This window comes from Mycobacterium sp. E183, from assembly GCF_001667735.1.
Classification (GTDB): domain Bacteria; phylum Actinomycetota; class Actinomycetes; order Mycobacteriales; family Mycobacteriaceae; genus Mycobacterium.
Genome location: NZ_LZJN01000204.1, coordinates 1 through 56,107 on the forward strand (window position 1 = coordinate 1; position 56,107 = coordinate 56,107).

General features: G+C 69.2%; 55 protein-coding genes and 1 pseudogene (1 of these 56 cut by a window edge). 43 read left to right on the forward strand and 13 right to left on the reverse strand.

Going from position 1 to position 56,107, the window contains the following annotated elements:
* Nucleotides 1–177 precede the first annotated feature (177 nt).
* The 3 genes and pseudogenes from A5691_RS24650 to A5691_RS24660 all read right to left on the reverse strand — a co-directional run.
* Nucleotides 178–3,051, reverse strand: a pseudogene (locus A5691_RS24650) (acyltransferase domain-containing protein); the annotation flags it as partial.
* A complete protein-coding gene (gene fadD26, locus A5691_RS24655; RefSeq protein WP_068016001.1) occupies nt 3,048–4,802 on the reverse strand; it encodes a long-chain-fatty-acid--AMP ligase FAAL26/FadD26 in 1,755 nt (584 codons plus the stop codon). The pseudogene A5691_RS24650 and the gene fadD26, both read right to left, overlap by 4 nt.
* Before the next feature lie 563 nt (nt 4,803–5,365).
* Nucleotides 5,366–6,106: a thioesterase II family protein gene (locus tag A5691_RS24660; protein ID WP_067889514.1), complete on the reverse strand. Its 741-nt coding sequence runs from the start codon at nt 6,104–6,106 to the stop codon at nt 5,366–5,368.
* 334 nt (nt 6,107–6,440) lie between these two features.
* On the opposite strand from A5691_RS24660, the gene sepIVA reads away from it, so the two are divergent.
* The 14 genes from sepIVA (at nt 6,441) to A5691_RS24730 (ending at nt 22,899) form a co-directional block, all read left to right on the forward strand.
* The gene (gene sepIVA, locus A5691_RS24665; protein WP_055405516.1) at nt 6,441–7,178 is read left to right on the forward strand and encodes a cell division protein SepIVA; all 738 of its coding nucleotides are present in this window, start codon (nt 6,441–6,443) and stop codon (nt 7,176–7,178) included.
* A gap of 56 nt (nt 7,179–7,234) precedes the next feature.
* Entirely contained in the window at nt 7,235–7,819 is a 585-nt protein-coding gene (locus A5691_RS24670; protein WP_197499236.1) for a DUF177 domain-containing protein, read from the forward strand.
* The gene (gene rnc, locus A5691_RS24675) at nt 7,816–8,529 is read left to right on the forward strand and encodes a ribonuclease III (RefSeq protein WP_067889512.1); all 714 of its coding nucleotides are present in this window, start codon (nt 7,816–7,818) and stop codon (nt 8,527–8,529) included. The genes A5691_RS24670 and rnc overlap by 4 nt, the downstream gene beginning before the upstream one ends.
* A 167-nt stretch (nt 8,530–8,696) precedes the next feature.
* Nucleotides 8,697–9,557, forward strand: coding sequence for a DNA-formamidopyrimidine glycosylase (gene mutM / locus A5691_RS24680; protein WP_067748200.1), 861 nt, complete (start codon nt 8,697–8,699; stop codon nt 9,555–9,557).
* 208 nt (nt 9,558–9,765) lie between these two features.
* The gene (locus A5691_RS24685) at nt 9,766–10,002 is read left to right on the forward strand and encodes a FeoA family protein (protein WP_067748198.1); all 237 of its coding nucleotides are present in this window, start codon (nt 9,766–9,768) and stop codon (nt 10,000–10,002) included.
* Nucleotides 9,999–11,909 (forward strand): ferrous iron transporter B, encoded by a 1,911-nt coding sequence (locus A5691_RS24690; protein WP_067889506.1) that lies wholly within the window; start codon nt 9,999–10,001, stop codon nt 11,907–11,909. Before A5691_RS24685 ends, A5691_RS24690 begins: the two co-directional genes overlap by 4 nt.
* Nucleotides 11,906–12,469, forward strand: coding sequence for a NifU family protein (locus tag A5691_RS24695; protein WP_067889504.1), 564 nt, complete (start codon nt 11,906–11,908; stop codon nt 12,467–12,469). Before A5691_RS24690 ends, A5691_RS24695 begins: the two co-directional genes overlap by 4 nt.
* A gap of 125 nt (nt 12,470–12,594) precedes the next feature.
* Complete coding sequence (locus A5691_RS24700; protein WP_067748193.1) at nt 12,595–13,008, forward strand: OsmC family protein; 414 nt, start codon at nt 12,595–12,597, stop codon at nt 13,006–13,008.
* Nucleotides 12,995–13,288 (forward strand): acylphosphatase, encoded by a 294-nt coding sequence (locus A5691_RS24705; RefSeq protein ID WP_067748192.1) that lies wholly within the window; start codon nt 12,995–12,997, stop codon nt 13,286–13,288. Before A5691_RS24700 ends, A5691_RS24705 begins: the two co-directional genes overlap by 14 nt.
* A 135-nt stretch (nt 13,289–13,423) precedes the next feature.
* A complete protein-coding gene (smc, locus tag A5691_RS24710; RefSeq protein ID WP_068015999.1) occupies nt 13,424–17,032 on the forward strand; it encodes a chromosome segregation protein SMC in 3,609 nt (1,202 codons plus the stop codon).
* A 131-nt stretch (nt 17,033–17,163) separates the two neighbouring features.
* Nucleotides 17,164–18,474 (forward strand): signal recognition particle-docking protein FtsY, encoded by a 1,311-nt coding sequence (ftsY, locus tag A5691_RS24715; RefSeq protein ID WP_067748189.1) that lies wholly within the window; start codon nt 17,164–17,166, stop codon nt 18,472–18,474.
* 187 nt (nt 18,475–18,661) lie between these two features.
* Entirely contained in the window at nt 18,662–20,053 is a 1,392-nt protein-coding gene (locus A5691_RS24720) for an ammonium transporter (protein WP_067748186.1), read from the forward strand.
* A complete protein-coding gene (locus A5691_RS24725; RefSeq protein WP_067748184.1) occupies nt 20,050–20,388 on the forward strand; it encodes a P-II family nitrogen regulator in 339 nt (112 codons plus the stop codon). The genes A5691_RS24720 and A5691_RS24725 overlap by 4 nt, the downstream gene beginning before the upstream one ends.
* Nucleotides 20,389–20,433: 45 nt before the next feature.
* Entirely contained in the window at nt 20,434–22,899 is a 2,466-nt protein-coding gene (locus A5691_RS24730) for a [protein-PII] uridylyltransferase (protein ID WP_082950485.1), read from the forward strand.
* Nucleotides 22,900–22,913: 14 nt separating this feature from the next.
* Here A5691_RS24730 and A5691_RS24735 read toward each other — a convergent pair whose 3' ends face one another.
* Nucleotides 22,914–24,647, reverse strand: a complete 1,734-nt coding sequence (locus A5691_RS24735; protein ID WP_067889498.1) for a DEAD/DEAH box helicase — start codon at nt 24,645–24,647, stop codon at nt 22,914–22,916.
* A 105-nt stretch (nt 24,648–24,752) separates the two neighbouring features.
* Entirely contained in the window at nt 24,753–25,547 is a 795-nt protein-coding gene (locus tag A5691_RS24740; protein WP_067748180.1) for an alpha/beta hydrolase, read from the reverse strand.
* Between the two features lie 154 nt (nt 25,548–25,701).
* On the opposite strand from A5691_RS24740, the gene ffh reads away from it, so the two are divergent.
* From ffh to A5691_RS24760, 4 genes are all read left to right on the forward strand, one after another.
* Nucleotides 25,702–27,258, forward strand: a complete 1,557-nt coding sequence (ffh, locus tag A5691_RS24745) for a signal recognition particle protein (RefSeq protein WP_067748170.1) — start codon at nt 25,702–25,704, stop codon at nt 27,256–27,258.
* 65 nt (nt 27,259–27,323) lie between these two features.
* Nucleotides 27,324–28,403, forward strand: a complete 1,080-nt coding sequence (locus A5691_RS24750; RefSeq protein WP_156669883.1) for an amidohydrolase family protein — start codon at nt 27,324–27,326, stop codon at nt 28,401–28,403.
* A 158-nt stretch (nt 28,404–28,561) separates the two neighbouring features.
* Entirely contained in the window at nt 28,562–30,364 is a 1,803-nt protein-coding gene (locus A5691_RS24755) for an amidohydrolase family protein (RefSeq protein ID WP_067748208.1), read from the forward strand.
* A 1-nt stretch (nt 30,365) separates the two neighbouring features.
* Complete coding sequence (locus tag A5691_RS24760) at nt 30,366–30,968, forward strand: TetR/AcrR family transcriptional regulator (protein ID WP_067748165.1); 603 nt, start codon at nt 30,366–30,368, stop codon at nt 30,966–30,968.
* Here the strand turns inward: A5691_RS24760 and A5691_RS24765 are convergent.
* Nucleotides 30,963–31,838, reverse strand: a complete 876-nt coding sequence (locus A5691_RS24765; RefSeq protein ID WP_067748163.1) for a D-alanyl-D-alanine carboxypeptidase family protein — start codon at nt 31,836–31,838, stop codon at nt 30,963–30,965. The genes A5691_RS24760 and A5691_RS24765 overlap by 6 nt on opposite strands.
* Nucleotides 31,839–31,897: 59 nt before the next feature.
* On the opposite strand from A5691_RS24765, the gene A5691_RS24770 reads away from it, so the two are divergent.
* The 6 genes from A5691_RS24770 to trmD all read left to right on the forward strand — a co-directional run bounded on the left by A5691_RS24770 (nt 31,898) and on the right by trmD (nt 34,858).
* On the forward strand, nt 31,898–32,317 hold the full coding sequence (locus A5691_RS24770; RefSeq protein ID WP_067748161.1) for a nuclear transport factor 2 family protein: 420 nt from the start codon (nt 31,898–31,900) through the stop codon (nt 32,315–32,317).
* Nucleotides 32,318–32,403: 86 nt separating this feature from the next.
* Nucleotides 32,404–32,685, forward strand: coding sequence for a hypothetical protein (locus A5691_RS27650; protein WP_082950486.1), 282 nt, complete (start codon nt 32,404–32,406; stop codon nt 32,683–32,685).
* Nucleotides 32,686–32,849: 164 nt separating this feature from the next.
* Nucleotides 32,850–33,374, forward strand: coding sequence for a 30S ribosomal protein S16 (gene rpsP, locus A5691_RS24775; protein WP_067748160.1), 525 nt, complete (start codon nt 32,850–32,852; stop codon nt 33,372–33,374).
* A gap of 7 nt (nt 33,375–33,381) precedes the next feature.
* Nucleotides 33,382–33,624, forward strand: coding sequence for an RNA-binding protein (locus A5691_RS24780; protein WP_003878715.1), 243 nt, complete (start codon nt 33,382–33,384; stop codon nt 33,622–33,624).
* 17 nt (nt 33,625–33,641) lie between these two features.
* The gene (rimM, locus tag A5691_RS24785) at nt 33,642–34,166 is read left to right on the forward strand and encodes a ribosome maturation factor RimM (protein WP_067748158.1); all 525 of its coding nucleotides are present in this window, start codon (nt 33,642–33,644) and stop codon (nt 34,164–34,166) included.
* Complete coding sequence (gene trmD / locus A5691_RS24790) at nt 34,163–34,858, forward strand: tRNA (guanosine(37)-N1)-methyltransferase TrmD (protein ID WP_067748156.1); 696 nt, start codon at nt 34,163–34,165, stop codon at nt 34,856–34,858. Before rimM ends, trmD begins: the two co-directional genes overlap by 4 nt.
* Here the strand turns inward: trmD and A5691_RS24795 are convergent.
* Entirely contained in the window at nt 34,855–35,823 is a 969-nt protein-coding gene (locus tag A5691_RS24795; RefSeq protein WP_067748154.1) for a hypothetical protein, read from the reverse strand. The genes trmD and A5691_RS24795 overlap by 4 nt on opposite strands.
* Nucleotides 35,824–36,177: 354 nt before the next feature.
* Between A5691_RS24795 and rplS the strand changes: the two genes are divergently transcribed.
* The 4 genes from rplS (at nt 36,178) to A5691_RS24815 (ending at nt 38,586) form a co-directional block, all read left to right on the forward strand.
* Nucleotides 36,178–36,519: a 50S ribosomal protein L19 gene (gene rplS, locus A5691_RS24800; RefSeq protein ID WP_055403251.1), complete on the forward strand. Its 342-nt coding sequence runs from the start codon at nt 36,178–36,180 to the stop codon at nt 36,517–36,519.
* A 69-nt stretch (nt 36,520–36,588) separates the two neighbouring features.
* Nucleotides 36,589–37,479 (forward strand): signal peptidase I, encoded by an 891-nt coding sequence (lepB, locus tag A5691_RS24805; protein ID WP_067748152.1) that lies wholly within the window; start codon nt 36,589–36,591, stop codon nt 37,477–37,479.
* A gap of 2 nt (nt 37,480–37,481) precedes the next feature.
* A complete protein-coding gene (locus A5691_RS24810) occupies nt 37,482–38,276 on the forward strand; it encodes a ribonuclease HII (RefSeq protein WP_067748151.1) in 795 nt (264 codons plus the stop codon).
* Between the two features lie 4 nt (nt 38,277–38,280).
* The gene (locus A5691_RS24815) at nt 38,281–38,586 is read left to right on the forward strand and encodes a DUF2469 domain-containing protein (protein WP_007171389.1); all 306 of its coding nucleotides are present in this window, start codon (nt 38,281–38,283) and stop codon (nt 38,584–38,586) included.
* Nucleotides 38,587–38,592: 6 nt separating this feature from the next.
* On the opposite strand, the gene A5691_RS24820 is transcribed toward A5691_RS24815, so the two are convergent.
* The gene (locus A5691_RS24820) at nt 38,593–39,342 is read right to left on the reverse strand and encodes a GAF and ANTAR domain-containing protein (protein WP_067748149.1); all 750 of its coding nucleotides are present in this window, start codon (nt 39,340–39,342) and stop codon (nt 38,593–38,595) included.
* Between the two features lie 270 nt (nt 39,343–39,612).
* Here A5691_RS24820 and A5691_RS24825 point away from each other — a divergent pair, with 270 nt between their 5' ends.
* From A5691_RS24825 to A5691_RS24840, 4 genes are all read left to right on the forward strand, one after another.
* Entirely contained in the window at nt 39,613–40,593 is a 981-nt protein-coding gene (locus A5691_RS24825; RefSeq protein ID WP_067748147.1) for an SDR family oxidoreductase, read from the forward strand.
* 70 nt (nt 40,594–40,663) lie between these two features.
* Nucleotides 40,664–41,482, forward strand: a complete 819-nt coding sequence (gene fdhD / locus A5691_RS24830; protein ID WP_067748145.1) for a formate dehydrogenase accessory sulfurtransferase FdhD — start codon at nt 40,664–40,666, stop codon at nt 41,480–41,482.
* A 113-nt stretch (nt 41,483–41,595) separates the two neighbouring features.
* Nucleotides 41,596–41,973 (forward strand): YraN family protein, encoded by a 378-nt coding sequence (locus A5691_RS24835; protein ID WP_067748206.1) that lies wholly within the window; start codon nt 41,596–41,598, stop codon nt 41,971–41,973.
* Nucleotides 41,973–43,484, forward strand: coding sequence for a YifB family Mg chelatase-like AAA ATPase (locus tag A5691_RS24840; protein WP_067748143.1), 1,512 nt, complete (start codon nt 41,973–41,975; stop codon nt 43,482–43,484). The genes A5691_RS24835 and A5691_RS24840 overlap by 1 nt, the downstream gene beginning before the upstream one ends.
* Before the next feature lie 14 nt (nt 43,485–43,498).
* Here A5691_RS24840 and A5691_RS24845 read toward each other — a convergent pair whose 3' ends face one another.
* Nucleotides 43,499–43,774 (reverse strand): DUF4190 domain-containing protein, encoded by a 276-nt coding sequence (locus A5691_RS24845; RefSeq protein WP_067748141.1) that lies wholly within the window; start codon nt 43,772–43,774, stop codon nt 43,499–43,501.
* A 113-nt stretch (nt 43,775–43,887) separates the two neighbouring features.
* Between A5691_RS24845 and dprA the strand changes: the two genes are divergently transcribed.
* From dprA to A5691_RS24865, 4 genes are read left to right on the forward strand one after another with little or no spacing between them, the layout of a single operon-like run.
* On the forward strand, nt 43,888–45,054 hold the full coding sequence (gene dprA, locus A5691_RS24850) for a DNA-processing protein DprA (RefSeq protein WP_067748139.1): 1,167 nt from the start codon (nt 43,888–43,890) through the stop codon (nt 45,052–45,054).
* Between the two features lie 32 nt (nt 45,055–45,086).
* Nucleotides 45,087–45,938, forward strand: coding sequence for a siderophore-interacting protein (locus A5691_RS24855; RefSeq protein WP_067748136.1), 852 nt, complete (start codon nt 45,087–45,089; stop codon nt 45,936–45,938).
* Between the two features lie 42 nt (nt 45,939–45,980).
* Nucleotides 45,981–47,144: a lactate 2-monooxygenase gene (locus A5691_RS24860; RefSeq protein ID WP_067748134.1), complete on the forward strand. Its 1,164-nt coding sequence runs from the start codon at nt 45,981–45,983 to the stop codon at nt 47,142–47,144.
* A gap of 33 nt (nt 47,145–47,177) precedes the next feature.
* Nucleotides 47,178–48,074 carry a tyrosine recombinase XerC gene (locus A5691_RS24865; protein ID WP_067748132.1) on the forward strand — a complete coding sequence of 299 codons (897 nt, stop codon included), beginning with the start codon at nt 47,178–47,180 and terminating at the stop codon, nt 48,072–48,074.
* Nucleotides 48,075–48,182: 108 nt separating this feature from the next.
* On the opposite strand, the gene A5691_RS24870 is transcribed toward A5691_RS24865, so the two are convergent.
* Nucleotides 48,183–48,677, reverse strand: coding sequence for a M23 family metallopeptidase (locus A5691_RS24870; RefSeq protein WP_067748130.1), 495 nt, complete (start codon nt 48,675–48,677; stop codon nt 48,183–48,185).
* 273 nt (nt 48,678–48,950) lie between these two features.
* On the opposite strand from A5691_RS24870, the gene rpsB reads away from it, so the two are divergent.
* Genes rpsB through A5691_RS24885 form a run of 3 tightly spaced genes read left to right on the forward strand, consistent with a single transcriptional unit; the run spans nt 48,951 to nt 52,048 of the window.
* Nucleotides 48,951–49,784, forward strand: coding sequence for a 30S ribosomal protein S2 (gene rpsB, locus A5691_RS24875; protein ID WP_067748127.1), 834 nt, complete (start codon nt 48,951–48,953; stop codon nt 49,782–49,784).
* A gap of 10 nt (nt 49,785–49,794) precedes the next feature.
* The gene (gene tsf / locus A5691_RS24880; protein WP_068015996.1) at nt 49,795–50,610 is read left to right on the forward strand and encodes a translation elongation factor Ts; all 816 of its coding nucleotides are present in this window, start codon (nt 49,795–49,797) and stop codon (nt 50,608–50,610) included.
* A 31-nt stretch (nt 50,611–50,641) separates the two neighbouring features.
* Complete coding sequence (locus tag A5691_RS24885) at nt 50,642–52,048, forward strand: amidase (protein WP_068015993.1); 1,407 nt, start codon at nt 50,642–50,644, stop codon at nt 52,046–52,048.
* Nucleotides 52,049–52,055: 7 nt separating this feature from the next.
* On the opposite strand, the gene A5691_RS24890 is transcribed toward A5691_RS24885, so the two are convergent.
* A complete protein-coding gene (locus tag A5691_RS24890; RefSeq protein ID WP_068015990.1) occupies nt 52,056–52,475 on the reverse strand; it encodes a MarR family winged helix-turn-helix transcriptional regulator in 420 nt (139 codons plus the stop codon).
* 126 nt (nt 52,476–52,601) lie between these two features.
* Between A5691_RS24890 and A5691_RS24895 the strand changes: the two genes are divergently transcribed.
* Complete coding sequence (locus tag A5691_RS24895; protein WP_068266830.1) at nt 52,602–53,015, forward strand: ChaB family protein; 414 nt, start codon at nt 52,602–52,604, stop codon at nt 53,013–53,015.
* A gap of 81 nt (nt 53,016–53,096) precedes the next feature.
* The gene (locus A5691_RS24900; protein WP_067748753.1) at nt 53,097–53,426 is read left to right on the forward strand and encodes a DUF2795 domain-containing protein; all 330 of its coding nucleotides are present in this window, start codon (nt 53,097–53,099) and stop codon (nt 53,424–53,426) included.
* Between the two features lie 22 nt (nt 53,427–53,448).
* Here the strand turns inward: A5691_RS24900 and A5691_RS24905 are convergent, their stop codons facing one another.
* Nucleotides 53,449–54,288 carry a glucose 1-dehydrogenase gene (locus A5691_RS24905; protein ID WP_067748750.1) on the reverse strand — a complete coding sequence of 280 codons (840 nt, stop codon included), beginning with the start codon at nt 54,286–54,288 and terminating at the stop codon, nt 53,449–53,451.
* A gap of 67 nt (nt 54,289–54,355) precedes the next feature.
* Nucleotides 54,356–54,517, reverse strand: a complete 162-nt coding sequence (locus A5691_RS28450) for a hypothetical protein (protein WP_197504915.1) — start codon at nt 54,515–54,517, stop codon at nt 54,356–54,358.
* A 288-nt stretch (nt 54,518–54,805) separates the two neighbouring features.
* Between A5691_RS28450 and A5691_RS24910 the strand changes: the two genes are divergently transcribed.
* On the forward strand, nt 54,806–55,363 hold the full coding sequence (locus A5691_RS24910; RefSeq protein ID WP_067748747.1) for an MPT63 family protein: 558 nt from the start codon (nt 54,806–54,808) through the stop codon (nt 55,361–55,363).
* Between the two features lie 102 nt (nt 55,364–55,465).
* Nucleotides 55,466–56,107: the 5' portion of a lysophospholipid acyltransferase family protein gene (locus tag A5691_RS24915; protein WP_068016414.1), read on the forward strand. Its footprint extends 294 nt past the window's final position; only the first 642 of its 936 coding nucleotides appear in the window; it begins with the start codon at nt 55,466–55,468; the stop codon falls past the right edge of the window.

Here is a 56,107-nt window from a genome sequence, read left to right on the forward strand (position 1 = left end):
CTCCTCCATCTCCGGCCTCACCGGTTCGCGGTGGCTGGCCCACTACACCGCCACCAGCGGCTACCTGGACGCCCTGGCGTACGCGCGGCACGTGATGGGATTGTCGGCGACGACGGTCAACTGGGGACTGTGGAAATCCCTGTCCGACGCCGAGCACCAATTCGGCCAGGTCAGCATGGGTTCGGGGCTGGTGCCCATGAACGACGAGGTCGCCATCGGCGCTGTGCCGCGCACGGTGTGGAGGTTGGTGCGGAAGGTGATGGTGTCGTCGGTATCGCGTTGCAGGGTGCCGGCGCTGACGTATTTGCTTCCGTGCTGGGCGGTGTGCAGGGTGTCGAGTATGGCTTGGGTGAGCAGGGGGTGTGCGCTGATTTCGATGAAGGTGTGGTGGTCGGTGCCGGCGTGGGCGATGGCTTGGTGGAAGTGGACGGGGTTGCGCATGTTGGTGGCCCAGTGGTCGGCGTCGAAGACCGGGCGGGTGTCGAGGTCGGGGTAGGTGGTGGAGATGATCGGGATGCGTGGCGGTTGGGGGGTCAGGTCGGCCAGTTCCGCGCGCATCGGGGGTTGCAGGGGGTCCATGGCCGGGTTGTGCGGGGAGACTTCGATGTTGACCCGGCTGGCGAACCGGTTGTGGGCGCGGACCTCGGCGATGAGCTGATCGATCTGGTCGGTGGGTCCGGCGATGACGGTTTGGCGGGGGGAGTTGTAGATGCCCAGGGTGATTTCGGGGTGCTCGGCGATCAGCGCCTCGGTGGCGGGCGCGTCGAGCTCCAGCAGGGCCATGCCTCCGTGCCCGGACAGCGGGGCCATCAACCGCGATCGCGTCGCGGTCACCCGCAATCCCTGGGCGGGCGTGAGCGCACCGGCCACCACGGCGGCGGCGACTTCGCCCATGGAGTGGCCGATGACCAGGTCGGGGGTGATGCCGTGGGCGCGCCACAGCGCGGTCAGCGCCAGCTGCATGCCGATCAGGCCCAGCTGGATCTGTTCGATGCCGACCAGTTCGCTGCCGGTGGCGATCACCTCGCGCAGCGAAAACCCGGCCTGGGCAACGAAATCGGGCTCCAACTCGTCGACCGCCGCGGCGAAGGCCGGCTCGTCGGCCAGCAGCAGGCGGCCCATGCCGGCCCACTGCGACCCGCGCCCGGAGTAGACGAACACCGTGCCCGGCCCGACCGCGCCCTCGCGGGGCAACACCACCCCGGGGGCGTGCTGGCCACCCCCCAGTGCCCGCAGCCCGGCCACCGCCTGGGCGCGGTCGCGGGCGACCACCGTGCCAAATCGCGCCTGCCGGGCCCGGTGATGGTTGAGCGTGTGCGCCACATCGCCGAGGGCGACCCCGGCCCCGCCACCCTGCATCCACTCGGCCAGCACCGACGCCGTCGCCGCCACCCGCCGCGCCGTCTTACCCGACACCACCAACGTCGACACCCCCGGATCGGCGTCTGGCCGAACCGCCGGGGCGACGTCCTGGCCCTGCTCGATCACCACGTGCGCGTTCGTCCCGCCGAATCCGAACGAGGACACACCGGCCCGGCGCGGGTGCTCGCGGGCCGGCCAACTGGTTTGCGTCCGAACGACTTTCATCCGCAACTCGTCGAACGGGATGTGCGGGTTCGGGCTTTCGAAGCGCTGGTTCGGCGGGATCTGGCCGCGCTGCACCGCGAGCACCGCCTTGATGAAGCCCGCGATGCCCGCAGCCGCCTCCGTGTGGCCGAGATTCGTCTTGATCGCGCCGATTAGCAGGGGGGCGTCCTCGGGACGTCCGCGGCCGAGCACCGTGCCGAGTGCTCGTGCTTCGATGGGGTCACCCAATAGTGTTCCGGTGCCGTGTGTTTCGACGTAGTCGACGTCGCTGGGCTGCATCCCCGCGTTGCTGTAGGCGGCCCGCAGGACGGCCATCTGCGCCGCGGGGTTGGGGGCCATCAGCCCGTTGGACCGCCCGTCCTGGTTGATCGCCGAGCCGCAGATCACGGCCAGTACCCGGTCGCCATCCCGCTGCGCGTCGGTCAGCCGCTTGAGCACGACCACGCCCGCGCCCTCGCCGCGGACGAACCCGTCCGCCGCTGCGTCGAACGCGCGGCACTTACCCGTCGGCGATAGGGCGCCCACCTGGTCGAAGCCGCGAAACACCGCCGGTGACAACAACAGATTCACGCCGGCGGCGATCGCCAACTGGGAATCTTCGGTCCGAAGGCTCTGGCAGGCCAGGTGGATGGCCACCAACGACGACGAGCACGCCGTGTCGACCGCCACCGAGGGGCCGCGCAGGTCGAGGAAATACGAGAGGCGGTTCGCGATGATGCTCATCGCTCCGCCGGTGTTGCTCCAGCCGTCCACCCCGCAGAAGTCGTTCGAGGCGATGGCCCCGTATTCGCTCAGGCATGCACCGGCGAAGACCCCGGTCTGTGACCGGCGCAACGAGCTTGGCGGAATTCCCGCATGTTCCAACGCTTCCCAGGCGACTTCCAGCAGCAGGCGTTGCTGGGGGTCCATCTTGTCGGCTTCGCTCGGGGAGATCTCGAAGAACTCGGCGTCGAAGGCATCGACGTCCGGCAGGAACGATCCCCAGCGCGTCGTCCGGGCGAGCGCCGCCGCCACGTCGGGTGAGCCGGACTCGAACGGCTGCCACCGTTCCGGCGGCACCTGACCGATCGAGCAACCGCGCTCGCAGAGGAATTTCCATAACGCCTCGGGCCCGGCAATGCCGGGGAATCGGCACCCCATTCCGATGACGGCGATCGGCTCGTCGAGTGAGTTACGAGCCGGGCGCTTGAGTGTGGCGTCCGGCTCCGGCTCGGACTCGGGCGCGGTGAGGTAGGCGGCCAGAGCGTTGATGGTCGGGTTTTGCCAGAAATCGACGGGGGATACCTTCTTGCCCAACAACTCTGACAGTTCGCCGGAGAGCACCACCACCTCGCGGGAACTAACGCCGAGGTCGGCCAACGACAGGTTGGGATCGACTTCGTCAGGGGTGCAACCGATGTTGGTCACCAAGTAGTCCACTAACCAGTGGCGGAGGTCGTCTTCGCCACCGATGCCTGACGTCATACCGTCACGTCCAGCCTTATGAATCCGTCGCTTTGGTAGCGCTCGACGCATGCCGAGCGCCGAACCTTACCGCTGGTGGTGATCGGGATGGATCCCGGTGACACCAGAACGAGGTCGGCGATGCGCACGCTGTGCGACTTCGAGATCGCCGACGTGACTTCGCGTTTCACCGAACGCAGGCGCAGCAGTGCCTCTTCCTCGGACGCTCCGCGCCCCTTCAGCTCGATGATTGCGACCAGTTGCTCGGTGATGTCGTCCGGCACCGAGATGGCCGCGACCCGGCCGCCGGTGATCTCCTGGATGGTTGCCTCGATGTCGTCGGGATAATGATTGCGCCCGTCGACTATGAGCAGGTCCTTGATGCGGCCCATGATGAACATCTCGCCGTCGGCGATGACGCCCAGGTCGCCCGTCCGCAACCATGGACCCTTCGGACAGCCCGGAGCCGGGTTGACCAGTTCGGCCTGGAAAACGCGTGCCGTCTGTTCCGGCTTTCGCCAGTAGCCCAGGGCCACGTGGTCGCCGCGCACCCAGATCTCCCCGACCGTGCCCGCGGGGCTCTCGGTCATCGTCTCGGAGTTGACGATTCGCACGGCGGCGGGATCGGGTGAGCCATAACTGATGAGCTCAGTGCCGACCATCCCCTCGGTCCCGCACGGTCGGGCCCGGCCGGCGGTCAAGTGCTCATAGTCGAGCCGGACCGTCTTGAGCATGGTGCCGGGTTCGGGACCCGCCACGTACAGGGTCGCTTCGGCGAGGCCATAGCAGGGCCGGACCGTCGTCGGGCGCAGGTTGAAGGGGGCGAAGCGGTCGGTGAAGCGCTTGACGGTGGCCACGTGGATTCGTTCGCTGCCGCTGACGATCGTCTGCACTTCGCCGAGGTCGAGTCCCGCCATGTCGTCATCCGATGTCCGGCGCACCGCCAGTTCGAAAGCGAAATTGGGTGCCGCGGAAAAGCACTGACCATTGGTGGCAAGCATTTTCATCCAACGGGCCGGGCGTTGCAGGAACGCCATCGGACTCATCAGCACAGCGCTGCGGTTTGTCACCAGCGGCGCACAAACTCCCAGAATCAGCCCCATGTCGTGGAACAAGGGCAGCCACGACACCAGAGAAAGGTTTGCCGGGAGGTTTTCCGGTTCACCGAAGAAGGCGTACATACATTGCGTCACATTGGTGACGACATTCTTGTGCGACACGATCACGCCGGCCGGTGTGCGCGTAGAACCGGACGTGTATTGCAGATAGCCCGCACCCGACGCGAACTGCTGAGCGGGCGGCAGCTCGCGAGTGGATTCCAGGTCCAGCAGGTCGACTTCGATGACTAGTGGCGCGGGGTGGCCGTCCTGGCCGCAGGCGTACTTGTTGACGTCGCTGACCACGGCCGACGTGGTGAGAATGGCGGCCGGATTACAATCCCGCAGTACGGAGGAGATCCGGTCGTCGTGGACCCCGTAGAGCGGTGTGGACAGCGGAACGGCGATGAACCCGGCCTGTAGCGCGCCGAAGAAGGCCGCGACGTATTCCAGTCCCTGCGGCGCGAGGATGGCCACACGATCTCCGGGCGAGCCGCAGAGTGACAGCTCGTCAGCAATGATGCGGGCGCGGCGGTAAACCTGGGCCCAGGTAAGGCGCTCGGCAAACCCGGCGGGGTCTTGCTCGTAGTCGATGAACGTGAAGGCGGTTGCGCCGGGCCGCCGCTCGGCTCGCTCCTGCAGCAAACCGGGGATGGACGTGTCGGTAACCGGCATTTGTGGCCCTTCCAGTTCGCTGACGCCGTTCGTGACGTGCACGCATCTCGCGTGCGGCGCGAAGAGTGGCTTCCCCGGTTACCGACAACCACTCTTGTGAAGCAACCTAAGCATTCTTTGCGGACGAGACCCTCCGATTTACAAAATCAAAAAGAGAATGTAGCCCACACCACAGTGGCGTGTCGGGGCTGCGCTCCTGCCGAGATCTGTCTGGCGGATCTTGCACGATATATATGTAGTACGCGCCCGTGGCGTATGGTGCACCTGTTATACGAGTGACAAATAGTGATCAGACGGGTGAGGGCGACTCGGTTTGCACCGGGCGACAGGCTTGGGTCCGTTGTAGTCCCAGCGCCCGGTTTTGACAACCCCTGGCAGTGCTGATATCCGCGGCGGGATGCGACGCCGGCTCGTGTCCTGACCGAACGGCGGGTACCCAGCGGCCGGCCCCGCCGGCATCCCCGGCCGCGGGGAGTCGCCGCCGGCAAACTCACGGGCGAATCGGCAGCAGGGCCGCAGGCGGTCGGCCCGATCCGCTGACTGGCCTGCGGCCACCCGCGCAGCTATCTACTCGTGCACCGGTCGAGGACCGCTTCCTCGATGTCTTTTGCGAGCTCTGGCAAATTGTTGTTCAGGTAGAAGTGGTCGCCGGGAAACACCCGAATGCGGAAATCGTCGGTAGTGCGATCGCACCAGGCCAGCATGTTCTCCTCGGCCACGATGATGTCGTTGTCCCCGACGAACGCGTAGATCGGACACGACACCTTGACTGCCGGCGGGTGGGTATAGCCCGCGATCGCCCGGACGCTTTGCAGCGTGGGCAGGATCGTCAGGGCGAATTCATCGTTGGCAAGCAGCTCGGGGTTGGTGTCGGTCACCTGGGCGACGACGTTGAGGATGTCGCGGTCGGAGCCCTGCAGCTCCTTGTAGCGGATGTGGCCGGGCGCCGCACTCGACGACACGAACAGGGCGGAGACCGGTTGCCCGGCGGACTGGAACCTCAGTGCCACCTCGAAGGCCATCAGGCCGCCCATGCTGTGGCCGAAGAAGGCCAGCGGTGCATCGGCCGGCGCGGAAGGCGCCATCATCGAATAGATTTCGTCCGCGAGCGCGGGAATGCTCGGCAGCTGGGTCAGGCCCTTGGCGCGCCCGGGATATTGGACGGCGACGCGTCTTACATCCGCAGAGAATGCCTTGGCGAATGGAACGTAATAGCTCGCCGATCCGCCCGCATGCGGGAATATATAAAGCGTCGGCGCGGGCTGTCGCGCGTTGCCGCTATCCGGGTCCGTGGGCCTGTTCACCGCGCCACCCTATCCCGAGGTGATTCGCCGCTCGCCGGTATCGCCACGGCGATATTCGCCCGCCTCGTCGGCCTGCGCGGCGCCGGCGCAGAAGTGCTGGAACAATCGAGCTTGTGATCCGATTGTCGCCCGATTTCTGGCGCTTTTCGCCTCGAATTTCCCGCGTGCCGGGGAGCGTGGGCGCCGCGACGCCGGGTGGCCGCGGGCAGCTGCCCGGGCGGATGGGGCCGGGGCGGTCAAATGTCCGACACACCGGCCCGCCACCGCTGTCACAAGGGCAACACCAGGCACACTGGTAACAACAGGATTTTGCAGACGCCAGGAGGATATGGCCGTGTACCGAGTCTTTGAAGCGCTCGACGAACTGAGCGCCATCGTTGAAGAAGCGCGCGGCGTTCCGATGACGGCCGGCTGCGTGGTGCCCCGCGGTGACGTGCTGGAACTGATCGACGACATCAAGGATGCGATCCCCGGCGAGCTTGACGACGCCCAGGACGTCCTCGACGCGCGTGACTCGATGTTGCAGGACGCCAAGTCGCACGCCGAATCCATGGTGTCCTCGGCGACCACCGAGTCGGAGTCGATGCTCAACCACGCCCGCGCGGAGGCCGACCGGCTGTTGTCGGACGCAAAATCGCAGGCCGACCGCATGGTGAGCGAGGCGCGCCAGCACAGCGAGCGGATGGTCGGTGAGGCGCGCGAGGAGGCGATGCGCATCGCCACCGCGGCGAAACGCGAGTACGAGGCCAGCGTCGGCCGCGCCCAGGCCGAGGCCGACCGGCTGCTGGAGAACGGCAACATCTCCTACGAGAAGGCCGTTCAAGAGGGCATCAAGGAGCAACAGCGCCTGGTGTCGCAGAACAGCGTGGTAGAGGCCGCCAACGCCGAGGCCACCCGTCTGATCGACTCGGCGCACGCCGAGGCCGACCGGCTGCGCGGTGAATGCGACATCTACGTCGACAACAAGCTCGCCGAGTTCGAGGAATTCCTCAATGGCACGCTGCGCTCCGTCGGGCGCGGACGTCACCAGCTCCGGACGGCGGCGGGCACGCACGACTACGCGGTGCGCTGACGCCTGCGGGAGGCCGTGCCCTGGCATTATGCGGCGCGCGCCGTAGGATTTCTCCTATGACGCGGCAGCACAGCACCACCTCCCAGCGCCGTCTGAGCTCGCCGATGTCGATCGACATCACCAAGCTTGGGCGACGCCCGGGAGCAATGGTGACTTTGCGCAAGAGCGTGCCCAGCCCGTCGCGCATCGGGCTGGACATGATCGCCATCGCACAGGACGCGCCGTTGGATCTGGACCTGCAGATTCAGTCCGTCTCCGAGGGCGTCTTGGTGACCGGGACGGTGGACGCCCCCACGGTCGGCGAATGCTCCCGGTGCCTGACCCCGGTCAACGGTCGGGTGCAGGTCAGCCTGACCGAGCTGTTCGCCTATCCCGACAGCACGACGGAGGCGACCACCGAGGAGGACGAGGTCGGTCACATCGTCGACGACACCGTCGACCTCGAGCAGTCGATCGTCGACGCCGTGGGGCTGGAGCTGCCGTTCGCGCCCCTGTGCACGCCCGACTGCCCCGGGCTGTGTCCTGAATGCGGGATCGCGCTCGCGGCCGAGCCCGGCCATCGGCACGACCGCATCGACCCGCGGTGGGCCAAGCTGGCCGGCCTGTTTCCCGAGCCCGACGCGCCGCGGGGTGAGCAATGACGGCACGCCAGGAACTGCTCGACGCGCTCGGGGTCGAGCTCCCCGACGAGCTGCTCTCGCTGGCGTTGACGCATCGCAGCTATGCCTACGAGCACGGCGGCCTGCCCACCAACGAACGTCTGGAATTTCTCGGCGACGCCGTGCTGGGTCTGACCATCACCGACGAGCTCTACCACCGCCACCCCGACCGCTCGGAGGGCGACCTGGCCAAGCTGCGGGCCAGCGTCGTCAACACCCAGGCACTGGCCGACGTCGCCCGCAAGCTGTCCCCGGACGGCCTGGGCGTTCACCTGTTTCTCGGGCGCGGGGAGGCCAACACCGGCGGCGCCGACAAGTCGAGCATTCTGGCCGACGGGATGGAATCGCTGCTGGGCGCCATCTATCTGCAGCACGGGATCGACACCGCGCGCGAGGTCATCCTGCGGCTGTTCGGCGGGCTGCTGGACGCCGCGCCCACGCTGGGGGCCGGGCTGGATTGGAAAACCAGCCTGCAGGAGCTGACCGCCGCTCGCGGCATGGGCGCGCCGTCCTACGTCGTCACCTCCACCGGCCCGGACCACGACAAGGAGTTCACCGCGGTCGTCGTCGTGATGGACACCGAGTACGGGTCCGGGGTGGGGCGCTCCAAGAAGGAGGCCGAGCAGAAGGCCGCGGCGGCCACCTGGAAAGCGCTCGACGAGCTGGACCCGGCCGACAAGACGTCCGTCTAGATCGATGGTGATGACCCGCTTCGCCCGGCTTCGCCGCGCTTGCGATCATCACTAGGGCCGGTGGTGATGACCCGCTTCGCCCAGCTTCGCCGCGCTTGCGATCATCACTTGGGCCGGTGGTGATGACCCGCTTCGCCCGGCTTCGCCGCGCTTGCGATCATCACTAGGTGCCCGAGCTACCCGAAGTCGAGGTGGTGCGCCGCGGCTTGCAGGCCTGGGTCGTCGGCAAAACGATCACGGCCGTTCGGGTGCATCACCCGCGCGCGGTGCGCCGCCACGAGGCCGGCCCCGCCGACCTCACCGCCCGGCTGCTCGACGCGCGCATAACCGGCACCGATCGGCGCGGCAAGTACCTGTGGCTGCTGCTCGACGGCCCGGGGGACCCGGACACGGCCCTGGTGGTGCACCTCGGCATGAGCGGGCAGATGCTGCTGGGGCAGGTGCCGCGCGCCGACCACGTGCGCATCTCGGCCCTGCTCGACGACGGGACCGTGCTGAGCTTCGCCGACCAACGCACCTTCGGCGGCTGGATGCTCGCCGACCTGGTGAGCGTCGACGGCAGCGCCGTTCCGGCGCCCGTCGCACACCTGGCCCGCGACCCGCTGGACCCGCTTTTCGACCGCGACGCCGTCGTGAACGTCTTGCGGCGCAAGCACTCCGAGATCAAGCGGCAGCTCCTGGATCAGACCGTCGTGTCGGGCATCGGCAACATCTACGCCGACGAGGCGCTATGGCGCGCGAAGGTCAACGGGGCCCGGATCGCGGCGACCTTGAGCCGCCGCCGCCTGGGCGCAATCCTGGACGCGGCGGCGGACGTGATGCGCGACGCGCTGGCCCAGGGCGGAACGTCGTTCGACTCGCTGTACATCAACGTCAACGGCGAATCCGGCTACTTCGACCGGTCGCTGGACGCATACGGCCGCGAAGGGCAGAACTGCCGGCGCTGCGGCGCGGTGATACGCCGGGAGAAGTTCATGAACCGGTCGTCGTTCTACTGCCCGAGATGTCAGCCGCGCCCCCGCCTTTGAGCGTGCGAGCAGGGCTTTGAGTGTGCGCCCACGGCGGCGACACGCCGACGGACGTCACCCGGGGCGCACACTCGATGGGCGCCGGCCCGACGTTTGCAAGAAAGGTGAGGTTATCCTCACCTCGCGTCGTTATCCTGGGTGGCATGGTGAACCGATGGAGTCGGGTCGGCTAGTGCGGAGCTCACTTCGTGGATCGGGTTCGCCGACCGTGCTGGCTCAGCTCGCGCCGGGCCAGCGGGCGACCATCCTGGGCGTGGCGCCGGCGGCGTCTCCCGTGGTGGCGGGGCGACTGCGGCAGCTTGGCTTCCGGCCGGCGTCGGACGTCGAGGTCATCCGGCGTGCGCCGATGGGCGACCCGACCATCTACCGCGTCCAAGACACCGAGCTGTGCCTGCGCCGCCGCGAGGCGCGGCTGATCCAAGTCGACCCGGGGAGCGTCGCATGACGTCCTGCCACGAGGAAGGCGCCGCGGTCGCGGTTGCCGGTGCGGCGCGGGTCGCGCTGGTGGGCAGCCCCAACGCGGGCAAGACGTCGGTGTTCAACCACCTCACCGGGCTACGCGCCAAGACCGGCAACTATCCGGGCGTCACCGTGGGTCGCAGGGTCGGCATCGCGAAGATGGACGGCGTCGAGATCGCCGTCGAGGATCTGCCCGGCACCTACAGCTTGCAGCCCATCAGCCCGGACGAACAGGTAGTGGCCGACCTGCTGGCCGGCAACGTCGCCGAAGCCGGCCGTCCCGACGCGATCGTGCTGGTGGCCGACGCCACCACGCTGCACCGCTCGATCACGCTGGTGGCCCAGGTGATGCGGCTCGACGTCCCGTGCCTGTTGGCGCTGACCATGACCGACGAGTTGACCGCGCGCGGCGGCCGCATCGACATCGGCGCCTTGTCGACGGCGCTGGGCATCCCGGTGCTCCCGGTCATCGCGCACCGCGGCGGGGGCATCGACAGCCTGCGCGCCCAACTGGTGTCCTTCGACCGGTGGCAGCGTCCCCCGATCCTGCCGCCGGGTGACGACGACGCCGTCGACGCCTGGGGCAAGTCGGTGCTGCGTGCCGCCGAATACGTTGCGCCGCAGCCGGATCAGCGCACGCGCGGCATCGACAGGATCGTGCTGCACCCGCTGTGGGGAACCGTCATCTTCTTCGCGGTGATGTTCTGCTTCTTCCAGGTCGTCTTCACCGTCGCCGCGCCCCTGCAGGACCGCGTCAGCCAGGGCCTCGGCTGGCTCGGCACGCTGGTCAGCGACCACGTCGGCAACTATGTGGTGCGGGGTCTGCTCGGCCAGGGACTCATCGGCGGCGTGGGGACGGTGCTCCAGTTCATCCCGCAGATCGTGTTGCTGTTCTTGCTGATCGCGCTGCTGGAGAACGTCGGCTACATGGCGCGGGCGGCATTCCTGATGGACCGGGTGATGGCCACGACGGGTCTGGAGGGTCGCGCCTTCGTCGCGATGCTCTCGTCGTTCGCCTGCGCCATCCCGGGGATCATGGCCACCCGGACGCTGCCGTCGTCGCGCGACCGGATCGCCACCATCATCACGGCGCCGTTGATGACCTGCTCCGCCCGGCTCCCCGTCTTCACCCTGCTGGTGGGGCTGCTGGTCTCGCCGCAGACCCAGTGGTGGGGGTTCAGCGCGCAGGGTGTGGCGATGTTCTTGCTGTATCTGTGTGGGGGCACCTCGGCCCTGATCGCGGCGTCGTTGTTCAAGTCGACGATCCTGCGCAGCGATCTGCTCCCGTTCACGATGGAGCTGCCCCCGTATCGTTTCCCATCGCCCAAAAACGTGCTCATCACCATGTGGGATTCGGCGAAGGTGTTCCTGCGCAAGGCCGGAACCATCATCCTGGGCACCTCGGTGGTGCTCTGGGTGCTGCTCAATCTTCCGGCGCGCCAAGCGGAGACCGCGCACATGTCGCCGACGGAGACCACCGCCTACGTGATGGACCACAGCTACGCCGCCGACGTCGGAAAGGCGATCGGGCCGGTGTTCAAGCCGCTCGGTTTCGATTGGCACATCAACGTCGCCCTGCTCGGTTCCTTCTCGGCGCGTGAGGTTTTCGTGTCCACCCTCGGTCAGGTGTCGGCGGCGACGAGTCCCGACGACCCGCATGAGGCCCTGGTCACGATGGCCGACGACGACGGCCACAAGGTGTTCACCGCCCCTACCGTCATCGCGCTGATGGTGTACTTCATCTTCGCGCTGCAGTGCATGTCCACCGTCGCGGTGATGCGCCGCGAGACCAACTCGTGGCGGTGGCCCGCGTTCGCGTGGTCCTACATGTTCGTCCTCGCCTGGACGATGGCGTTTGCGGCCCGCTCGATCGCGGTCGGAGTGGGCGCATGATTCCGATCCACGCCACCGCGACCGCGGACCCGCGTCAGCTGCGCTGGGTGGTCCCGCCCGACCGGCTGCCGGCGCGCGGCGCGGTCAGGGGCGCCCCCGGCCGGCTGGGCGCCCTGCTGGGCAGCGGGGTGATCACCGAGCTCGTGGTGGGCGCCGGGGACATCCTGATCACGATCGGCGCCGGCAGCAGCTGGCGTGAACTGGGAGACGACGTCCGCGAGGCGCTCGGCGAGGCGCTGCTGGACCCTCAGGGCTGGACGGTCGACGAGTCGTCCGGCCCCGATCTGGAATCCGTTGCCGCGGAACTGCTTGCCGGGCCCGTCGCCGCGCTTGCCGCCTCGCACGGCGGGTCGATCGAGCTGGTCTCGGTGGCCGGCCACACCGTCACGGTCCGGATGGTCGGCGCGTGTGACGGATGCCCGGCCGCGTCGTCTACGCTGCGGGACGTCTTCGAGCGCGAGCTGCGGCAGCGGGTCGGCCAGCAGGTGGTTGTCTCCTGCGAAAACAATTCGGCCGCAATATCATTCGGTAAGAAGCTGCTCTCGCTGATCGTCCGCTAGGGCTTGTCGATTCCAGTGTGCGCTCAGGGCTTTGAGTGTGCGACCCGGGCGGCGACACGCCGGTCGTGATCGCCATGTACGCACACGCGACGCGGCCTCAGGGCACTGCCCGGTAGAAATGAGCCATGACCGAACTCTGGGTGGAGCGCACGGGATCGCGCCGTTACACCGGACACAGCTCGCGCGGTGCGCGGGTACTCGTCGGGTCCGAAGACGTCGACGGCGTGTTCACCCCCGGCGAGCTGCTGAAGATCGCGCTCGCCGCGTGCAGCGGGATGTCCAGCGACCAGCCGCTCGCCCGCCGGCTCGGCGATGACTACCACGCGGTGGTCAGGGTGTCCGGGGACGCCGACCGCGAACGCGAGGTGTATCCGCTCCTGGAAGAGACGCTCGAGCTGGACCTGTCCGGGCTGACGGCGGAGGAGAAGGAGCGGCTGCTGGCGGTGGTCGACCGGGCCATCGACCTGGTCTGCACCGTCGGGCGCACGCTCAAGGCCGGTACGCAGGTCAACTTCAAGGTCGCCGATGTCGGAACCTGACGTCCGGCTGACCGCCTGGGTGCACGGGAAGGTCCAGGGCGTCGGCTTCCGCTGGTGGACGCGCAGCCGGGCGCTCGAGTTGGGGCTCACCGGCTACGCGGCCAACCAGGCCGACGGCCGCGTGCTGGTGGTCGCCCAGGGGCCGCGCGAGGCCGGTGAGCAACTGCTGGCGCTGCTGGAAGGCGGCCAGGCGTGGCCGGCCAGGCCCGGCCGCGTCGACAAGGTGGTCGCCGACTGGTCGCAGCCGCGGGAACGCTTCGAGGGGTTCGTCGAGCGCTGACGCAACCTCCCGGAGCGTGACAGAAGTGGCCACTGTGACCAGTGCGGCAAGGCGTGAACAACGGCCGCATTTCCCGCCTCCCGACACCCCTCGGTGCGGCCGAGCCGGGCGATCCGAGCGGTAGTCTGGCTCGCCGTGTACCTCAAGAGTCTGACGCTGAAGGGCTTCAAGTCCTTCGCTTCGCCGACGACTCTGCGCTTCGAGCCGGGCATCACCGCGGTCGTCGGGCCCAACGGTTCCGGCAAGTCCAACGTCGTCGACGCCCTGGCCTGGGTGATGGGGGAGCAGGGGGCGAAGACGCTGCGCGGCGGCAAGATGGAAGACGTCATCTTCGCCGGCACCTCGTCGCGGGCCCCGCTCGGCCGCGCCGAAGTCACCGTCACCATCGACAACTCCGACAACGCGCTGCCGATCGAATACTCCGAGGTGTCGATCACCCGGCGCATGTTCCGCGACGGCGCCAGCGAATACGAAATCAACGGCGCCAGTTGCCGTTTGATGGACGTACAGGAACTGCTGAGCGACTCCGGGATCGGCCGTGAGATGCACGTCATCGTCGGCCAGGGCAAGCTCGACGAGATCCTGCAGTCGCGACCGGAAGACCGTCGCGCCTTCATCGAAGAGGCCGCCGGGGTGCTCAAGCACCGCAAGCGCAAGGAAAAGGCCCTCCGCAAACTCGACGCGATGTCGGCCAACCTGGCCCGCCTCACCGACCTCACCACCGAGCTGCGCCGCCAGCTCAAACCGCTGGGCCGCCAGGCCGAGGTGGCCCGCCGCGCCCAGACCATCCAGGCCGACCTGCGCGACGCCCGGTTGCGCCTGGCCGCCGACGACCTGGTCAACCGGCAGACCGAGCGCGACGCCATCTTCGAAGCGGAAGCCGCGATCCGCCGCGAGCACGACGAGGCCGCCGCCCGCCTCGCCGTGGCTTCCGAGGAGCTCACCGCGCACGAGGCGGCCGTCGCCGAACTCTCGCAGCGGGCCGAATCGGTGCAGCACACCTGGTTCGGGCTCTCCGCGCTGGCCGAACGGGTGGCCGCGACGGTCCGCATCGCCAGCGAACGCGCGCATCATCTGGACGTGGAGCCGGCGCCGCCCAGCGACACCGACCCCGACGCGTTGGAGGCCGAGGCCGAGCGGGTCGCCGTCGCCGAGCGGCAATTGCTGGCCGAACTCGCCGAGACACGCACCCGGCTCGATGCCGCGCGCGCCGAGCTGGGCGAGCGCGAGCGCGAGGCCGCCGAGGCCGATCGGGCCCACCTGGCGGCGGTGCGGGCCGAGGCGGACCGGCGCGAAGGCCTGGCGCGGCTGGCCGGTCAGGTCGAGACCATGCGTGCGCGCGTCGAATCCATCGACGACAGCGTCGCCCGGCTGTCCGAGCGCATCGAACAGGCCGCCGCCCGCGCGCAGCAGTCCAAGGCGGAGTTCGAAACCGTGCAGGGCCGCGTCGGCGAGCTCGACCAGGGCGAGGTGGGCCTCGACGAGCACCACGAGCGCACTGTGGCCGCCCTGCGGTTGGCCGACGCGCGCGTCGCCGAACTGCAGGCCGCCGAGCGCGACGCAGAACGCCGGGTGGCCTCGCTGCGGGCCCGCATCGACGCGCTGGCGGTCGGGCTGGAGCGCAAGGACGGCGCGGCCTGGCTGACCGAAAACCACGCCGGGACAGGGCTTTTCGGGCCGATCGCCAAGCTGGTCAAGGTCCGCTCCGGCTACGAGGCGGCGCTGGCCGCGGTGCTGGGATCGGCGGCCGACGCCCTGGCCGCCGAGAGCTTCGGCGCGGCCCGGTCCGCGGTCGCCGCGCTCAAGCAAGCGGACGGCGGACGGGCGGCGCTGGTGCTCGGCGATTGGCCCGCCGAGGACGCCGCGGCGCGCGACGCGCTGCCCGGATCCGCCCTGTGGGCGCTGGACCTGATCGAGGCGCCCGCGCGGCTGCGCGGCGCCATCACGGCGATGCTCTCGGGCGTCGCGGTGGTCGACGACCTGGATCAGGCGCTCGAGCTGGTGGCGGCGCGTCCGCGGTTGCGTGCGGTCACGCTCGACGGTGACCTGGTGGGCGCCGGCTGGGTGAGCGGGGGCTCCGACCGCAAGCTGTCCACGCTCGAGGTGACCTCGGAAATCGATAAGGCCGGCAGCGAGCTGACCACCGCGGAATCGCAGGTCGCCCAGCTGACCGCGGCGCTGTCCGGCGCGCTGACCGAGCAGGCCGCCCGCCAGGACTCCGCCGAGCAGGCGTTGGCCGCGCTCAACGAATCCGACACCGCGATCTCGGCGATGTACGAGCAGCTGGGCCGGCTCGGGCAGGAAGCCCGCACCACCGAAGACGAGTGGACCAGGTTGTTGCGGCAGCGCGAGGAGCTCGAGACCGGCCGCGCGCAGACCGTCCAAGAAGTCACGGAACTGGAAAACCGGCTGCGCAACGCGCAAGAGACGCAACACGTTCAGGCCGAAGAGCCCAACCATGCCGAGGTCCGCCAGCGGATCGCCGCCGCCGCAGAGGCGGCCCGCAGCGCGGAGGTGGAGGCCCGGCTGGCGGTGCGCACCGCCGAGGAGCGGGCCAACGCGGTGCGCGGGCGAGCGGATTCCCTGCGCCGCGCCGCGGCCGCGGAACGCGAGGCGCGGCTGCGAGCCCAACAGGCGCGCGAGGCTCGGTTGCGCGCGGCCGCGGTGGCCGCGGCGGTGGCCGACGCCGGACGCCTGCTGGCGCAGCGACTGGACCTGGTGGTCGGGGCGGCATCGAAGATCCGCGACGCGCTGGCGGCCGAACGCCAGGGCCGGGCGACGGCGATGGCGGCAGTGCGCGACGAGGTGAACGCGCTCAGCGCCCGGGTCGCCACGCTCACCGACTCGCTGCACCGCGACGAGGTGGCCAACGCGCAGGCCGCGATGCGTATCGAGCAGCTCGAGCAGATGGTGCTCGAGCAGTTCGGAATGGCGCCCGCCGACCTGATCGCCGAGTACGGGCCGGACGTGTCGCTGCCGCCCACCGAGCTGGAGATGGCCGAGTTCGAGCAGGCCCGCGAACGCGGTGAGCAGGTGGTCGCCCCGGCGCCGATGCCGTACGACCGGCCCACCCAGGAGCGGCGGGCCAAACGCGCCGAGCGGGAGCTCGCGGAGCTGGGCCGGGTCAATCCGCTGGCGCTCGAGGAGTTTGCCGCGCTGGAGGAGCGCTACAACTTCCTGTCCACCCAGCTTGAGGACGTAAAGGCGGCCCGCAAGGATCTGCTGGACGTCGTCGCCGACGTGGACGCCCGCATCCTGCAGGTGTTCAGCGACGCGTTCGTCGACGTGGAACGCGAATTCCGGGAAGTCTTCACCGTGCTGTTCCCCGGCGGCGAGGGGCGGCTGCGGCTGACCGATCCCGACGACATGCTCACCACCGGCATCGAGGTCGAGGCGCGCCCGCCCGGCAAGAAGATCACCCGGTTGTCTTTGCTGTCCGGTGGCGAGAAGGCGCTGACCGCGGTCGCGATGCTGGTGGCCATTTTCCGCGCCCGCCCCTCGCCGTTCTACATCATGGACGAGGTGGAAGCGGCGCTCGACGACACCAACCTGCGCCGCCTGATCAGCCTCTTCGAGCTGCTCCGGGCGCGCTCGCAGCTGATCATCATCACGCACCAGAAGCCCACGATGGAGGTCGCCGACGCCCTGTACGGCGTGACCATGCAGGGCGACGGCATCACCGCGGTGATCTCGCAGCGGATGCGCGGGCAGCAGGTCGAGCAGCTGGTGTCCAGCTCCTCCTAGCCCTAGCGCGGGTGCCCAACCGGGTACTGACGGCGGAGTTTCGGCGATTTCTGCGCCCAGGACGCACGCTCGACGCCCGGGACGCACACCCGATGCCCCCTGAGCGCCGGCCCGCTTGAAACAATGTCAGCGTGTCGCAAGGTCTTTGGATCGCCATCGCGGTCGTCGCCGTCCTGGTTGTCATCGCCGCGCTGGTCCTGGGCCTGGTGCGCTACCGCCGCCGGCGGATCAGCTTCACGGCCAAGCCGGAGCCCGGCGCGATCGACCGGTCGGGCGGCTACACCGCGTCGTCCGGCATCACCTTCAGCCAAACGACCCAGGCCGACCGGCTCGACACCACCGGCCTGCCCGCGGTGGGCGACGACGCCACCATTCCCCGCGACGCGCCGCGGCGCACGATCTCCGAGGTCGAACTCCCGGAGCCGGAGGCCCCGGAAACGATCGCCCCGCCGCCGGTAGCGCCCCCCGAGCCGCCGCCGGCGGCCCCCGAGGTGCCCGAGGCCCCCGAGATCGAGGCCATCGCGCCGCCGGAGGGCCGGCTGGAGCGGCTGCGCGGCCGGCTGGCCCGCTCGCAGAACGCGCTGGGGCGCAGCGTGCTGGGCCTGATCGGCGGCGGCGACCTCGACGAGGACGCCTGGCAGGACGTCGAGGACACCCTTCTGGTCGCCGACCTGGGCCCGGTGGTCACCGATTCGGTGATGACGCAGCTGCGCGCCCGCCTGGCCGGCAGCGACGTGCGCTCCGAGGCCGACGCGAAGGCCGTCCTGCGCGACGTGCTCATCCGCGAGCTGCACCCCGAAATGGACCGCTCGATCCGCGCCCTGCCGCACGCCGACCACCCGTCGGTGCTGCTGGTCGTCGGAGTGAACGGCACCGGAAAGACCACCACCGTCGGCAAGCTGGCGCGGGTCTTGGTGGCCGACGGACGCCGCGTCGTGCTGGGCGCCGCCGACACCTTCCGGGCCGCCGCGGCCGACCAGCTGCAGACCTGGGCCTCCCGGGTGGGCGCGGAGGTGGTGCGCGGGCCCGAAGGCGCCGACCCCGCATCGGTGGCTTTCGACGCCGTCGACAAGGGCATCGCCGCAGGCGCCGACGTGGTGCTCATCGACACCGCCGGCCGGCTGCACACCAAGGTCGGGCTGATGGACGAACTCGACAAGGTCAAGCGCGTGGTTACACGACGCGCCGCCGTCGACGAGGTGCTGCTGGTGCTCGACGCCACCATCGGACAGAACGGGTTGGCCCAGGCGCGGGTGTTCGCCGACGTCGTCGAGATCACGGGCGCCGTGCTGACCAAGCTGGACGGAACGGCCAAGGGCGGCATCGTATTCCGCGTCCAACAGGAACTCGGCGTGCCGGTGAAGCTTGTCGGGCTCGGGGAGGGGCCCGACGACCTGGCGCCGTTCGAGCCGGGCGCTTTCGTCGACGCGCTGCTCGGCTGAAACCGCTTACACGGCGAGCGGGACGTTAATACCGCCGAAACACAGTGGCCCCATTGCGGAAACAACCATTGCGCAAGGTTCTGGATCAGGTCACAGGCGTCGCCTGACGGCCATTCATGTCCTGACCGGAGGTGAGCGAGTGGCATTCCCGCAATTGGGCCAACCCGATACCGGCGATACCGCCTGGATGTTGGCGAGTTCCGCGCTTGTGCTGTTGATGACGCCGGGCCTTGCGTTCTTCTACGGCGGCATGGTGCGCACCAGAAGCGTGCTCAACATGATCATGATGAGCATCAGCGCGATGGGCGTCGTGACAGTGCTCTGGGTGCTCTACGGCTACTCGATGTCGTTCGGTGACGACAGGGGCGGAGTCGTGGGCAACCCGACCGATTATTGGGGCCTGGCAAAGCTTATCGGCGGCAACGCCGTCAAGGCGGACCCGAGCAAGGGCGTCACGCAGGTGGACATCCCGCTGGCAGGCACCATGCCCGCGACCGTCTTCGTGGCCTTCCAGCTGATGTTCGCGATCATCACCGTCGCGCTGATCTCGGGTGCGGTCGCCGACCGGCTCAAGTTCACCGCCTGGCTGGTGTTCTCCGGACTGTGGGCGACGCTGGTCTACTTCCCCGTCGCGCACTGGGTGTTCGCGGCGGACGGCTTCGCGTCCGAGCACGGCGGCTGGATCAACAACAAGCTGCACGCCATCGACTTCGCCGGAGGGACCGCGGTCCATATCAACTCCGGTGTGGCGGGCCTTGCGCTGGCGATCGTGCTGGGCAAGCGCAAGGGCTGGCCCACGACGCTGTTCCGTCCGCACAACCTGCCGTTCGTGATGCTCGGCGCCGGCTTGCTGTGGTTCGGCTGGTTCGGGTTCAACGCCGGTTCGGCGACCAGCTCGAACGGCTCCGCCGGTGCGACCTTCATGACCACCACCGTCGCCACGGCCACGGCCATGCTGGCCTGGCTGCTTACCGAGCGCATCCGTGACGGGAAGCCCACGACGCTGGGAGCGGCGTCGGGCATCGTGGCGGGCCTGGTGGCCATCACACCGTCCTGCTCGTCCGTCAACGTGCTGGGCGCCATCGTCGTCGGCCTGGTGGCCGGCGTGGTGTGCGCGCTGGCGGTCGGGCTGAAGTTCAAGCTGGGCTTCGACGACTCGCTCGACGTGGTCGGGGTGCACATGATCGGCGGTCTGACGGGCACGCTGCTGGTGGGGCTGCTCGCCGCGCCGGAGAGCACCGCCATCAACGGCGTCACCGGGGTGTCCAAGGGGCTGTTCTACGGCGGCGGCTGGTCACAGCTGGAAAGGCAGGCGGTCGGCGCCTTCGCGGTTCTGTTCTACTCCGGCATCGTCACCCTGATCCTGGCTTTGATCCTGAAGTACACGATCGGGCTGCGTGTCCCCGCCGAAGAAGAATCAACGGGCATCGACGAGTCCGAGCACGCGGAGAGCGCGTACGATTTCGGAACGATCGGTGGGCAAGGATCCGTCCTCCCGGCGGCGCGCGTTCCCGTCGATGACCGCAACGGGCTGGAGGAGGATCGAGTGGGCGACAAGGTGGAGGCAGAGCAGGCATGAAGCTAGTCACCGCAATCGTGAAGCCGTTCACCCTCGATGACGTGAAGACCAGCCTCGAGGAAGCGGGCGTCCTGGGGATGACGGTCAGCGAAATCCAGGGGTACGGGCGGCAGAAGGGCCACACCGAGGTTTACCGGGGTGCTGAGTACTCGGTGGATTTCGTGCCGAAGGTGCGAATCGAGGTGGTGATCGACGATTCCCTGGTGGACAAGGTCGTGGACAGCATCGTCCGGGCGGCGCGCACCGGCAAGATCGGTGACGGCAAGGTCTGGGTCACCCCCGTGGAAACCATTGTGCGAGTGCGCACGGGTGAACGCGGAACCGATGCCCTCTGAACGCAGTCGCACATCGTTGAACCAGGCCGGACGGGCCGGGAGGGTATGACTAACCCACCCGGCCCGTCCGGCTCATCCGGAGCGGAAGCACAAACCGCCTGCGGTGCAAGCGATCTGGCAGCCTCGCGGCGCCGGCTGCTGGCGGAGGGCCGCGAGCTTGGTCCCGCAGAGCTGCGCAAGGCGTGGCTGGAGCTGCATGAATCCTGGTTGGCGGCCAAGGCGGACGAGATCGGCATCACCGACGACAGCGGTTTCGCCATCGTCGGGGTGGGTGGGTTGGGGCGCCGCGAACTGCTGCCCTATTCCGATCTCGACCTGATGTTGTTGCACGACAACAAATCCGACGAGGTGCTGCAACGAGTCGCCGATGGTCTGTGGTATCCGTTGTGGGACGCCAACGTTCGGCTCGACCACAGCGTGCGGACCGTCTCGGGGGCCCTGAGCGTCGCCAACAACGACCTGGTGGCCGCGTTGGGCATGCTCGACGCGCGCCACATCGCCGGGGACGAGCGGCTGTCGGCGGAATTGATCGCCGGGGCGCGACGCCAGTGGCGCAGCGCGATTCGATCCCGCATGGACGAACTAGTCGCGATGACATACGAACGCTGGCAACGATGTTGGCGCATCGCGCAGCGGGCCGAGCCGGACCTCAAGTCGGGCCGTGGTGGCCTGCGCGATGTCCAACTTCTCGACGCGCTGGGCGTCGCCCAGCTCATCGACCGCCGCGGTATGGGCCATCCCGACGCGCCGGGGGGCTCGCTGGACGCGGCGTACCTGACGATGCTCGACGTGCGCACCGAACTGCACCTGGTATCCGGGCGCGGACGCGACCAACTGCTGGCCCAGTTCGCCGACGAAGTGAGCGCCGCGTTGGGCGTCGGGGATCGATTTGCGTTGTCGCGCTTGCTGTCCAGCGCCAGCCGCACCATCGCCTACCACGCCGAGACCGGCCTGCGGACCGCGCAGAACGCGCTGCCCCGCCGCGGGCTGACGGCGCTGGTGCGGCGCCCCAGGCGGCGACCGCTGGACGAGGGCGTGGTCGAATACGACGGCGAGGTGGTGCTCGCCCGCGATGCCCAACCCGGAAGCGACCCCGGGCTCGTCCTGCGGGTCGCGGCCGCTTCGGCGGGCACCGGCCTGCCCATCGGCGCAGGCACGCTCAAACGGCTGGCCGACAGCGCTCCGGACCTGCCCTTGCCATGGCCGCGGGAGGCGCTGGACGACCTGCTGGTGGTGCTTTTGGCCGGGCCCACGGCGATCGACACGATCGAGTCGCTGGACCGCACCGGGCTGTGGGGCCGCCTCTTCCCGGAGTGGGACGCGGTGCGCGATCTGCCGCCGCGCGACGTCTCGCACAAGTGGACCGTCGACCGGCACATCGTCGAAACCGCCGTCAACGCCGCGCCGCTCACCACCCGCGTGGCGCGCTCGGACCTGCTCGCGCTCGGCGCGCTGCTGCACGACATCGGCAAGGGGCGCGGCACCGACCACTGCGTGCTCGGCGCGGAACTGGCGATCCCGATCGCCAAGCGGCTGGGCCTCTCCGCCGAGGACACCGCCACGCTCGCGGGCATGGTCCGCCACCATCTCCTGCTGCCGGTGACGGCCACCCGAAGCGACCTCAACGACCCCCAGATCATCGAGGCGGTGGCCGCCGCCCTACAGGGGGACCCGCACCTGCTCGAACTCCTGCAGGCGCTGGCGGAGGCCGACTCCAAGGCCACCGGGCCCGGGGTATGGAGCGACTGGAAGGCGTCCCTGATCGAGGACTTGGTCCGCCGCTGCCGGTTGGTGATGGCGGGCGAGCGGCTTCCCGAGGCGGAACCGATTGCGCCGCATTACCTTTCGCTGGCGGCCGACCGCGGTGTGCATGTTGAGATCAAGCCCAACGATCGCGAGCGCCTGACCGCGGTGATGATCGCGCCCAATCAGCGGGCGCTGGTCTCCAAGGCCGCGGCGGTGCTGGCATTGAACTCGCTGCGAATCCATTCGGCCCTGGCCAACGTTCACGACGGCGTCGCGATCGTCGAGTTCGTCGTGTCCCCGCTGTTCGGCTCGCCGCCCGAATCGGGCTTGCTGCGTCAACAATTCAACGGAGCGCTGGCCGGTGACCTCGACATCCTCAGCACGCTGGAGAAGCGTGACAGCGACGCGATCAGCGCCGCGACCGCGCGGGCCGGCGAGATTCAGGCCGGGGTGCCCGTCACCCGGTCGACCGCCCCGCCGCGCATCCTGTGGCTCGACGCGGCGACCGCCGGCCAGTTGATCTTCGAAGTCCGCGCCATGGACCGGCTGGGGCTGCTGGCGTTGCTGACCCGCGCGCTGGAACAGGCGGGGGCCGACATCGTCTGGGCCAAGGTCAACACGTTCGGTTCGACGGCCGCGGACGTCTTCTGCGTGTCGGTGCCCGCCGACGCCGAGCGCGACGCGCGAGCCGCGATCGAGGAGCATCTGCTCGCCGTGTTGGGCGGCCCCGCGGTGGAAGTGCTCCAAGAGCCGGTCGGCGACTAAGGCGTACTCAGGCGTCAGGAGTGCTCGGCGTTGAGGCGCCGCAGGGCCTCGATGCGGGCCTGGATCTGCTCGCGGGTCGCTGCGGCGATCGGCGGCCCCCCGCAACGACGGCGAAGTTCGCTGTGAATCCAGCCGTGCGGCTTGCCCGTTCGGTGGTGGGTGGCCGACACGAGGGAGTTCAGCTCGCGGCGCAGGTCGCGCAGCTGGCCGTGCAACGTGGGCCCCGCGGACACCGCGGCCGGCGTGCCCTGCGCGGCCCGCCGCTGCAGCTGCTCGTCCTGGCGGCGGTGCAGCAGCGCCCGCATCTGCTCGGCGTCGAGCAGGCCAGGGATGCCGAGGTAGTCGGCCTCCTCGTCGCTGCCGGCCGGGGCGGCGGTGCCGAACGACGACCCGTCGAAGATCACCTGGTCCAGCTCCGCGTCGGCGCCCAATGAGGTGAAGCCGGTGTCGGTCTCGGTCTTCTCGGTCTGCGTTCTGATGGCCGGGTCACCGTCGAGGGGGTCCTCGTCCGGGCGATGCGGTTCGCCGAGCACGTGGTTGCGCTGGGCCTCCAGCTCGCTGGCGAGTTGCAGCAGGTTGGGCACCGACGGCAGGAAGATGCTCGCGGTCTCACCGACGCGGCGCGAGCGCACGAACCGGCCGATGGCCTGTGCGAAGAACAGGGGCGTCGACGCGCTGGTGGCGTAGATCCCGACCGAGAGTCGCGGCACGTCGACGCCCTCGGAAACCATGCGCACCGCGACCAGCCACCGGCTGGTGCCGGCGGCGAATTCGCTGATACGGGCCGACGATCCGGGGTCGTCGGACAGCACCACCGTCGGCGCCTCCGAGGTCAGCTTCGTCAGCAGGGCGGCGTAGGCGCGGGCCGCCGTGCGGTCGGAGGCGATGATCATGCCGCCGGCGTCGGGCACGTGCTCGCGCTTCTGGCGCAGCCGTTGGTCGGCGGCCGCGATCACCGCGGGCATCCATTCACCGGCGGGGTCGAGCGCCGTGCGCCAGGCCCGGGCCGTGTGTTCGGCGGTCAGCGGCTCGCCCAGCCGGGCGGCGTGCTCCTCGCCGGCGCTGTCCCGCCAGCGCGCCTCCCCGGAGTAGGCCAAGAACACCACCGGCCGGACCACCCCGTCGGCCAGCGCCTCGGCATAGCCGTAGGTGTGGTCGGCCCGCGAACGCCGCACTCCGTCGGCGCCGGATTCGTAGGCGACGAACGGGATGGGGCTGTCGTCGCTGCGAAAGGGCGTGCCGGTCAGGGCGAGCCGGCGGGTCGCGTCGCCGAAGGCCTCGCGGATGGCGTCACCCCACGTCTTGGCGTCGCCGCCATGGTGGATCTCGTCGAAGACGACCAGCGTCTTGCGCTGCTCGGTGCGCACCCGGTGCAGCGTGGGGTGGGCGGCAACCTGCGCGTAGGTGACCATCACGCCGTGGTATTCGCCCGACATCTGGGCGTTGGAGTTGGAGAACTTGGGGTCCAGGGCGATGCCGTGCCGCGCCGCGGCCTGCGCCCACTGCACCTTCAGGTGCTCGGTGGGCACCACGACGGTGATCTGCTCGACGGCGCGCTGGCCCAGCAGTTCGGCCGCCACCCGCAACGCGAACGTCGTCTTCCCGGATCCCGGGGTCGCCACGGCCAGGAAATCGCGCGGCTGGCCGGTCAGGTATTTGACCAGCGCCCTGCGCTGCCATCCGCGCAGCGCCCGGCCGCCGCTGTCGTCGACGGAAGTCTCCGTGCGAGCGACCGGTTGCACGGACATTTCCCCCCGGGTGGTTGTAGTTTTCGATGTGGCCAGCCAGATTAGGCGATGGCTGTGAAATCTAGCACGCCAACGCTTTTCGGCGCAGTAACGACTCGAGCGCGGCTACCGCGCCCGGCTCGCCAGGTCGCGCGCCGACAACCATGCATGGATGCGTTCGGCGACGTCAGCCCAGCCGGGCTCGAGCATCATGTTGTGCCCCATCGAGAAGAAATGCGGCTCGGTCCGGTAGGCGCGCGCGGTGGCGCGTACTTCGCCGATGCTCACGAACCCGTCGTGCTCGGCGCCCAGGACCAGGATCGGGGTGGTCACCCGCCGGGTTCGGACGCGGCGGAGCACCGGGTCGGTCATGGCCGCGCGGACGCTCTCGGCCCCGGCGCGTTGCCTGCAGGATTCGACGATGTCCTCGGGCGTGTCGGCGCAGAACAGGTACTCGCGGGCCAGCGCCGGGGTCGCCAGGAATTTCAGTAGCGTGGGGTCGCTCCACGCTTCCATGGTCATCGACGGCCGGCGACGCCAGACCCGCAACGCCAAGGTGAGCACGCCCTTCGGCGGCACAGAGCCCACCAGCACCGCCGCCGGCGCGTTGTGCTCTTCGAGGTAGCGCTGGATGACGAAGCCGCCCAGCGAATGGCCGATGAGCACTGGCCAACCGCCCAATTCGTCGGCCACCGAACGGACGTCCTCGATGTAGTCGGCGATGGAAACCTTGTGCAGCGGCTTCGCGGTCGGGCTGCCCCCGTGCCCGCGCAGGCTCACCGCAACCGCGCGATAGCCCGCGTCGGCGAAGAAGTCCAGGAAATGTTCCCAGCACCATGCGCCGTGCCAGCCGCCGTGCACGAAGAGCAGCGGCACCGGGTGGTCTCGGGTGCAGGATCCTTTGTCGATCACCTCGAGCATCCGACCATTCAATAGCGCGATCGCCTGCACCGGTGCCGGTTCGCGAGACATAAACCATTGCGACCGGCCTCGGCGTGTCGTCACAGCCGGTTATGTGTCGCGGTCGATGGGCGGCGGCGGGGCCGCCAACCCGTACAACCACTAGGCTGGCGGGGTGTTTGAATCGCTGTCCGACCGGTTGACCGGTGCACTTCAGGGACTACGCGGCAAGGGTCGACTGACCGATGCCGACATCGAGGCCACCACCCGCGAGATCCGGCTGGCGCTGCTGGAAGCCGACGTGTCGCTGCCCGTGGTGCGGGCGTTCGTCACCCGGATCAAGGACCGCGCCAGGGGCGCTGAGGTCTCGGGTGCGCTCAACCCGGCGCAGCAGGTCGTCAAAATCGTCAACGAAGAGCTCATCGGCATCCTGGGCGGCGAGACCCGCCAGCTGGCCTTCGCCAAGACACCGCCGACCGTGGTGATGCTCGCCGGTCTGCAGGGTTCCGGTAAGACCTCGCTGGCCGGCAAGCTGGCCGCCTGGCTGCGCGGCCAGGGGCACACCCCGCTGCTGGTGGCCTGCGACCTGCAGCGGCCGGCCGCCGTGAACCAGCTGCAAGTCGTCGGTGAGCGCGCCGGGGTCCCGGTGTTCGCGCCCCACCCGGGCGAGTCCCCCGAATCGGGTCCCGGCGACCCGGTCGCCGTGGCCGCCGCCGGGCTCGCCGAAGCCCGCGCGAAGCACCACGACGTCGTCATCGTCGACACCGCCGGGCGCCTGGGCATCGACGAGGAGCTGATGGCCCAGGCCGCGGCCATCCGCGACGCCGTCAACCCCGACGAGGTCCTGTTCGTGCTCGACGCGATGATCGGGCAGGACGCCGTCACCACCGCCGAGGCGTTCCGCGAGGGCGTCGGCTTCACCGGCGTCGTGCTGACCAAGCTCGACGGCGACGCCCGCGGTGGCGCCGCGTTGTCGGTCCGCGAGGTGACCGGCGTCCCAATCCTTTTCGCCTCCACCGGAGAAAAACTGGAGGACTTCGACGTCTTCCACCCGGACCGGATGGCCAGCCGCATCCTGGGCATGGGCGACGTGCTGAGCCTGATCGAACAGGCCGAGCAGGTCTTCGACGCCGAGCAGGCCGAGGCCGCCGCCGCCAAGATCGGCACCGGCGAGCTGACACTCGAGGACTTCCTGGAGCAGATGCTCGCCATCCGCAAGATGGGCCCGATCGGCAACCTGCTGGGCATGCTGCCCGGGGCCGGGCAGATGAAAGACGCGCTGGCCCAGGTCGACGACAAGCAACTCGACCGCCTGCAGGCCATCATCCGCGGCATGACGCCCGAGGAGCGGGCCGACCCGAAGATCATCAACGCCTCGCGGCGGCTGCGCATCGCCAACGGGTCCGGCGTCTCGGTGTCCGACGTCAACCAGCTGGTCGACCGCTTCTTCGAGGCCCGCAAGATGATGTCGTCGATGCTCGGCGGCATGGGCATCCCCGGCATGGGCCGCAAGTCCGCGACCCGAAAGGCCAAGGGCGCGAAGGGCAAGAAGGGCAAGAAGGGCGGACGCGGTCCCACTCCGCCCAAGGTCCGCAACCCGCTCGGCGCCGGGATGCCCGGCATGCCCGCCGGGTTCCCCGACCTGTCGCACCTGCCCGAGGGCCTCAACGAGTTGCCGCCCGGGTTGGCCGACTTCGACCTGTCCAAGCTCAAGTTTCCGGGCAAGTCGTGACGATCGCGAGCGCGGCGGAGCCGGGCGAAGCGGGTCGTCACGGTAGAAACTAGCCCGCCGTGCGCATGCACGTGCGAGGTGTCGGGCTGCCCGACGAGACGCCGACCGAGCTCTGGATCGTCGACGGCCGGATCAGCGCCGAACCGGTCGCCGGCGCCGACACCGTCTTCGACGGCGGCTGGATCCTGCCCGGCCTGGTCGACGCGCACTGCCACGTCGGCCTCGGTGAGCACGGCGAGATCCCGCTCGACGACGCGATCGCCCAAGCCGAAATCGAACGCGACGTCGGTGCGCTGCTGTTGCGAGACTGCGGCTCACCCACCGACACCCGCAGCCTCGACGACCACGACGACCTGCCCCGCATCATCCGGGCCGGGAAACATCTGGCCAGGCCCAAGCGCTACGCGGCCGGCTTCTCGCGCGAACTGGAAGACGAGTCGCAGCTGCCCGAGGCGGTCGCGCAAGAGGCGCGCCGCGGGGACGGCTGGATCAAGCTGGTCGGCGACTGGATCGATCGCAGCGTCGGCGACCTCGCCCCGCTGTGGTCCGACGACGTGCTCAAGGCCGCGATCGAGACGGCGCACGCCCACGGCGCCCGTGTCACGGCGCACGTCTTCAGCGAGGACGCGCTGCCCGGCCTGATCAACGCCGGCATCGACTGCATCGAGCACGGCACCGGCCTGACCGACGACACCATCGAGCTGATGGTCGAGCGCGGCACCGTCCTGGTTCCCACGCTGGTCAACATCGTCGAGAATTTTCCCGGCATCGCGAACGCCGCCGCCGCGAAGTACCCGACCTACGCCGCCCACATGCGCGACCTGCATGCCCGCGGCCCGGGGCGGCTCGCCGCGGCCCGCGACGCCGGCGTGCCGATCTACGCAGGCAGTGACGCGGGCACCATGGTCGCGCCCGGGCGCATCGCCGACGAGGTCGAGGCGCTCAAGGGCATCGGGATGAGCCCGACCCAGGCCCTGGGCTCGGCGTGCTGGGAAGCCCGCCGGTGGCTGGGACGCCCCGGCCTCGATCACGGCGCGTCCGCGGACCTGCTGTGCTATTCCGACGACCCGCGATCGGGCGCTGACGTGCTGCGCCGGCCCGACTTGGTGATCCTGCGCGGCAAGGTTTTCCCCCCTTCGGCGTAACCCCCGCGCGGCCGCGAGGACTGTGTCCGCGTGGCCTACCGCGGGCCGGATGCCCGTTGCCGAGTTCGCGTCGGCCCTGGTCAGGGGCGCGCCACGCCGAAGCGCAGAAAAGATTGCGAGTACTTGCTATCTATGTTACGGTCTGTTTCACACGACGACTGGAGGCAAAAGTGGCGTACGACGTGATCATTCGCGACGGGCTGTGGTTCGACGGCACCGGCGGTGCACCGCAGACCCGCACGCTGGGCATCCGCGACGGCGTGGTGGCCACGGTGTCGGACGGCCCGATTGACGAGACGGGTTGCCCCGAGGTGATCGACGCGGCGGGCAAGTGGGTGGTGCCCGGCTTCATCGACGTGCACACCCACTACGACGCCGAGGTGTTGCTGGACCCTGGCCTGCGGGAGTCCGTGCGCCACGGCGTCACCACCGTGTTGCTCGGGAACTGCTCGCTGTCCACCGTGTACGCCGACTCCGAGGACGCCGCCGACCTGTTCAGCCGCGTGGAGGCCGTGCCCCGCGAATACGTCTACGGCGCTTTGGAGAACAAGACCTGGTCCTCGGCGGCGGAATACATCAAGGCGATCGACGACCTGCCGCTCGGCCCGAATATCGGCTCGCTGCTTGGCCATTCGGACCTGCGGGCCGCGGTGATGGGCCTCGGCCGGGCCACCGACGCCGCCGTGCGGCCCACCGACGCCGAAGTCGAGCGGATGGCAAGCCTGCTCGACGAGGCGCTCGACGCCGGGGTGCTCGGCATGTCGGGCATGGACGCGGCCATCGACAAGCTCGACGGTGAACGCTTCCGGTCGCGGGCGCTGCCGTCCACCTTCGCGACCTGGCGCGAGCGGCGCAGGCTGATCAAGGTACTGCGCAAGCGCGGCCGCATCCTGCAGAGCGCCCCCAACGTGGCCAAGCCGGCCACCGGGATGCTCTTCTTCCTCGCCAGCAGCCGGATCTTCAATCGGGGCAAGGGCGTTCGCATGAGCATGTTGGTATCCGCCGACGCCAAGTCGATGCCGCTGTCGGTATACGTCTTCGGCCCGGGGACGCGCCTGCTCAACAAGATCCTTGGCGCCAGCGTCCGTTTCCAGCATCTGCCGGTGCCCTTCGAGCTGTACTCCGACGGGATCGACCTGCCGGTCTTCGAAGAGTTCGGCGCCGGGACGGCCGCGCTGCACCTGCGGGACCAGTTGCAGCGCAACGATTTACTGGCGGACAAGGAATATCGGCGCCAGTTCCGGCGCGAATTCGACCGCATCAAACTCGGCCCATCGCTGTGGCACCGCGACTTCCACGACGCGGTCATCGTCGAGTGCCCCGACAAATCGTTGATAGGCAAGAGCTTTGGCGCCATCGCCGACGAGCGCAAGCTGCACCCGCTCGACGCATTCCTCGACGTGCTGGTCGAGAACGGCGAACGCAATGTCCGCTGGACCACGATCGTCGCCAACCATCGCCCCAAGCTGCTCGACGCGCTCGCCAAGGAGGGCAGCGTCCACATGGGCTTCTCGGACGCCGGCGCGCACCTGCGCAACATGGCCTTCTACAACTTCCCGCTGAAGCTGCTCAAACGCGCCCGGGACGCCCACCGGGCCGGCGCGCCGTTCATGTCGACCGAACACGCGGTGCATCGCCTGACCGGCGAACTGGGGGAGTGGTTCGGCATCGACGCCGGCACGCTGCGCGAGGGCGACCGTGCGGACTTCGTGGTGATCGACCCGGCCGGCCTGAACGAGGCGGTCGAGGGCTACTACGAGGAGGAGGTGCCCTTCTACGGCGGCTTGCGGCGGATGGTCAACCGCAACGACGACGCCGTCGTCGCGACGGGCGTGGGCGGTGCCGTGGTCTTCCGCGCGGGCCGGTTCCGCGAGGGCTACGGCCAGACCGTGAAGTCGGGCCGCTACTTGCGTGCGGGCCAGCGTCACCGGGGCCAGAGCCCCGCGAAAATCGGGGCCTGACGTGGCCAGAACCCAACAGCAGCGTCGTGAGGAGACGGTGGGCCGGCTTCTCGACGCCTGCATCGACACCATCATCGAGGTCGGGTACGCCCGGGCGTCGGCCGCCGTGATCACCAAGCGGGCGGGGGTGTCCGTGGGTGCCCTGTTCCGGCACTTCGAGACGATGGGCGATTTGATGGCGGCCACCGCGTCCGAGATGTTGCGCCGTCAGCTCGAGACGTTCACCAAACGGGTCGCCGAGATACCGCCCGATCGGCCGGCGCTCGAAGCCGCGCTGGCGATCCTGCGCGACGTCACGGCCGCCCCCAGCAACGCGGTGCTCTACGAGCTGCTGGTCGCCGCGCGGACCGACGAAAAGCTCAGGGACACTTTGCAAAACGAGCTGCGGCAATACTCCACGAAGATTCTGGAGGCGGCCCGCACCCTGCCCGGCGCCGAGAGCTTTCCCGAGGAGACGTTCCCGGTTCTGGTGGCGGTGCTGACCAACGTGTTCGACGGGGCCGCCGTGGTGGAGGGGGTGCTGCCGCAGCCGCAGATCGCCGAGCAACGGATCCCGATGCTGATGACGCTGCTGTCCGCGGCGGCGCCGGGCGCGGACCTATAGCGAGCCGATGCCGGACTCCGGGTTGAGCGCGAATCCCCAGTCGAACAGCGTCGCGGCCTGGTCCCAGTAGCTCGGGCCGCCGGCTTTCACCAGGCCGTACATCATGGCTATGACCAGCCGCCGGCCACCGCGCGCCGCCGCGCCGACGAAGGTCTTGCGCGCGGCGTCGGTGAACCCGGTCTTGCCGCCGATCGCGCCGGGGTAGCGCTGCAACAGCTCGTCCTGGTTGACGATCGGCTGATCCCCGTGATCGCCGGGGAACATCGCGGACGGCTCGGCGGTGATCTGTGCGAACACCGGATTGGCCATCGCGGCGCGGAAGATGACGGCCAGGTCGTGCGCCGTCGAGGACCCGGATCCGCCTGGCCCGTCGAGGCCGGACGGCGTCGCGGCGTGGGTGCTGGTTGCGCCGAGGGAGGCCGCCTTGGCGTTCATCTTGGCGACCGTGGCGTCGGGTCCGCCCAGCATGTGCGCCAGCGTGTTGGCCGCGTCGTTGCCCGAGACGAGCAGCAGGCCGTCCAGGAGCTGGCGCGCGGTGTAGAGGTGGCCCGGTTTGACGCCGACGCAGTTGCACTCCACCTGGGTGTCGGCGGTATCGGCGACCACGGTGGAATCCAGGCTCACCTGGTCCAAGGTCACCAACGCCAACAGCACCTTGATGGTGCTCGCCGGCGGGTGGGCCACATTCTGGTCGCGGCCGGCAAGCACCTGACCGCTGTCCAGGTCGGCGACGATCCAGGTCTGGGCCGGGCCGTCCGGTATCGGCATCGAGCCGACCGGCTGCATGCTGTCTGCCCAGGACGTGGGGACGGTGGCATTGCACGCCCCGACCGTCAGCAGGGCCGCTGCTGCGGCCATGACCTTGCGCATGGGCCGAAAGTCTAACTTCCTGGCCTTTTCGGCGACGATTTTCGTCTACTGTCCGATGCATGTTGAGCCTGGCCGAGATTTCCGACCGCTTAGAGATCCAGCAGCTGCTGGTGGACTACTCCACCGCGATCGACAACCGTCGCTTCGACGACCTGGACAGGGTCTTCACCGAAGACGCGTACATCGACTACACCGCCCTCGGCGGCATCGAGGGCCGCTATCCCGAGGTCAAGAAGTGGCTGTCGGAGGTGCTGCCGAACTTCCCGGTGTACGCGCACATGCTGGGCAACTTCTCGGTGCAAATCGACGGCGACAAGGCTTCGTCGCGGGTGATCTGTTTCAACCCGATGGTGCTCGGGGGTGACAAGGATCAGGTGCTGTTCTGCGGGCTCTGGTACGACGACGAGTTCGTCCGCACGCCCGAAGGCTGGCGGATGACCCGGCGGGCCGAGTCCAAGGTGTTCCAGAAGGTCATGTAGACGCGGCAAGATTGAGCCGGCTCAGCCATTTCGCTACGGGAGGCACCATGAGGCGCAGCATCGACGGCTGAACTGGGCACACGATCATGAAACGATCCTTTTTAGTAGGGCTGGCGGCGGGACTGCTGGGCGGAGCTTCGATCGTCTTGGCGCCGCCCGCCGGCGCCGGCTGCCTGTATGGCGGGTTGTCCGTCAGTAGGTGTGACGGACCGGTTGATCCGGACGGCAACTGGCAACGCTGCGTGGTGTTCTACTCCGCCTATGGTGGGTCGGGTTCCCGCGGCGCCACACGCTGCGACATGATGGGTCCTGACCTGCATCCATGGGGTTTCGAATTCAGTAACCCACCCACGCACATCGACGACTGAGCGCAAATTTCTGCTTGGGCACGGCTGTCTGGCACAATGGGCGGCTGTCCGCGGCGCGATCACGATCGCGTTCCGGTCATCACACTCGAGGCAAAACCGGACCCGGGCATCCCGCCCCGGTTGCTGAATTGCAGCGTGACAAACACAGGAGAACTCGCTTAACCATGGCTGTGAAGATCAAGCTCACCCGGCTTGGCAAGATCCGCAATCCCCAGTACCGCATCGCCGTCGCCGATGCACGGACGCGGCGCGACGGTCGCTCCATCGAGGTCATCGGTCGCTACCACCCGAAGGAAGACCCGAGCCTCATCGAGATCAACTCCGAGCGCGCCCAGTACTGGCTGTCCGTGGGCGCTCAGCCCACCGAGCCCGTCCTCAAGCTGTTGAAGATCACCGGCGACTGGCAGAAGTTCAAGGGTCTGCCGGGCGCCGAGGGCCGGTTGAAGGTGGCCCCGCCCAAGCCGAGCAAGCTCGAGCTGTTCAACGCAGCGCTGGCCGAGGCCGAGGGCGGCCCGACCACCGAGGCCGCGAAGCCGAAGAAGAAGGCGCCGGCGAAGAAGGCGGCGAAGGCCGCCGAGCCGGAGGCCGCCGCGCCCGAGGCCGCCGCGCCGGAGGCTCCTGCTGAAGCCGCGCCGGCCGAGACGGCCGCCGAGGGCGGCGAGCAGGCCGAGTCGAGCGCAGAAAGCTGACGCGGCGATGAGCACGGTCGTCGTTGACGCGGTCGAGCACCTGGTTCGCGGGATCGTCGACAACCCCGACGACGTCCGGGTGGACATGGTGACCAGCCGCCGCGGGCGAACTGTCGAGGTCCACGTCCATCCCGACGACCTGGGCAAGGTGATCGGTCGTGGCGGCCGCACCGCGACCGCCCTGCGCACGCTGGTCGCCGGTATCGGTGGCCGCGGCATCCGCGTCGACGTGGTGGACACCGACCAGTAGCCGCTCATGGAACTCCGTTGGAGTTGACCGTCGGGCGCGTCGCGAAAGCGCACGGCATCGGCGGCGAGGTCGTCGTCGAGATCCGCACCGACGACCCCGGCTCGCGCTTCGCGCCCGGTAATACCTTGCGCGGCAGGTCATCCCGCGGTGGCGGCGGTGAACGCGACTTCGTCGTCGAGAGTGTGCGTGAGCACGGTGGGCGGCTGCTGTTGCGTTTGGCCGGGGTGACCGACCGGGACTCCGCCGACGCGCTGCGGGGAACCCTGTTCGTCGTCGACTCCGATGACCTGCCGCCCATCGACGAGCCGGACACCTACTACGACCACCAGCTCGAGGGCCTGCACGTCCGGACCGTGACCGGACAGGACGTCGGTGTCGTCGCCGAGGTGCTGCACACCGCCGGCGGCGAGCTGTTGGCGGTGCGCCGGGGCGACGGCGGGGAAGTGTTGGTGCCGTTCGTCGGCGCGATCGTCACGTCGGTGTCACTCGACGACGGTGCCGTGGAGATCGATCCACCCGAGGGCCTACTGGATCTGGCATGAGAATCGACGTCGTCACCATCTTTCCCGCCTTCCTCGACCCGCTGCGGCAATCGTTGCCGGGCAAGGCGATTGGTTCGGGCCTGGTCGACCTGCGGGTTCACGACCTGCGGAGGTGGACGCACGACGTGCACCGTTCGGTCGACGACGCGCCCTACGGCGGCGGTCCCGGGATGGTGATGAAGGCGCCGGTGTGGGGCGAAGCTCTGGACGAAATCTGTTCCGAGCGAACCGTTTTGGTCGTTCCGACACCAGCCGGCTCGTTGTTCACGCAGGCCGACGCCCAGCGGTGGAGCGCCGAGGAGCACCTGGTGTTCGCGTGCGGTCGCTACGAGGGTATCGACCAGCGGGTCGTCGAGGATGCCGGCCGACGGATGCGGGTCGAGGAGGTCTCGATCGGCGACTACGTCCTGCCGGGTGGGGAGTCGGCGGCCGTGGTGATGATCGAATCCGTGGTGCGCCTGCTCGACGGAGTGCTCGGTAACCCCGTCTCGCACCTGCAGGATTCGCATTCGCCGGCCCTGGACCGGCTGCTCGAGGGCCCCAGCTACACCCGCCCGCCGAGCTGGCGCGGGCTCGACGTTCCCGAGGTCTTGCTATCCGGCGACCACGCGCGGGTCGAGGCCTGGCGGCGGGAGGTTTCGCTGCAACGCACGCGGGAACGGCGCCCCGAGCTGCTGGACCCCTCCGATTAGAGGCCGCGCCGCAGCGGGTCGATCCGGCCTTCGGGAAATATCGTCTTGACCGCCCGGGTGATGGTCTCGCGGGCGGTGGCGTCGTCGGCGGGCTGCAGGGACTGCACCACCATGATGTAACGACGGTCCGCGCCGATCACGCCGGTCGACAGGTGCATCCAGTCGCTGCCGATGCAGCACATCCAGCCCTGCTTGACCGCCACCGGTTCGGCGTACAACCCCTCCGGGATGCCGAAGCGCTGCGGATAGCCGTCGAGCCCGTTCGGGGTGGACTGGGCCAGGTCGTCGACGATGAGCTTCGCCTTGTCCGGCGGCAGCCCGCCGGACCCGTCCAGCAGCATCTCGTAGTAGCGGACAAGGTCGGTCGTGGTGCTCATGGTGTTCCACCAGCGTCCGTCGCCGGGCGGCGTGGTCGACGCCAGGCCGTAGCGGGCCGCGACCGCGGTGATGATCGCATTCTGGCCGCCCTGGGCCCAGAACCGCTCGGCTGCGCCGTCGTCGGAGGACTGCAACATGATGTCCAACGCCTGGCGGTCGTCGGCGCTCAGCGCGGCCTTGCCCTCGGATTCGTGGAGCAGCAGGTCGTCGGCGATGAACAGTTTGGCCACCGACGCGGTGCCGATGACCTGGCTGTTGCCGGTGGAGACCAGCTGATGCGTCTTGCGATCGAGGATCGCCACCGACAAAGCGGCGCCGCTGGCTGCGGCTTCGTCCGTCGCCTGCTGCACCCGCGCCTGGAGTCCGACGGGCCCCGCGCTGGCCGGCTGCTGCTCCTGCTGCGTTGGCTTGACCGCCTCGAGCATCAGCTGCGCCCTCTGTGGCGGCGGCTGACGCAGGCCGCGGTCGGGGGTGACGTACACCGGGAAGTTGTAGACCTTGGCCTGTACCTTCGCCTCGCAACCGGCGGCCACCACCAACGCCACCGCCGCTGTGGCGGTGAACAAAGTCAGCGGCCGAACGCGCATTCCTCTCCTCCGACTGGCTCGGACGCACCGAAGTGCACAAGCGCGGGCCGCGTCGCGCCACCTGATCCGGCCGTCACGCATGGTCCGGTAGCGCGTTCTGGCCCCAGTCATATGTACCATTCACCAGCGTGTTCGGCTCGCTGTGAACCGCCTCGGAAGCTGTGATTTTCATGGCAAGCGCCCCGTCTGGCACAATTGACCAGTTGTCTCCAGCGGTTGCCGGCCGGCCGGGCCGCTTCCCGCCTGCTGCGAGATACGCGCAAGTTGCCCAAAACCATCGGCTTGGCGACCGCCTCACACCCCAGGTGAGGGCTGTCCCCGCAGGCCGCGACCGCAAGGAAGTGCCTTCTCAAGATGAACCGCCTGGACTTCGTCGACCAAGCGTCGCTGCGCGACGACATCCCGGTTTTCGGCCCGGGCGACACCATCAACGTGCACGTCAAGGTCATCGAGGGCGCCAAGGAGCGCATCCAGGTGTTCAAGGGCGTGGTGATCCGCCGGCAGGGTGGCGGAGTCCGCGAGACGTTCACCGTGCGCAAGGAAAGCTATGGCGTCGGCGTCGAGCGGACCTTCCCGGTGCATTCGCCGAACATCGACCACATCGAGGTGGTGACCCGTGGCGATGTCCGCCGCGCCAAGCTGTACTACCTGCGCGAGCTCCGCGGCAAGAAGGCCAAGATCAAGGAAAAGCGCTGAGCTGGGACGGCCGGGCGGCAGTCCCGGTCGGTTTACAGCGCCACAATCTGCGCTGGCTACTCTGATCTCGTGACCGATCCCACGGACTCATCTGAGCCCCAGTCCGCCCAGTCAGAGCCGAAGGTCTCCACCCGCATCCCGGACCCGCCCGAAGGCGAGGCGCCGAACGCCGCCCAATCGATTCCCGAACCCGCGGACGCGCCCGACCCGGATGCTCCGGAGCGCACCAAGCGATCCGCCCTGCGGGAATTCGCCCTGCTGGCGGTCATTGCGGTGGCGCTCTATTACGTGATGCTGACCTTCGTGGCGCGGCCCTACCTGATCCCGTCGGAGTCGATGGAGCCGACGTTGCACGGCTGCGCCGGCTGCGTCGGCGACCGGATCATGGTCGACAAGGTCACCTATCGCTTCGACCCGCCGCGCCCCGGCGACGTCATCGTCTTCAAGGGGCCGCCGTCGTGGAACCTCGGCTACAAGTCGATCCGGTCCAACAACACCGTGCTGCGCTGGGCGCAGGACGCGCTGTCCTTCATCGGCTTCGTGCCTCCCGACGAGAACGACTTGGTCAAGCGGGTCATCGCGGTCGGCGGGCAGACGGTGCAGTGCCGCGCCGACACCGGGTTGACGGTCGACGGCAAGCCGCTCAAGGAGCCCTACCTGGATCCGGCCACCATGATGGCCGACCCGTCGGTGTACCCGTGCCTGGGCAGCGAGTTCGGGCCGGTCACCGTGCCGCAAGGGCGGCTGTGGGTGATGGGCGACAACCGGACGCACTCGGCGGACTCCCGCGCCCACTGCACCAGCGTTCCGGCCGAGGCGCTCAAGGGCGTGTTGTGCACGGGCGACCCGACGTCGGGGACCGTGCCGGTGTCCAACGTGATCGGCAAGGCGAGGTTCATCGTGTGGCCACCGGGGCGCTGGGGCGGCGTGTCTTCAGTGAACCCGCAACAGCATCAGTAGCCATGGCCACGACGTGGCCGCCGCGGACGGTGATCCGCAAATCGTCGGGATTGCGCACCCTGGAATCCGCCCTGTACCGCAGCGGGTTGGGCCCGGTCGCGGGCGTGGACGAAGTCGGTCGCGGCGCCTGCGCCGGCCCGCTGGTGGTGGCCGCCTGTGTGCTTGGCCCGGGGCGGCTGGAAAGCCTTGCAGCACTTGATGATTCGAAAAAGCTGACCGAGGCCGCGCGGGAGAGGTTGTTCCCGCTGATCCGTCGCTACGCGCTGGCCTACCACGTGGTGTTCATCCCGCCGGCCGAGGTGGACCGGCGCGGCGTGCACGTCGCGAACATCGAGGGCATGCGCCGCGCCGTCGCGGGCCTGGCGGTGCGACCCGGCTACGTGCTGAGCGACGGATTCCGCGTCCCCGGGCTGCCGGTGCCGTCGCTTCCGGTGATCGGGGGCGACGCGGTGGCGGCCTGCATCGCCGCGGCCAGCGTGCTGGCGAAGGTGAGCCGGGACCGGCTGATGGTCGCCATGGACGCCGACCACCCGGGTTACGGCTTCGCCGAGCACAAGGGCTACGGCACGCCGGCGCACAGCGTGGCGCTGACGCAGCTGGGGCCCTGCCCCGAACACCGCCATTCGTTCATCAACGTTCGGCGGGTGGCCATAGGGTCACAAGGGTCGGGTGGCCGCGTGGTGGCCGAATGCAGACCGGACCTCCGCCCGCGCGCGGCGGATATCGGTGAGGAAAGATGGGACCAGGATTCCCTGGGCGGAACGCCGGGGAAGTGTTTCTCCGAGAAGGACGTCTGAACAGATGAGTGCCGAGGATCTCGAAAAGTACGAAACCGAGATGGAGCTCTCGCTATACCGCGAATACAAAGACATCGTCGGACAGTTCAGCTACGTCGTGGAAACCGAGCGGCGGTTCTACCTGGCCAACAGCGTCGAGATGGTGCCGCGCAACGCCGACGGCGAGGTGTATTTCGAACTCCGGCTGTCCGACGCCTGGGTGTGGGACATGTACCGGCCGGCCCGGTTCGTCAAGCAGGTACGGGTGGTGACGTTCAAGGACGTCAACATCGAAGAGGTGGAAAAGCCCGAGCTGCGGCTGCCCGAGTAGCCGGGCCTAGCCTTCTTCCGGGGGCGGCAGCTGGCCGCGCCTCTCGATGACGACCCGCGCCACGTCGGCCAGCTTGATGTTCAGCGACTGGGAATGGCGGCGCAGCAGTTCGAACGCCTGGTCCTCGGTCATGTCGTGCAGCAGCATCAGCATGCCGACCGCCTTGCCGATCTCGCGGTTGCTCAGCAGTCCCCGGCGCAGGCTGCTCGCGTCCTCACCCTTGGCGACCGCGTTGATGGCCACGCTGGCGAACGAGGCGAGCACCGCCGCACGCCCGGCCGCCTCGGAGTCGAACACACCTGCGGTGTCGCTGAAGAGGTTCAGCGCGGCCGCTTTGCGTTTGTCCACCAGCAGCCGAAAACCCATCGCCCCGCGCACCGGGGTCTCCGCCACCAGCACCTTCGCCAGCTTGGGCCACAGCGACGGCGTCCTGAGGTCCGGGTCGATCTGTGGGGTTTCCTCCTCGATCGCGTCGATGCACGGCCCGTCGCCCGAACGCCGTTCCAGCTCGTCGACCTGCTGGGCCAACCGGTCGCTCGCGCCGACGGTGACATAGCTGTCGCCGTCGCGCACCAAGAGGCTGGCGTGATCGCAACCGGGGACGATCAGGGTGGCGGCGACGCAGATGGCCGCGTACATCTGACCGGCGTCCGAGCCCTGGTAGATGATCTCGGCCAGCGCGGCGAAGACGGTCCCGGGGTCGGCCTTCTCCCCGCCGGGCGTCGGTCGGCCTGCGGCCGTCGATTCGTCCCCCATGTGTGCCTCATTCCCTGTGCAATGCACTCTGACCCCGCGTTCGATCGCCGTAGATTATCGGTCTTGCGGGCGCGCCTCACACGCTGTTCGGCGCGATTGCGACGAATTGCACGCGCCCGGCCCGCCGGTGCGCGGACCGCCAGAATCGTTCGCCGACAATACGGGTACCCGCGCGTCCGGCGCTCACGATTTGCGCCACCGGGCGAGATGGTCTGGGTGACGTTTCCCACCCCTGGTTTCGGCGGGCCACCGACGGGAAAAAGCGTTGGGGTGGGAATTACCGTCGCGGTGACCGGGCCGACCGGCGAGATCGGGATGTCGGCGGTGACGGCGCTGGAGCGCGAACCGGCCGTGGACGCCATCATCGGGATGGCCCGCCGCCCGTTCGACCCGTCTTCGCGCGGCTGGCAGAAGACCACCTACCAGCAGGGCGACATCCTGGACCGCGAGGCCGTCGACGCCCTGGTGGCCCAGACCGACGTGGTGATCCACCTGGCCTTCATCATCATGGGATCGCGGGAAGAGAGCGCCCGCATCAACCTGCAGGGCACCCGCAACGTGTTCGAGGCGACGGTCGCCAGCGAGCGGCCCAGGCGCCTGGTGTACACGTCCTCGGTGGCGGCCTATGGATATCACCGCGACAACCCCGACCCGCTGACCGAGGACGTGCCGGCGCGGGGGTCCGAAGAGCACTATTACTCCGAGCAGAAGGCGGCGTGCGAGGCCCTGCTCGGCGAGATCACCAAGGACTCGCCGCTGGAGGTCTTCGTGTTGCGGCCGTGCATCGTCGCCGGCCCCAACGCCACCGCCCTGGCCGATGCGATGCCGTGGAACCAACTGCCCGGCCCGATGCGCGCAGTGGTCAAGGCGGTGCCGATTTTGAAGCCGGTCGTCCCGGACCCGGGCTACCCGCTGCAGCTGGTGCACCACGACGACGTCGCGAGCGCGATCGCGTTGGCGGCCACCACGCCGGCGCCCCCCGGGGCGTACAACATCGCCGGCGACGGTGTCGTCACGGTCGCCGACGTGGCCAGGGCGCTGGGTGGGCGCCCGGTCCGGGTTCCCGCCGTCGCAGCCTCCGCGGCGTCGGCGGCGCTTTCGCGGGTGCCGCTCGTCCCGTCCATGCTGGAATGGCTCCACACCGCGCGCACGTCGATGGTCATGGACACCACGAAGGCGCGCACCCAACTCGGCTGGCGGCCGGTCCACACCTCGGCGGAAACCCTGACCGCGCTGGCCTCGGCGCTATGAGGCCGGGGTAGTTTTGCTGCGTGAGTTCTCAGCGCTCCGCCGCAATACCCGCCGACGGTGAAATCGCCTCGTGCGGCACGTAACTGCGCGCCGGAGGGTGACGCACCTGGCTGCCGGCGAAGCGATCACCCGGCCGGAGACGCTGGTCGTCGAGGAGCCGCTCGAGATCCGGGTGAACGGCGCGGCGGTCACCGTGACCATGCGCACGCCGGGGGCGGATTTCGAATTGGCTCAAGGCTTTCTGCTCACCGAGGGCATCATCGCCGGCCGCGACGACGTGCAGAGCATCCGCTATTGCGGCGGTGCCGTCGACGGCACGAACACCTACAACGTCCTGGACGTGACCTTGGCCGCCGGCGTCGCGGCACCCACCCTCGACGTGACCCGAAACTTCTACACCACCTCCTCGTGCGGAGTGTGCGGCAAGGCGTCGCTGGATGCGGTGCGGGTGATCGGTCGTTTCGCCCCCGGGGCGGATCCGGCGACTGTCGCGGCGGCCACACTTGAAGCGATGCCGGGCCAACTCCGTTCCGCGCAAAAGGTTTTCGACAGCACCGGCGGGCTGCACGCGGCCGCGCTGTTCGGGGTCGACGGGACGATGTTCGCGGTGCGCGAGGACGTCGGCAGGCACAACGCCGTGGACAAGGTCATCGGCTGGGCGCTGGAGCAGCGGCGAGTGCCGCTGGCCGGCTCGGTCCTGCTGGTCAGTGGGCGGGCCTCCTTCGAGTTGACGCAAAAAGCGGTGCTGGCCGGGATTCCGGTGCTGGCCGCCGTGTCGGCGCCGTCGTCGCTGGCCGTGTCGTTGGCCGAGGAGTCGGGCATCACATTGGTCGCCTTCCTGCGCGAGGACTCGATGAACATCTACACCAGGGCCGATCGCATCGGCTAGACGGTGTCGGCCGACTGTGGATGAGCGCGGCACTGGGGATAACCGGCCGCGTGGACGGCTCACACGCGCCGCAGTGGCCCGCCGTGTCGGGGCCGGCCCGCACAGTTGCCGGCATGACGACCGAAACGACGATGACCCGGATCCAGCTCGGAGCGCTCGGTGAGGCGCTCGCGGTTGACCATCTGGCGAGGGCGGGATTGCGTGTTCTGCAACGCAACTGGCGTTGCCGCTACGGCGAACTAGACGTCATCGCCTGCGACGACGCCACCCGCACTGTGGTGTTCGTCGAGGTGAAGACCCGTACCGGCGACGGCTACGGCGGGCTGGCGTACGCGGTCACCGAGCGAAAGGTCCGTCGGCTGCGCCGCCTGGCCGGGCTGTGGCTGGCGGGCCAGGACACGCGCTGGGCGGCGCTGCGCATCGACGTGATCCGGGTGCGGATCGGGCGCCGGCGGACGCCCGAAATCACCCATCTGCAAGGGATCGGCTGATGGCGCTCGGCCGCGCGTTCTCGGTCGCCGTCCGCGGAGTGGATGGACAGATCGTGGAAATCGAAGCCGACATCACCTCCGGACTGCCGGGCGTTCATCTGGTGGGTCTGCCCGACGCCGCACTGCAGGAATCCCGTGACCGGGTCAGGGCCGCGGTCACCAACTGCGGCAACGACTGGCCGATGGCGCGGCTCACGCTCGCGCTCTCGCCGGCGACGCTGCCCAAAATGGGGTCGGTCTACGACATTGCCCTGGCCGCGGCCGTCCTGTCGGCGCAGCGAAAGAACCCGTGGGACCGCCTCGAGAAGACGGTGCTGCTGGGCGAGTTGTCGCTGGACGGCCGGGTGCGCCCCGTGCGCGGTGTGCTGCCGGCGGTGTTGGCCGCCAAGCGCGACGGCTGGCCTGCCGTCGTCGTCCCGGTCGACAACCTGGCCGAGGCCAGCCTTGTCGACGGCATCGACGTCTGGGGCGTGCGGACGTTGCGGCAGCTGCAGAAATGGCTCGCCGGGTCCATCGCCCTGCACCACCGCATCACCACGACGGCCACCCCGCCGGAACCCTCGGTGGATCTGGCCGATGTGGTCGGGCAGACCCAGGCGCGGTTCGCGGTGGAGGTGGCGGCCGCCGGGTCGCACCACCTCATGCTCACCGGGCCGCCGGGCGTCGGCAAAACCATGCTGGCCCAGCGGCTCCCGGGTCTGCTGCCGCCGCTCTCGGAGAGCGAGTCGCTCGAGGTCACCGCGATCCATTCGGTGGCCGGGCTGCTGTCGGGGGAGACGCCGCTGATCACCGCGCCGCCGTTCGTGGCGCCGCATCACAGCTCCAGCGTCGCGGCGCTCGTCGGCGGCGGCTCGGGCATGGCGCGCCCCGGCGCCGTCAGCCGCGCGCATCGCGGTGTGCTCTTCCTGGACGAATGCGCAGAGATCAGTGTCAGCGCGCTGGAAGCCTTGCGAACTCCCTTGGAGGATGGGGAGATTCGTCTCGCGCGGCGCGACGGTGTCGCCTGCTACCCCGCGCGGTTTCAGCTGGTGCTGGCGGCCAACCTGTGCCCCTGCGCACCCGCCGATCCGCAGGACTGCATCTGTGCGGCCGCGGCCAAGCGCCGCTACCTCGGCAAGCTGTCCGGTCCACTGCTCGACCGGGTGGACCTGCGGGTGCAGATGCACTCGGTGCGCGCGGGCGCGTTCTCCGGCGGCGAAGCCGAATCGACGGCACAGGTTCGGCTCCGGGTGGCCCAGGCCCGCGCGGCCGCGGCCCAGCGGTGGTCACCGTATGGATTTCGGACCAACGCCGAAGTGAGCGGGGCGCTGTTGCGCCGAAAGTTCCGCCCCGGCAACGCGGCGATGACTCCGCTGCAGAAGGCCCTGGACCGTGGTGCGCTCAGCATCCGGGGCCTGGACCGGACGCTGCGGGTCGCGTGGAGCCTGACCGATCTCGCCGGCGGGGTATCGCCCGGGCCCGAGGAGGTCGCCGCCGCGCTCAGCTTCCGTCAGCCGGGGGCGCAGCGATGAGCGCCGACCGCAAATCACCAGTACGCCTTGGTCAGCCAGTCGTTGTGCCCGCCGCGGACCGCTATCGCGACGGTCACCAGGATGGCGAACGCCCGGGCGAACTGCGCCATCGCGCGGCCGCGCTCGCCGCGCTGTTCCATGTCACGCAGCGCGACGAACGCGAGGACGCCGCTCAGGATCGGGATGGGCAGGCCGCACCAGCTGACCAGGCTCAGCGCGAACGCCGCGATCGCCCAAGGGTTTACCGGGCGAGCGGGCGCCGCGAGCTGGGTCGGCGAGCAGACGATCATTGTTTGCTCCGTTCGTTGCCGGCCGCGCGATGGCGAATGGGGGTCGACGACAACACATTCGCGTATGGGGCTAAACGAATCCTTGGCGGATTCTTGGAAGCCGCAGCGCCCCAATGCTGACGGCGGTCGACGATCCGGCGCTGCGCGCCTGGGCGTACCTGTCCAGGGTGGCCGAGCCGCCCTGTGCCGGGCTGGCCACCCTGGTGCGGTCCGTCGGCCCGGTAGAGGCGGCCGACCGGGTGCGCCGCGGCGTGGTCGACGACGATCTAGCGCGGCACACGGAGGCGAGGCGCGAAATCGACTGCGCCGCGGCCGACCTCGAGCTGCTCGCCCGCCGCGGGGGACGGTTGATCACGCCCGACGACGACGAGTGGCCGCTGCTGGCATTTGCCGCGTTCGGCGGCGCCTCGGGCAGAGCGCGCGGCGCGGCCCCGATGGTGTTGTGGGCGCAAGGTCCGATCCGGCTCGACGAGGTGGCGCACAGGGCTGCCGCCGTGGTGGGCACCCGGGCCGCGACGGCATATGGCGAGCAGGTCGCCGAGGACTTGGCGGTCGGGCTGGTGCAACGCGAGGTGGCCGTCGTCTCCGGCGGCGCCTACGGCATCGACGGGGCCGCGCACCGGGCGGTGCTCAATGCTGACGGCGTCACCGTGGCCGTCCTCGCCGGGGGACTCGACATCCCGTATCCGAGCGGCCACACCACGTTGCTGCATCGCGTGGGCCAACACGGGTTGCTCTTCACCGAATACCCGCCGGGCGTTCGGCCCGCGCGCCACCGATTCCTGACCCGCAACCGACTGGTGGCCGCCGTCGCGGGGGCCGCGGTGGTGGTCGAAGCGGGGCTGCGCAGCGGAGCGGCCAACACCGCCGCGTGGGCGCGGGCGCTGGGGCGGGTGGTCGCGGCGGTGCCCGGGCCCGTGACGTCGTCGGCGTCGGCCGGCTGCCACGCGCTGCTGCGCGACGGCGCCGAGCTGGTCACCCGGGCCGACCACATCGTCGAGCTCATCGGCCGCATCGGGGAGCTGGCCGCCGAGGAACCGCGCCCGGCGACCGAGCTCGACGGGCTGAGTGACGGCGAACGCCGGGTGTACGAGGCGCTGCCGGGCCGCGGCGCCGCAACCGTCGAACAGCTTGCGATTGCGTCGGGGCTGGCGCCCGAGCGGGTGTTGGGGCCGCTGGCCATGCTCGAGCTGGCCGGGTTGGTGTGTCGTCAGGAGGGCAAGTGGCGACTTCCCCGGGCCTCGAGCGGCCGAGCTGCGTCGACGCCGCGGCTCGTATAGTCGACGGGGGTCGGGCGGGGACAGGAGGACAAGTGGCGGGTCGACCTCTGCAACGCTTCGAGGTTGTCGATACCAAGGAGCTCACACCGCACATGGTCGCGGTCGTGCTGGGCAGCAAGGACTTCGACGCCTTCGTGCCCAGCAAATTCACCGACTCCTACGTCAAGCTGGCGTTCGTCGCCGACGACGTCGACGTCGCGGACTTGCCGCAGCCGTTGACCCTCGACAGCTTCGCCGGCCTGCCGCCCGAGAAGCGGCCGTCGGTTCGGACCATGACGGTCCGCCGCGTCGACAGCGCCGCCGGTCAGCTCACGTTGAACATCGTCACGCACGGCGAGCACGGGATCGCGGGCCAGTGGGCGGCCGCGGCGCAGCCCGGCCAGCGGATCTTCCTGATGGGTCCCGGCGGTGCCTACACCCCCGATCCGGCCGCCGATTGGCATCTGCTGGCCGGTGACGAATCGGCGCTGCCGGCGATCGCCGTCGCCCTGGAAGCGCTGCCACCCAGCGCCGTCGGCAAGGCGTTCATCGAGGTGGCGGGCCAGGAAGACGAGATTCCCCTGACGGCGCCGGAAGGCGTCGAGGTGCATTGGGTTTATCGCGGCGGCCGGGCCGACCTGGTCCCCGAGGACCGCGCAGGCGACCACGCCCCGCTGATCGAGGCCGTCACCACCACGCCGTGGCTGCCCGGGCGGGTGCACGTGTTCGTCCACGGCGAGGCGCAAAGCGTCATGCACAATCTGCGGCCCTACATCCGCAAGGAGCGCGGCGTTGACGCGAAGTGGGCGTCGTCCATCTCGGGCTACTGGCGGCGCGGCCGCACCGAAGAGACCTTCCGGCAATGGAAGAAGGAACTGGCCGAGGCCGAGGCCGGGGCTTCGTAGCGGGTTCGTCGGTCCGATCGCCGGCTGGCATCCTCTACTTCCATGGCGCATTTCGGCGATTACCAGAACGAGATCTACTTCCAGGGTCTGGGCGGGGTCGCGCCCGCGCTGCCGATGGCCTTCGCGGAGCTGGAGGCCCGGGCGGAACGGGCGATGTCGCCGTCGGTGTGGTCCTACGTCACGGGTGGCGCCGGCGACGAGCGCACCCAACGGGCCAATCGCGAGGCATTCGACCGCCGGGGCTTGATGCCGCGGATGTTCGTCGGCGCCGCCGAGCGTGACCTGTCGGTCGAGATGTTCGGCCTGACGCTGCCGTCGCCGGTGTTCATGGCCCCGATCGGCGTCATCGGCATCTGCGCTCAAGACGGCCATGGCGACCTGGCCACCGCGCGCGCCGCGGCGGCCACCGGTGTCCCGATGGTCGTTTCCACCCTGACCGCCGACCCACTGGAAGACGTCGCCGCCCAGTTCGGCGACACGCCCGGCTTTTTCCAGCTGTACACGCCCAAGAACCGCGAGCTCGCCGCGAGCCTGGTGCAGCGGGCCGAGGCCGCCGGCTACCGGGGCATCATCGTCACGCTGGACACCTGGGTTCCCGGCTGGCGTCCGCGCGACCTCAGCACGGCGAATTTTCCGCAATTGCGCGGGCACTGCTTGGCCAACTACACCAGCGACCCGGTCTTTCGCGCCGGCCTGGCACGCCCGCCCGAGGAAGACCCGCAGGCCACTGTGCTGCAGTGGATTACGACCTTCGGCAATCCGTTGACGTGGGCCGACCTGCCCTGGCTGCGGTCGCTGACCAAGCTGCCGCTCATCGTCAAGGGCATCTGCCATCCCGACGACGCCCGACGCGCCAGGGACGGCGGCGTCGACGGTATTTATTGCTCGACGCACGGCGGACGCCAGGCCAACGGCGGCCTGCCGGCGCTGGACTGCCTGCCCGGGGTGATCGAGGCGGCCGACGGGCTGCCGGTGCTGTTCGACTCGGGCATCCGCAGCGGCGCCGACATCGTCAAGGCGCTGGCGCTGGGCGCGACCGCGGTGGGGATCGGCAGGCCGTACGCGTACGGCCTGGCATTGGGCGGCGTCGACGGCGTCGTCCACGTGCTGCGTTCGCTGCTGGCCGAAGCGGACCTGATCATGGCGGTCGACGGCTATCCGACACTGAAAGATCTCACCCCGGACACGCTTCGGCGCGTCGACTGAACCGGGTCCCCGGCTCCTGCGAACGTTGCAGGCGTGGAGGCCATCCTCGAGGAATTCGACGAATACCTGTCGCTGCAATGCGGCCGCTCGGCGCACACCCGCCGGGCCTACCTCGGTGACCTGCGCTCGCTGCTGACGTTCCTCGAGAGCCGCGGCGCCGCGCTGGACGGGCTGAGCCTGCCGCTCCTGCGCTCCTGGCTGTCCGCCTCGGCTACGGCGGGAGCGGCGCGCACGACGCTGGCCCGTCGCACGTCGGCGGTCAAGGCGTTCACCGCGTGGGCCGCGCGGCGTGGCCTGTTGGCCGGGGACCCGGCGGCGCGGCTGCAGGTGCCCAAGGCGCACCGCACGCTGCCGGCGGTGCTGCGCCAAGATCAGGCGCTCGACGCGATGGCCGCCGCGAAATCGGGTGCCCAACAAGGTGATCCGATGGCGTTGCGGGACCGGTTGATCGTCGAGATGTTGTACGCCACCGGGATTCGGGTGAGCGAGCTGTGCGGCCTGGACATCGACGACGTGGACACCGGTTATCGGCTGGTGCGGGTGCTCGGCAAGGGCAACAAGCAGCGCACCGTGCCGTTCGGGATGCCGGCCGCCGAGGCGCTGCGCGCCTGGCTCGACGAGGGCCGCCCGGCCCTGGTGACCGCTGAGTCCGGTCCGGCGCTGTTGCTGGGCGCGCGGGGCCGCCGGCTCGACGTGCGCCAGGCCCGCACGGTGGTGCACCAGACGGTCGCCGCGGTGGACGGCGCCCCCGACCTGGGCCCGCACGGGCTGCGGCACAGCGCGGCGACGCATCTGCTGGAAGGTGGGGCCGACCTGCGGGTCGTGCAGGAGCTACTCGGCCATTCCAGCCTGGCGACGACCCAGCTCTACACCCACGTCGCCGTCTCCCGGTTGCGGGCGGTGCACGATCAGGCCCACCCGCGGGCGTGAGCCGGCGATTCCCGGGCGTCACTTCCGCCCCGGCGCCGGGAAGCCCCGAGGCACGAGGGTCCGCCCTCCGGCCGGAGACGGGTGTGGCTGGGGGCACGGCCCGCACGCTCAGCCCCGCAGCGGCTTGAGCCGGATCGGCGTCGATTTCACCAGGCCCAGCGGATCGACGTAATGGGCGCCGGACGCCGGGCCCCACATCGCGCCCCAGTGCAGGCAGGCCGCCGCCCGGCAGCCGGCATGCCCGGGCTCGAGCGAGCCGATCACGGTCCGGGCCGTCACCGGCTGGCCGACCCGCACCGCCGCCCGGACCGGCTCGTAGCTGGTGCGCAGCCCGCCGGGGTGGGCCAGCGACACCACCGGGCGCCCCGCCAGCTGACCGGCGAACACCACCGTGGCGGTGCCCGCCGCGTACACCGGCTGACCAGGGACGCCGGGCAGGTCCACCCCCCGATGCCCCGGCCGCCAGTCCGGGGACGGGGCGTCGAACCCCCGGGCCACGGCGGGCGGCGGGCGCAGCGGCCAGTCCAGGCGGGCGTCGTCCGCACCCGCCGGCGCCGCGCCGAGCACCGTCAGCCACGCCAACAGCCACCAAACCCGTCGCATCGGCTCAGTTGAGTGGGCCACCGGCGCCGTCGCCACTCAGGTGCGGCCGGTGCTGTGCAAAACCACCAGCTGAGTCCGTGTAAACTGCTGGTCGCAGCTCGTTCGCGGGCTGACTTCGCGCGTCCGCCCCGCGTCTCCCGTTCCACTAGGAGTTCGCACCGCGTGCCGGGCGGTCCCCGCCAGGGTTTCCTGGCGAGGTCCGGCATCGCAGCAGGCGCCAGGGCCCGGCTTCACCCGATGCCGGGCGACAACCGACACACGTAAGGCACACGCATGGCCGTCGTAACCATGAAGCAGCTGCTCGACAGCGGCACCCACTTCGGGCACCAGACCCGTCGCTGGAATCCCAAGATGAAGCGGTTCATCTTCACCGACCGCAACGGCATCTACATCATCGACCTGCAGCAGACGCTGACCTTCATCGATAAGGCGTACGAGTTCGTCAAGGAGACCGTCGCCCACGGCGGCACCGTCCTGTTCGTCGGCACCAAGAAGCAGGCGCAGGAATCGGTTGCGGCCGAGGCCACCCGCGTCGGCATGCCGTACGTGAACCAGCGCTGGCTGGGCGGCATGCTCACCAACTTCTCCACCGTGCACAAGCGGCTGCAGCGCCTCAAGGAGCTCGAGGCGATGGAGCAGACCGGTGGCTTCGAGGGCCGCACCAAGAAGGAAATCTTGATGCTGACCCGGGAGAAGAACAAGCTGGAGCGCAGCCTCGGCGGTATTCGCGACATGGCCAAGGTGCCGTCGGCGATCTGGGTCGTCGACACCAACAAGGAGCACATCGCGGTCGGCGAGGCCCGCAAGCTCGGCATCCCGGTCATCGCGATCCTGGACACCAACTGCGACCCCGACGAGGTCGACTACCCGATCCCGGGCAACGACGACGCCATCCGCTCGGCCGCGCTGCTGACCAAGGTGATCGCCTCCGCGGTCGCCGAGGGCCTGCAGGCCCGCGCCGGGGTCGGCCGCGGCGACGGCAAGCCCGAGGCGGAGGCCGCCGAGCCGCTGCCCGAATGGGAGCAGGAACTGCTGGCCTCCGCCGCTGCCAGCGCCCCCACCGACGCCGCTGCGGGCGCACCCGAATCGACACCAGACCCTTCATAGGAAGGCTGACATGGCCAACTTCACCGCCGCCGACGTCAAGAAGCTTCGTGAGCTCACCGGCGCCGGCATGCTCGACTGCAAGAACGCGCTGGCCGAGAGCGACGGCGACTTCGACAAGGCCGTCGAAGCGTTGCGCATCAAGGGCGCCAAGGACGTCGGCAAGCGCGCCGAACGCGCCACGGCCGAGGGCCTGGTCGCCGCCCAGGGCGGCGCGCTGATCGAGTTGAACTCGGAGACGGACTTCGTCGCCAAGAACGCAGAGTTCCAGAAGCTCGCCGACGACATCGTCGCGGCCGCGGCCCAGTCCAAGGCCACCGACGTCGACGCGCTGAAGGCCGCCAAGGCCGGCGACTCCACGGTCGAGCAGGCCATCGCCGACTTGTCGGCGAAGATCGGCGAGAAGCTCGAGCTGCGTCGCGTCGCGTACTTCGACGGGACGGTCGAGGCCTACCTGCACAAGCGGGCGGCCGACTTGCCCCCCGCCGTCGGCGTCCTGGTCGAGTACCAGGGCCCGGATTCCGAGGCCGCGCACTCGGTCGCGCTGCAGATCGCCGCCCTCAAGGCGCGCTTCCTGTCCCGCGAGGACGTTCCTGAAGACGTCGTGGCCAGCGAGCGCCGTATCGCCGAGGAGACGGCCAAGGCGGAGGGCAAGCCGGAGCAGGCGCTGCCCAAGATCGTCGAAGGCCGGCTGAACGGTTTCTTCAAGGACGCGGTGCTGCTGGAGCAGCCGTCGGTGTCCGACAGCAAGAAGACGGTCAAGGCCCTGCTCGACGAGGCCGGCGTGACGGTGACGCGGTTCGTGCGCTTCGAAGTGGGCCAGGCCTAAGTCCCGCGCGAAGGCGGGCTAGCGTCGATTCATGCGACACGTGCATGCGTTCGGCGACGACGCCCTCGGTGATCTCGACGGGGTCGGCCTCGCCCACGCGATACAGGCCGGCTGGGTCAGCAGGGCGGAGGTCGTCGAGGCGGCGATCGCCCGCACCGAGGCCGTCGATCCGGTGCTCAACGGTTTGGCGTATGCGGCCTTCCAACAGGCCCGGGACAGCGCGTCGGGCAGCCCTGCCGACGGCTTCTTCAGCGGGGTCCCGACGTTCCTCAAGGACAACGTCGACATCGCCGGCCAGCCGACGATGCACGGCACCGACGCGTGGACGCCGTGGAATGCCACCTCCGACGGCGAGTTCACCCGGCTGTTCCTGGCCACCGGGCTGGCACCCGTGGGAAAAACGCAGCTGTCGGAATTCGGTTTCAGCGCGTCCGCCGAGCACCCCCGGCTGGGGCCGGTCCGCAACCCGTGGAACACCGACTTCAGTGCCGGCGCATCGTCGTCGGGCTCTGGGGCATTCGTCGCCGCCGGCGTGGTGCCGATGGCCCACGCCAATGACGGAGGCGGATCCATCCGCATCCCCGCCGCCTGCAACGGCCTCGTCGGGCTGAAGCCGTCGCGTGGGCGGCTGCCGCTGGACCCGCACCTGCGCCGGATGCCGGTGGGCATCGTCGCCAACGGTGTGGTCACTCGATCGGTGCGCGACACCGCGGCGTTCTACCGGGAGGCCGAACGCATCTGGCGTAATCCGAAACTGGCGCCGATCGGGGATGTCACCGGTCCCGGCAGGCAGCGGCTGCGAATCGCCGTGCTGACCCGCTCGGTGCAACGGGACTGCAGCCCGCAGGTGCGCGAGCTCACGCTGAAGTCGGCCGGTCTTCTCGAGGAGCTCGGCCACCGCGTCGAATACCTCGAAGAGCCCCCGGTGCCGGCCAGTTTTGTCGACGACTTCGTGTTGTACTGGGGCTTCCTGGCGCTGGCCCAGGTCCGCACGGGGCGCCGGATGTTCGGCGCGACCTTCGACCGCAGCAGGCTGGACAGCCTGACCCTCGGTCTGGAGCGCCACACCGCCCGCAACATGCACCGACTGCCGCTGGCGATCATGCGCCTGCGCCGAATCCGTAGGCGCACCGCAAGATTCTTCGGCACCTACGACGTCGTGCTGACCCCGACGCTCGCCGACGAGACGCCCCGCATCGGATATCTGGCACCCACCGATTACCACCAGGTCATCGAACGACTGATCGACTGGGTCTCGTTCACCCCGCTGCAGAACGTCACCGGTGAGCCGGCGATCTCGCTTCCGTTGGCCCAGTCCGACGAAGGCATGCCGGTGGGCATGATGCTCTCGGCCGACATCGGCCAGGAGGCGCTACTGCTCGAGCTGGCCCACGAACTCGAAGAGGCGCGGCCGTGGGCCAGGATCCAAGCCGCTTAGTCGCCGGTCAGTCGGAACCGAGCTTGTCGAGCATTCGTTTGAACTCGCGCTGCTGACTCTCGGTCAGCTTGGCCAGGATGCGGGCGTCGGCGGTCCGCACCGCGCCTTCGGCGCGTTTGAGCAGGGCGCGGCCCGGGCCGGTGAGCGTGGCGGGCAGCGCGCGGCCGCTGGACACCGACGTCGGGCGCGCCACGGCGCCAATGTCTTCCAGCTTGCGCAGCACCGTGTTCATCGCCTGCGGTGTGACGCCGGCCTGCCGAGACAATTCGGCGCTCGACATCCCCGGAAGGATGGAAAGCATTCGTAGGCAGACGAATTCGGGCAGCGTCAGGCCCAGCGGGCCCAACACCGCGGAAACCTCCGGTCGCAGCAAACTGGCCACCCGGTAGAGCAGGTAACCAAGCGGGGCATCTTCGGCCTGAACCATGTCAATCATCTTGACATATTTCGCCCGGCGGGAGGCGGGGTTCGGCGACGCAAAGTGGTGATTGCCGCCCGGTCATCGGGGTAACCGACCAGCGGCGACACGTCACGCGCACCCGAGGAGGATTCCATGCCGAAGACGACGAAAGGCGGCAAGCCGAAGAAGGACGAATTGCCGAGCACTTTGCGGCGCTCGAACGCCAAAGCGCAACGCACGTTCGCCAAGACGCATGACGCGGCCGCCGACGAATACGGTAGCGAAGAGCGCGCCCACCGGGTGGCCTATTCCGCCCTCAAGCACAGTTTCGAAAAGGTCGGCGACCATTGGGAGCCCAAAGAAAAGAAGGGTCCGTCGGACGAGCGCGCCGAGAGGGGTGGTCCGCGAGCCTCCGGTGAGTCCGCCGAGGGGGTGGACGCGAACGCAAGCAAGAAGCATCTGCTGGAGCTGGCGCGCCGACTCGACGTCCGGGGAAGGTCCACGATGAGCAAAGCGGAGCTGGTCGACGCGATCAAGAAGCACAATCGCCGGGTCCGCGGCCGCTGAGGACCGCGGCCGCGCCGATGTGACCGAGACCGCACCCCTCGGCCCCGTTTAGGTCCCCGGCTTGCGGGCATTCCGACAGCCATGGTTGCGTCCACCACCCAAAGTCAGCTGCGTCAATGCCTGAGCGATGTGGACTTTCCGGCGAACAAGCAGGATCTGCTTGCCGCCGCCGGCCGCAATGGCTGCGACGACAACACGATTCGCGCGCTGCGGGGCATTCCGCCCGAGACCTACAACAACGCCACCCAGGTCGCCGCGTCCGTCACCATCGCCGACGATCGCGACACCCAGGACGGAGACAAGGCCGCGGCGCGTCGCACCCACACCAAGCCCGGGCTCGCCGAAGGCGCGAAGGACATCGGTGTCCAGAGCCCAATCGTCGACGAGCTGGGTGAAAACCGCGGCTCCTGACCGCTCCTAAGAGCTTGCTGCGCTAGAGAATTGGTCGGCCTCCGGTAACGGCCACCCGCGCGCCGGAGATGTAACTCGCGTCGTCGGAGGCCAACAGCACATAGATGGGGGCGAGCTCCGCGGGTTGTCCCGCGCGGCCCAGCGGCGTGTTCTCACCGAACGATTCGACGCTGTCCGGCGGCATGGTCGACGGAATCAGCGGTGTCCAAATCGGGCCGGGAGCCACGCTGTTGACCCGAATCCCCTTCTCGCCCAGCAGCTGAGCGAGGCTGGCCGAGAAGTTCGCGATGGCGGCCTTGGTTGCCGCGTAGGGTGCCAGGGTGGGGTTGGGCGTGTCGGAGTTGACCGATGAACTACCGATGATCGAGGCGCCGGCCTTCATGTGCGGCACGGCCGCCTTGGCGAGATGGAAGTACGCGCCGACGTTGAGCCGGAACGTGTAATCCCATTCCTCGTCGCTGATTTCGTCGAGGCTTTTGTGCATCATCTGGTATGCGGCATTGTTGACCAGAATGTCGATGCCGCCGAACTCTTCGACGGCTCGATCCACGACGACGCGGCAATGCGCGGCGTCGGACAGGTCGCCGGAAACCAGCACGCATTTTCGCCCGGCACCCTCCACGTGGCGGGCGACGTCGCGAGCGTCGTCGTCCTCATTGAGGTAGGAGATCAGCACGTCGGCGCCCTCCCGGGCGAAGGCGATCGCGACCGCGCGGCCGATGCCGCTGTCGCCCCCGGTGATGATCGCCTTTTTACCCGTGAGCTTTCCCGAGCCCCGGTAACTGTTTTCGCCGCAGTCGGGAACCGGGTTCATCTCGGCCTGGACGCCAGGAGGTGATTGTTGTTGAGGCGCAAAGCCCATCTGTTTCCTCTATTCGTGTTCGAGAATTGTTGCGAGCAAACGGCTCGCGGGTTTTACGGCTCGCGCGTCACCGGGCCCGCCGTGGGAACGTCGGGGTCGTCGTCGGCCGGGGCTCGGCATCACGCCACTCCTCGGCGCGACTGGGCCGGTTTCCGCGCAGCGTGCCGTCCAATTCGTGCTTGAGTTCGTCGTCCTCGCGCGGGCTGTGCTTGGAGCTTCCGCGTTCCATCGACGGCTCCTTTCGTCCTCGTCGGTTCAGTCCCGCTCCGACTACCCGCCGGGGCGGGGGCTAATCGCTCGCGTTGCGCCAGTGACCCGGCGTGAATATCGATACGGATGTTAAAAGCTGATGCGAAAGGTGCTGTCCAACAAACGAACCGCTTTTCACCAGCTAACCTGCGTTAATTCCGCCATTCGGCGGATTCACATGTTTAGGCCGGAAGGCGAATGGCTATTTGCGATTCGTGTGTGTATTGCCCTTACGGGGGGCGATTGTTCAACACGAAAGGAATGAGCAATGAAGGTCACCAAGAGGGCCATCAAGACAGCCGCCGCGGCCGGGGGTATAGCGGTGGCAAGCGTTTTCGCCGCGTCGACGGCTGCCGCCGCGCCGCCCAACATCCAAGGCTTCGGCACCAGCGAGCAACTCGTCGACGGGCCGCTGATCACCAACTACACGGTGAGCAACCTGCAGCCGAGCAACGTCGCGATTCCGGGCTACACGCCCAAGGGAACGCTCTACCAGGCCGACGTTACCGCCCGGTCGGACGGTGGGCTCGTGACCCCGATGGTCAACGACTTCATCGCCCGCGGCCCGAACGGCCAGAACTACCGGGTGATCGACAAGGTCGGGGCCCCCAACGGCCTTAACCCCGCGCCGATCGCGCAGGGTAACGAGTCGACCGGAACGCTGTACTTCGACGTGACGGGCGCGCCGCCGAACGGCGTCGTCTACAACGACGGGATGCAGGACATCTTGATGTGGACGTCGAATGTGCAGGGTGGCTCGGCGCCTGGCGCCGCCCCGAATGCCAGCCCGGCACCGGGTGCTCCGCCGGCCCCGGCCCACACCTGATCCGGCTTGCGGAAATCTCCCCGCGTCGCGTGCGACGCGGGGAGTTCCGCATTTGGGGGCGGGAGTTGAATCGTGCGCGCGCGAATCGGGTACACCGCACCCATGAGTAACCCGGATCACAGGCCAGCCGAAGTACGCGAACAGGCGAAGCTGAACGCCGAAGAGGCGCGGGCGACGATGGAGGAGCGGCGCAGCGGCCAGGACGGCGGAGTCAGCGGCTGGGTCGCCGAGCGCGCCGGTAGGTGGGATCTCAGCGGCCAGGACGAGACCACTCTGCAGCGGCAGAAATATCTGTGGAACGTGCTGGTGGACTATTGGTTTCGAATGGAAATCGACGGGTGGGACAATATTCCGGCGCCGCCTGCGCTACTGGTCGGCATCCACTCCGGCGCTCCCTTCGTCTGGGACGCCTGGACCGTGGGTCTGCAGTGGTGGCGGCGTTTCGGGCAGGATCGTCCACTGCACGGCACGGCACATGACGCGTTGATGGCGATACCGGTGATCGGCCGGTACTTCCGTTCGATGGGTGTGCTGCCGGCGGCCCCCGACGCGATCGCGACCGCCCTGGCCGAGGGGCGTGACGTCGCGCTGTGGCCCGGCGGGGAAGTGGATTCGCTGCGCCCCTGGACCGAGCGCGACCAAGCCAACCTCGCGGGCCGAAAAGGATTCGTGAAGATGGCGATTCGGGCCGGTGTGCCGATCGTGCCGATCGCCACCGTCGGCGGCGCCGACGCTATGCCGGTG

What these genes read in the sequence shown, in the direction of transcription:
- A5691_RS24885 (WP_068015993.1), top strand. Translation starts at nt 50,642, where the DNA reads ATGCGACACGTGCATGCGTTCGGCGACGACGCCCTCGGTGATCTCGAC.
- A5691_RS24670 (WP_197499236.1), top strand. Translation starts at nt 7,235, where the DNA reads ATGACGCGGCAGCACAGCACCACCTCCCAGCGCCGTCTGAGCTCGCCG.
- trmD (WP_067748156.1), top strand. Translation starts at nt 34,163, where the DNA reads ATGAGAATCGACGTCGTCACCATCTTTCCCGCCTTCCTCGACCCGCTG.
- A5691_RS24905 (WP_067748750.1), bottom strand. Translation starts at nt 54,288, where the DNA reads ATGGGCTTTGCGCCTCAACAACAATCACCTCCTGGCGTCCAGGCCGAG.
- rpsB (WP_067748127.1), top strand. Translation starts at nt 48,951, where the DNA reads ATGGCCGTCGTAACCATGAAGCAGCTGCTCGACAGCGGCACCCACTTC.
- A5691_RS24720 (WP_067748186.1), top strand. Translation starts at nt 18,662, where the DNA reads ATGTTGGCGAGTTCCGCGCTTGTGCTGTTGATGACGCCGGGCCTTGCG.
- rpsP (WP_067748160.1), top strand. Translation starts at nt 32,850, where the DNA reads ATGGCTGTGAAGATCAAGCTCACCCGGCTTGGCAAGATCCGCAATCCC.
- A5691_RS28450 (WP_197504915.1), bottom strand. Translation starts at nt 54,517, where the DNA reads ATGGAACGCGGAAGCTCCAAGCACAGCCCGCGCGAGGACGACGAACTC.
- A5691_RS24795 (WP_067748154.1), bottom strand. Translation starts at nt 35,823, where the DNA reads ATGCGCGTTCGGCCGCTGACTTTGTTCACCGCCACAGCGGCGGTGGCG.
- A5691_RS24900 (WP_067748753.1), top strand. Translation starts at nt 53,097, where the DNA reads ATGGTTGCGTCCACCACCCAAAGTCAGCTGCGTCAATGCCTGAGCGAT.
- A5691_RS24765 (WP_067748163.1), bottom strand. Translation starts at nt 31,838, where the DNA reads ATGCGCAAGGTCATGGCCGCAGCAGCGGCCCTGCTGACGGTCGGGGCG.
- rplS (WP_055403251.1), top strand. Translation starts at nt 36,178, where the DNA reads ATGAACCGCCTGGACTTCGTCGACCAAGCGTCGCTGCGCGACGACATC.
- A5691_RS24895 (WP_068266830.1), top strand. Translation starts at nt 52,602, where the DNA reads ATGCCGAAGACGACGAAAGGCGGCAAGCCGAAGAAGGACGAATTGCCG.
- A5691_RS27650 (WP_082950486.1), top strand. Translation starts at nt 32,404, where the DNA reads ATGAAACGATCCTTTTTAGTAGGGCTGGCGGCGGGACTGCTGGGCGGA.
- A5691_RS24845 (WP_067748141.1), bottom strand. Translation starts at nt 43,774, where the DNA reads ATGATCGTCTGCTCGCCGACCCAGCTCGCGGCGCCCGCTCGCCCGGTA.
- dprA (WP_067748139.1), top strand. Translation starts at nt 43,888, where the DNA reads ATGCTGACGGCGGTCGACGATCCGGCGCTGCGCGCCTGGGCGTACCTG.
- A5691_RS24750 (WP_156669883.1), top strand. Translation starts at nt 27,324, where the DNA reads ATGCACGTGCGAGGTGTCGGGCTGCCCGACGAGACGCCGACCGAGCTC.
- A5691_RS24705 (WP_067748192.1), top strand. Translation starts at nt 12,995, where the DNA reads ATGTCGGAACCTGACGTCCGGCTGACCGCCTGGGTGCACGGGAAGGTC.
- A5691_RS24740 (WP_067748180.1), bottom strand. Translation starts at nt 25,547, where the DNA reads ATGCTCGAGGTGATCGACAAAGGATCCTGCACCCGAGACCACCCGGTG.
- A5691_RS24870 (WP_067748130.1), bottom strand. Translation starts at nt 48,677, where the DNA reads ATGCGACGGGTTTGGTGGCTGTTGGCGTGGCTGACGGTGCTCGGCGCG.
- A5691_RS24690 (WP_067889506.1), top strand. Translation starts at nt 9,999, where the DNA reads ATGACGTCCTGCCACGAGGAAGGCGCCGCGGTCGCGGTTGCCGGTGCG.
- A5691_RS24840 (WP_067748143.1), top strand. Translation starts at nt 41,973, where the DNA reads ATGGCGCTCGGCCGCGCGTTCTCGGTCGCCGTCCGCGGAGTGGATGGA.
- A5691_RS24815 (WP_007171389.1), top strand. Translation starts at nt 38,281, where the DNA reads ATGAGTGCCGAGGATCTCGAAAAGTACGAAACCGAGATGGAGCTCTCG.
- A5691_RS24700 (WP_067748193.1), top strand. Translation starts at nt 12,595, where the DNA reads ATGACCGAACTCTGGGTGGAGCGCACGGGATCGCGCCGTTACACCGGA.
- A5691_RS24890 (WP_068015990.1), bottom strand. Translation starts at nt 52,475, where the DNA reads ATGGTTCAGGCCGAAGATGCCCCGCTTGGTTACCTGCTCTACCGGGTG.
- A5691_RS24695 (WP_067889504.1), top strand. Translation starts at nt 11,906, where the DNA reads ATGATTCCGATCCACGCCACCGCGACCGCGGACCCGCGTCAGCTGCGC.
- A5691_RS24810 (WP_067748151.1), top strand. Translation starts at nt 37,482, where the DNA reads ATGGCCACGACGTGGCCGCCGCGGACGGTGATCCGCAAATCGTCGGGA.
- A5691_RS24770 (WP_067748161.1), top strand. Translation starts at nt 31,898, where the DNA reads ATGTTGAGCCTGGCCGAGATTTCCGACCGCTTAGAGATCCAGCAGCTG.
- A5691_RS24730 (WP_082950485.1), top strand. Translation starts at nt 20,434, where the DNA reads ATGACTAACCCACCCGGCCCGTCCGGCTCATCCGGAGCGGAAGCACAA.
- A5691_RS24780 (WP_003878715.1), top strand. Translation starts at nt 33,382, where the DNA reads ATGAGCACGGTCGTCGTTGACGCGGTCGAGCACCTGGTTCGCGGGATC.
- fadD26 (WP_068016001.1), bottom strand. Translation starts at nt 4,802, where the DNA reads ATGCCGGTTACCGACACGTCCATCCCCGGTTTGCTGCAGGAGCGAGCC.
- A5691_RS24860 (WP_067748134.1), top strand. Translation starts at nt 45,981, where the DNA reads ATGGCGCATTTCGGCGATTACCAGAACGAGATCTACTTCCAGGGTCTG.
- rnc (WP_067889512.1), top strand. Translation starts at nt 7,816, where the DNA reads ATGACGGCACGCCAGGAACTGCTCGACGCGCTCGGGGTCGAGCTCCCC.
- A5691_RS24835 (WP_067748206.1), top strand. Translation starts at nt 41,596, where the DNA reads ATGACGACCGAAACGACGATGACCCGGATCCAGCTCGGAGCGCTCGGT.
- A5691_RS24910 (WP_067748747.1), top strand. Translation starts at nt 54,806, where the DNA reads ATGAAGGTCACCAAGAGGGCCATCAAGACAGCCGCCGCGGCCGGGGGT.
- A5691_RS24820 (WP_067748149.1), bottom strand. Translation starts at nt 39,342, where the DNA reads ATGGGGGACGAATCGACGGCCGCAGGCCGACCGACGCCCGGCGGGGAG.
- tsf (WP_068015996.1), top strand. Translation starts at nt 49,795, where the DNA reads ATGGCCAACTTCACCGCCGCCGACGTCAAGAAGCTTCGTGAGCTCACC.
- A5691_RS24725 (WP_067748184.1), top strand. Translation starts at nt 20,050, where the DNA reads ATGAAGCTAGTCACCGCAATCGTGAAGCCGTTCACCCTCGATGACGTG.
- A5691_RS24735 (WP_067889498.1), bottom strand. Translation starts at nt 24,647, where the DNA reads ATGTCCGTGCAACCGGTCGCTCGCACGGAGACTTCCGTCGACGACAGC.